Origin of the sequence: Aliiroseovarius sp. YM-037, from assembly GCF_048060095.1 — a bacterium.
GTDB lineage: Bacteria > Pseudomonadota > Alphaproteobacteria > Rhodobacterales > Rhodobacteraceae > JBLUOA01.
The window spans coordinates 57,672-115,342 of record NZ_JBLUOA010000004.1 but is presented as its reverse complement, the minus strand read 5'-3'; the positions used below and the strand labels follow the sequence as shown (position 1 = coordinate 115,342).

Here is a 57,671-nt window from a genome sequence, read left to right as displayed (position 1 = left end):
CAGGACGAAGCGGCGTTCAGGGTGGCCCAAGCCGCGCTGGAAGCCCAGCGAGAGCAGCTCATCATAGGTCGCGCGGGTGGTCGCCCGGAGGACATCGAGTCCGCAGAGGCAGCCCTGCGCGGCATCGACGCCCAATTGAAGGTCGCCAGGGACAATCTTGACGATGCCACCTTGCGGTCGCCGTTCGATGGTGTGGTCGCGCGCCGGGACATTGAGAATTTCACCAACATTCAACCCGGTCAAAGCATCGCCCTTTTGCAAGCGCTGGACACGGTTCATCTGATCTTTGACGTGCCCGGGCCTGATGTTACAGCATTGACGGCCAATGGCCGCGAAAGCATCAGCAATACGGTAATGTTTGACGCGATCCCCGGAGAAACCTTCGAATCCGAAGTGGTGGAATTTTCGGTTCAGGCCGACGCTGCAACCCAAACCTATCGCGGACGGGTTGCCGTATCGCAGCCCGAGGATGCCGTCATTCTTCCCGGTATGGTGGGGCGGGTAATTTCTTCGGCACCCGGCAATGGATCTGACCTTATGATCCCGCTGACCGCCGTTGCTGCCGCGTCTGACGGCGCACCGTTTGTATGGATCGTCGGCGCAGACAATACTGTTTCCCGAAAGGATGTGAGTTTAGGCCCGGCAAAGGGTGCCAGCGTTGCGGTCACATCGGGCCTTGCGGCGGGCGATACGATTGTCGCGGCGGGGGTCAGTCAAATACTGGAAGGCATGGCAATACGTCCAATCACCAGCGTTGGAGGCTAATTGATGGACCTTGCACGCTTTGCCATCGAAAAGCGTCTGATCTCCGCGATCTCGACGCTGTTGATCCTGTTCGCCGGATATTTCGCCTATACAAAACTGCCACGGTTTGAAGACCCCGAGTTCATCATCCGGCAGGCGCAAATCCTCACGCCCTACCCCGGTGCGGGTTCAGAGGAGGTTGCCGCCGAAGTCACGGAAGTCATTGAAAACGCGCTACAACAATTGCAGGGCGTTGATGAGGTTCGGTCCGTCTCTTCACCCGGATTAAGCAACGTGACGGTCGAGTTTACCATCGCGTCAACGCCGGATTACCCTTCTCTCTACCAACGATTTTCGCAGATGCGGGCCAAGATTGACGACGCGCAATTCAACCTGCCACCCAACGCTCTGCCCAGTCAGGTCTATGACGATTTCGGTGACGTCTACGCGGTTTATTTCGCGGTTGTCGGTGACGGGTATTCGATCTCCGAAATTTATGAATACGCCAAAGATCTGCAACGCGAACTGGTCACGGTGGACGGAGTATCAAAAGTCGTCCTGAACGGCGTTCAGGATGAGGTGATTTATGTTGAGTATTCTCCGGCCCGTCTGATCGGTCTTGGCCTGTCGCCCGGACAAATCGCACAAGTGCTGGAGGGGCAGAACCTCGTCACCCCCGGCGGGTCAATCCAAGCCGGTCAAACCCGGCTTGAAATACGACCAAGATCGGGGGTGTCTTCGACGCAGGCAATTGGCGATTTGCTGATATCGGACCCCAAAACCGGCGCGTCCTTTCGCTTGTCTGACATAGCGACAATCACGCGCGGGCTGAAAGAACCCGCGACGAGGCTGCTTTATCGCGACGGACGCCCGGCCATCGGTATCGGTATTTCCAATACGCTTGGCGGCAACGTCGTGACGATGGGGGAAGAGGTAAAGGCGCGACTGGATGCGCTGATCTCGGAACGCCCAATCGGGATGGATGTGCTGCCCATTTCCGATCAATCGGTCACGGTCAACGAATCCGTGAATGACTTTGTGATGAATGTCGCGGTGGCATTGGCGATTGTGGTTGGAACGCTGTTGATCTTCATGGGCCTGCGGTCCGGGATTCTGATGGGTGGCATCCTGTTGGTCACTGTCGCTGGCACCTTGATGGGCATGTATCTCTATGGGCTCGACATGCAGCGGATTTCGCTGGGGGCGCTGATCATCGCATTGGGAATGCTTGTCGACAACGCGATTGTCGTGGTGGAGGGCACGCTCGTCCGGGTGCAAAAGGGCGAAACGGCTGCCGCTGCTTCAATCGCCGTGGTCAATCAGACGAAATGGCCGCTGCTGGGGGGCACGGTCGTTGGCCTTCTGGCGTTCTCACCCATCGGATTTTCGCCGGACAATACGGGCGAATATGCCGGCAGTCTGTTCTGGACCATCTCAATCTCTCTGCTGTTTTCCTGGTTGGTGGCGATCTGGCTGACGCCTTATTTCTGCACGCTGCTGCTGAAACCCAGCCAAAAGAAGGATGAGGGCGAGAACGTCGTCTTGCGCATCTATCGAAACCTTCTTACGCGCGCGATTGCCATTCGCTACGTCACGGTGGCTGTGGTTGTCGCGCTGTTTGTTTCGGCCCTCGCGCTGTTTAGCTACGTTCCGCCGGGGTTCTTCCCAAGCTCAACCCGCGCGCAGTTCGTAATCGACTATTTCCTGCCGCAAGGCACCGACATCTCACAAACTCAGGCCGATGTTCTGAAAATCGACGAATACGCCCGAACCTTGCCGGGGGTCACAGGCACGAACACGACCGTTGGCGGCGGGCATACCCGGTTCATGCTGATCTACGAGAGCGAGAACCAAAACTCCGCCTATGGTCAGGTGCTTGTCGATGTTGAAAACGCGGCGCAAATCGACGACCTGCGCGCCAACCTTCAGGGCTGGATAAACGACATATTTCCCGTAGCGACCGCAAAGGTTTGGAAATTCGTCCTTGGCCCCGGCAGCGGATCAAAGGTTGAGGTGCGCTTTTTCGGACCAGAAGCGGCCGTGCTGCGTGATCTTGCGTTGCAGGCCAAGACGATCATGGCCGATGCAGGTGCCATCGCGATCAAGGATGACTGGCGCGAACAGGTGCAGGTCATCCAACCGGCCATCAATACGGAAAACGCACGGAGGCTGGGGCTGACACAGGGTGAAATTTCCAACGCCCTCTATAGCCATCTGAACGGCGCAAAGCTGGGCGTTTACCGCGAAGGCGACGAACTGCGCGATGTAATCATGCGTCCGTTCGAAGCGGACCGCGACGATGTCGAACGCCTGCAAGACATTCAAGTGTTTAGCGAGGTGCTCGGCGGCTACGTTCCCATCGCCCAAGTGGTCGACCGGTTCGATCTTGTGTTTGAGGCCGGCAATCTGCGCAGGATCGACCGCCAGCTTGCCATAACAGCACAGTCCGACAACGCCCCCGGCGTCCTGTCCGGTGACTTATTTGATACCGTGCGAGGCCCAATTGAGGCGATTGAGCTACCCGCCGGCTATTCGATGGAGTGGAAGGGCGAATACGGCAGTAGCCAAGAGGCGAACGCCGGCCTCGCCGCCACGATGCCGCTTGGATTTGGCGCAATGATCTTGGTGGTTCTGTTCCTGTTCAACGCCGTGCGGCAACCCCTGATCATATGGCTAACGGTCCCGCTGGCCCTGATCGGCGTCGTCTGGGGGCTTGCCGGAACGCAAACCCCGCTGGAATTCATGGCGATCCTCGGCATCCTGTCGCTGACCGGAATGCTCATCAAAAACGCCATCGTGTTGATTGATGAGATCGACACCCAGATCGCTGACGGAAAAGACAGGATGCAGGCTGTTGTCGACGCAGCGGTCAGCCGCGTGCGCCCGGTCGCGCTCGGCGTTCTGACGACCGTTCTGGGCGTCGTGCCGCTATTGTGGGATCCGTTCTTTCAATCTCTGGCAGTTGTAATCATCTGCGGCCTCAGCTTCGCGACAATCCTGACCCTGATCGTCGTGCCAACACTTTACACAATCTTTTTCCGTATTCGGTCGGGTTAGGGGTGACGAAGGCACCCAACTTGCAAATTCCAGCACTTCGTGAAAACACATCGCCATGCGCCATAAGCCTGTGATCTTCATCCCTGCCCGCTTTGCCTCAACCCGCTTTCCGGGCAAACCGCTTGTCATGCTGAAAGGTGCAAACGGCCAAGCGAAATCCCTGCTTCAGCGCAGCTGGGAAGCAGCAAAGGCCGTGGTCGGTGTCGACGGTGTGTTTATCCTGACCGAAGACGAAAGAATCCGGGCGGCGGCAGATGAGTTCGGCGCAACAACCCTGATGACGTCGGACGCGTGTCGCAATGGAACCGAACGCTGCGCCGAGGCGTTGGCCCAGCTTGATACGCCGCCCGACGTTGTGGTCAATCTGCAAGGCGACGCTCCGCTGACGCCATCTCGGTATGTCGAAGCCCTCATCAACGCGATGTCCGAAGCGGACGCCCCGCAGGTCGCAACGCCTGCCCTCAAAACGACCGGAGCGCACCTCAACCTGTTGAAAAAAGACCGCCGCGAAGGGCGCGTGGGCGGCACTACTGCAGTATTTGATCAAAGCGGCCACGCGCTTTATTTTTCGAAGGAAGTCATCCCCTACACAAGCGATTACGGCGACGAAGATGAGACTCCGGTCTTCCATCACGTCGGCGTCTACGCCTACACCCCCGACGCGCTGAAGCGTTATATGCAGTCCGACCCCGGACCGCTTGAAACGCTTGAGGGGCTGGAACAGCTTCGGTTTCTGGAGAACGGGGTTCCGGTTCGGTGCATCCGCGTAGACGGAAAGACGAATTCGTTTTGGGAGGTGAACAATCCGTGTGACGTGGAAATGGTTGAGGCAATCCTGCAGCGGGAAGGAATCGCCTGATAAGCGTGATTGGGGTCACGAAGATCCGGTTGACTTCACCCCCGCGCCAATCCGACACCTTGTTGCCGGGGCAGACCACGGTCTATCGTAATCCAGAATCGGGTCTTCGCGCGAACGCTAACGCCTGATGAGGAGGAAGCCATGCGAACCCAGGTTGCCATTATCGGAGGGGGGCCGTCGGGGCTGCTCCTGTCTCAGCTATTGCATGAAAAGGGTATCGACACCGTCGTTTTGGAGCGGCGCACGCGGGATTATGTTCTGGGCCGTATCCGCGCCGGGATTCTTGAGGCGGGGTTTGTCAATCTGATGAAAGAGGCCGGCGTCGCCGCGCGAATGGAGGCGGAGAGCTTTACACATGACGGCACGATCATCGCCTATGGCGAGGAACAGTTCGGCATCAACTTCAAATCCCTCACCGACGAAAGCGTCGTGGTCTATGGCCAGACCGAGGTCACGCGCGACCTTTACGATGCGCGGGACGCGGCTGGGGGGGTCGTGCTTCACGAATGTTCCGGGGTGACGCCGCACGACCTTGATACTGACAAGCCTTTTGTCACGTTCCTGCATGACGGGAAGGTCGTTCGGCTTGATTGCGATTATGTTGCCGGGTGCGACGGGTTTCACGGGCCAAGCCGTCAAGCGATTCCGCTGACCGTCCGGCGCGAATATGAAAAGACCTATCCGTTCGGCTGGCTCGGTATCCTGTCCGAGACCCCGCCGGTGAATGATGAGCTGATCTATTCCAGCTCTGATCGCGGCTTTGCGCTGTGTTCGATGCGGAACGACAACCTAAGCCGCTATTACATCCAGTGTTCGCTGTCCGACAGCCCCGACGACTGGTCCGACGATATGTTCTGGGATGAACTCATGCGCCGGATTCCAAGCGCGGCGGCGGAGTCGCTCGTGACAGGCGCGTCGATTGAAAAATCCATCGCCCCGCTCCGGTCTTTCGTGACCGAACCGATGCGCTGGGGCCGTCTGTTCCTGTGCGGCGACGCGGCGCATATCGTGCCACCGACCGGCGCGAAGGGGCTAAACACGGCGGCGTCGGATGTGCATTACCTCTACCACGCGCTGACGGCGTTTTACGACGGCGGCGATACGGAAGGCATCGACCGCTATTCCGAAAAAGCACTCTCCCGCATTTGGAAGACGGAGCGGTTTAGTTGGTGGATGACGAACCTGCTGCATCGGTTCCCCGAACAAACGGAGTTTGACCTCAGAATCCAGCGGGCGGAGATCGAGTTCCTGCGCAGCAGCGAAGCCGCGCAGCGCGCGCTGGCCGAAAACTATGTCGGGCTGCCCTACTGATGCCGATGGCCGACCTCTCCGATGTCTCGCTAAACTGGCACGAGGATGGTAGTGTCGATGGGCCGCCTGTCGTGCTGGCGGGGTCGCTTGGCACGGACTTGCGGCTTTGGGATGATCTGGTGGCGCGGTTGCCCCGGACGCTGCGCATCATCCGCTATGACATGCGCGGGCACGGGCAATCTTCGGTGCCGGATGCGCCCTATGCGATGGGAACGCTGGTGCGCGATGCGGAGCAATTGCTTGACCATCTGAACGTGCGCGATTGCGTGTTTGTCGGGCTGTCGATTGGCGGCATGGTCGCGCAGGGCTTGGCGGTCAAGCGGCTGGACCTCGTGCGTGGGATCGTGCTGTCGAACACCGCCGTCAAGATGGGCACCACGCAGATGTGGCATGACCGGATCGACACCGTGCGGGCCGGAGGGATCGAGGCGATAGCCGACGCGGTGATGGAGCGTTGGTTTGCCCCGAAATTCCGTGCCTCAGACGCATTGCCGTTCTGGCGTGACATGCTGACGGGCACGCCGATAGAGGGGTACTGCGGCTGCTGCGCCGCCATTGCGGGCACGGATTTCATCACACCGACAAGCGGCCTGCGCCTGCCCTGCCTTGGCATCGCGGGGGATCGGGATGGTGCGTCCCCGCCCGACCTCGTGCGCGAAACCATCGACCTGATCCCGGGCGCGCGGTTTTACCTGATCCGGGGCGCGGGCCACCTGCCTTGCGTCGAAGCGCCCGAAGCCTATGCTGCTGTTATCGAAGGTTTTCTGAAGGAGATTGGCCATGTCTGACCGCTATGACCAAGGCATGAAAACCCGCCGAAAAGTGCTTGGTGATGCCCATGTCGACCGTGCGGAGGCCGCGAAAACCCCGCTGGACGATGCCTTCCAGACATTGATTACCGAAGGCGCGTGGGGCACGGTTTGGGCAAGCGAAGGGATCAGCCTGCGCGAACGGTCAATGCTGACGCTCGCGCTGCTGGCCGCGACGGGGAATTTTGACGAAATCCCGATGCATATCCGCGCGACGGCCAACACCGGGGCCAGCAAACAGGACGTCGTTGAGACGTTTCAGCACGTCGCGATTTACGCAGGGGTGCCGCGCGCCAACCACGCGCTGAAGCTCGCCAAACAGACCTATGCCGAGATGGAAGGAAGCGACCCGGAATGACTTCTCCCGCCGCATTTAATGACCGGGATCGGCGTTGGCACCCGCCCGCGTTGACACCCGATTACAAAACCTCCGTAGCGCGGTCGCCAAGGTCCGATTTGATCCGCCTGCCGAACACGATCAGCGAAGTCACCGGCCCCGTTTTTGGCCATAACGATATTGATCCGGTCGATGGCGATCTGCTGAAGAATTACGCCAAGGACGGTGATCCGATTGGCGAGCGGATTATCGTGCATGGCCGCGTTCTCGACGAAAACGCGCGGGCCGTGCCGAACACGCTGGTCGAGATCTGGCAAGCCAATGCAGGCGGGCGCTATCGGCATAGGAACGACACTTATTTCGCACCCATCGATCCGAATTTTGGCGGCTGTGGGCGCGTTTTGACGGATGAGAGCGGCTACTACCGTTTCACCACCGTGAAACCCGGCGCTTACCCGTGGCCGAACGGGGAAAACACTTGGCGGCCGGCGCATATTCACTTTTCGATTTTCGGCACCGCTTTTTGTCAACGCCTGATTACGCAGCTTTATTTTGAAGGCGATCCGCTGATCCCAAAATGCGCCATCGTCAACGCGATCCCCGACCCGAAGGCGGTTCAAACGCTGATCGCAACGCTTGATATGGACGCGACGATCCCGTTTGACAGCATTGCTTACAAGTTTGACATTGTGCTGCGCGGAGGGCGCTCCACTCCCTTTGAAAATCGACCGGAGGGGAACTGATGGCAAAGCTGAAAGAAACCCCGTCGCAAACCGCCGGGCCTTACGTTCATATCGGCCTCGCCCCCGGTTCGGCAGGATTCGATATTTATCGGGAGGAGCTGGGCCACGACATCGCCGGGCCGAGCGCGAAAGGCGAGCGTATTCGCATCGAAGGCATCGTGCTCGACGGGAACGAACACCCGGTGAAGGACGTGCTGATCGAAGTGTGGCAGGCGAATGCTGACGGGCAGTATTCGGCCGAAGATGGTTTTCGTGGTTGGGGTCGTGTCATCAGCGATTTTGACACCGGCGCATGGGCGTTTGACACGGTGAAACCGGGTGCGGTCAATGGCCCCGACGGGCCAACGATGGCCCCGCATATCAACCTTTGGATCGTCGCGCGCGGGATCAATATCGGGCTGAACACACGGCTTTATTTCGATGACGAAGGCGATACGAACGCCGCCGATCCCATCCTGTCGCTGGTCGATCCTACCCGCCGCGATACCCTGATCGCCCGCAAACAAGGGGGCGTTTATCGCTTTGATATCCGGCTTCAAGACGACGCCGAAACCGTATTCTTTGATATTTGAGGACAGCATGACCAAACCCTGCATCATCTGCGTCGCGATCACCGGATCGGTCCCGACCAAGGCCAACAACCCCGCGGTTCCGGTCACGGTGGCCGAACAGATCGAAAGCACGCATGAGGCATTTGAGGCGGGCGCTGCCATTGCCCATTGCCATGTTCGAAATGACGATGAAACCCCCTCCTCCGACCCCGAAAAATTCGCGCGGCTGATGGAGGGGATCAAGACACACTGCCCCGGCATGGTCGTTCAACTGTCAACCGGCGGGCGCTCCGGCGCCGGAAAAACCCGCGGCGGGATGCTGCCCTTGCGGCCTGACATGGCATCGCTTTCCGTCGGGTCGAACAACTTTCCCACCCGCGTTTATGAAAACCCGCCTGATCTTGTCGATTGGCTCGCCAGCGAAATGCGCAAGTATGATGTCATCCCGGAAATTGAGGCGTTTGATCTTAGCCACATCCACCAAGCGGTCGCGATGCACAAAGCCGGGAAGCTGCCGGGAAAGCTATATGTGCAGTTCGTCATGGGCGTGAAGAATGCGATGCCCGTCGACCGAGATGTGTTTGATTACTATATCAAAACCGTCGAACGGCTCGCCCCCGGCACCGAATGGTGCGCTGCCGGGATCGGTCGGCATCAGCTTGAGGTTAACGAATGGTGTATCGCCGCTGGCGGGCATACTCGGACCGGGCTGGAGGACAACATGCGCCTTGACCGCAACACGCTCGCCCCCTCAAACGCCGCGCTGGTCAAACGCGCGGTTGAACTATGCGAGAAACACGAGCGCCCCGTCGCAACTTGGCAGCAGGCGCGGGAGATTCTGGGCGTTCCGTTGCAGGAAAGCTGACTAGCCACCGCGCAACGCGAATTCCTGAAACAGATAACCTCCGTCATGGATCGTGGTGTCCGTGCAGGTCATTTCGCCATCGAACGCGGCCCCATGATGGCGCAGGCATAGGTTTCCATACGGGCAAAGTAATCTTCGACCACCTGCCCTTGATGTGGGAATTTCTCGATGTCCCCGTCGGGACCGGAAATATAGCCGTCGATGGACACGGCCACGTCATAGATAATGGATTGCATGAGATGCTCCGATGAAAGAGGTCAACCAAGTGGCACAAGGCCAATTCGCGCTGGTTGTTACTTGATCACCGGCAGGGCACTCCTCATCGAGAGTTGCATTTTACGCCGTCCCGCGCGCCGAAACAAGGCATCCTAACGGGCGGCCGCCAGCAGCCCCGCGACATCCAGATGCGCTTCCATGAAGTCGGCCAGCTCGTCGAGCGTCGCTTCGACCGTCGCGGCATAGCTGACCCCGGCGGGCCTGACGCCAAAGCCCTCAAGAAATGCGGCACGAAAGCTGTCATCGCTGAATAGCCCGTGCAGGTAGCTGCCCGTGATCCGCCCATCAGCGGAGGATGCACCTTCGGGCTGACCATCGACAGAGGCGAAGGGCCGTGCGCGATCCGGCCCGTCCGTCTGGCCGATGTGGATTTCATATCCGCTGATTTTGGCGCCCGTCGCGGCGTGGGTCGCAGAAACACGGGTGGTGCGTTTGTCGGGCTTCATCACAGTATCAATGTCGAGCAGGCCAAGCCCCGGAGTCTCTCCCGCCGCGCCCTCGATCCCTTCGGGGTCACGCACCGTTTCGCCAAGCATCTGGTATCCGCCGCAGATTCCCAGCACATGCCCGCCGCGCCTGACATGGGCGGCAAGGTCAACATCCCATCCCTGCGCCCGCAGAAACGCGAGGTCGCCGCGTGTGGATTTCGTGCCGGGCAGAATGACAAGATCAATGTCACCCGGTATCACCTCCCCCGGCGCGATGAGGGTCAGATCAACGCCCGGTTCTTGCGCAAGCGGGTCAAGATCGTCGAAATTCGCAATCCGCGACAGCGCGAGGCAGGCGATGCGCAAGCCCCGCCCCTTGCTGCGCCGTGGCAGGTCCAGCGCGTCTTCGGCGGGCAGTTTTGCGGCATCGGGAAAGAACGGCAGCACGCCAAACCCGCTCCATCCGGTGCTGTATTCAATCAGTCGGTAGCCATCGTCAAACAGCGACACATCCCCGCGAAATTTGTTGATGAGAAAGCCAACGATCTGCGCGTTGTCCGCCGCGTCCATCACCGCTTGGGTGCCGACGATCTGGGCGATGACGCCACCGCGCTCGATGTCACCAGCCAGCACGACAGGAACGTCGGCGGCGCAGGCAAACCCCATATTGGCGATGTCCTTGGCGCGCAGATTGACCTCGGCCGGACTGCCGGCCCCTTCGACCAGCACAAGGTCATGTGCCGCCTTCAGCCGCGCGAAGCTTTCCAGAACCGGCGGCAAAAGCTGTGATTTCAGGCTGCCGTAGTCCCGCGCGGCGAGCGTCGTCAGCCGCCGCCCCTGCACAATCACCTGCGCGCCGATGTCGGTTTCGGGTTTCAGCAGGACCGGGTTCATGTCCGTGTGCGGCTCAAGCCCCGCCGCGAGCGCTTGCAACGCCTGTGCCCGCCCGATTTCCCCGCCGTCCGGCGTTACGGCGGCGTTGTTTGACATGTTCTGCGGCTTGAACGGCGCGACGTCGATGCCCCGACGCCGCGCAGCCCGGCACAGCCCCGCAACCAGCATGGACTTCCCGACGTTGGAGCCTGCGCCTTGGACCATCAGCGCCTTGCCTTTATTTCTGCCACGCTCAGCCAATTGGAAACCGGATCTGAAATGCCGCGCCTGTGCCGGAGGGGATCAGCGTAATCTCTCCGCCATGAGCGTTGATGATGTTGCGGATGATCGGCAGGCCCATCCCGGTGCCGCCCTGATCGCGTTTGGTCGTGAAAAACGGTTCAAACACATGGGTGCGGTTGCCGTCGGAAATCCCCGCGCCGTTATCGGTGACGCTCAGCGTCACATGCTCTGCATCGTCGGTCACGGCCAACGCAATCTCTGTCGCGTCATGGGCCTGCGAGTTGCTGAGGAGGTGGCCAAGCACAATCCCTAACCCCTCTGCCGCGAGGGGGATAGCGATACCCGCACCATCAATCTGCACCGTCAGATCAGGGTGGTCGGCGGCCAGCGCAGCGCGCAGATCAGCGAGCTTTGTTTCCCCGATATGCCGCACCTCGCGCGCCCGCGCGGCTCGGCGCAGCGCATCGAGCTGCCCTTCGATCTGCTCGCCCGCCCCGGCGATTTGCGTGACAAGGCGGCGGTCGGCGTCGCTCAGCCCCTGTCCGTCTTCCAACAGTTCAACCGCCGCGCGAATCGCCGAAACGGGCGTTTTGATTTCATGCGTCACATGATCGGTGAAACTGCGGATCGTGGTTTCGCGATTGCGCAGGGTGTTCGCCATCTCGATAACGCTTTGCGCTGTGGTGTAGAGTTCTTTCGTGCCAAAATGCGCAGGCGGGTCGGCGCGGTCCTTCGGCGCGGCGCGAACCTGGGCGGCGTAACGCTCCAGCGCGGTGATCGGGCGCAGCAAGAGGCGGACCAGCAGCCAGCCAAGCACCGAGGTCAGCACCGCAATCACCACCGCCAGCACGAAGGCAGAGTTTCTGAACCCGAACTCCGGCCCGACATAGCGGAACACCACCAACCCGATCAGCGACAGCGCCAGCGTGCCGCACAGCGCGCCACCCAGCACGAAGCCAAGCGAAGGTCGCCAGCGGCGCGTCATGTGGTGCAAGCCCCCATGCGCATCCCGACGCCATGCACCGTTTCGATGGCGTCGGCACAGCCCGCATCGGCCAGCTTGCGCCGCAGATTGCGCAGGTGGCTGTCAAGCGTGCGGTCCGACACCTGACTGTTCGCACCCCAGATCGCGTCGATCATCTGCACGCGGGTCCGCACGCGGTTCGGCTGTTCGATGAACTGCGCCAGAAGGGTAAATTCGGTGGCGGTCAGCGCGACATCCCCGTCGCCCACCCGGCAGCTATGCGCCGCCGGATCGAGCGTGATCCGTCCGTGGGTCAGCACCGGAGCCTCACGCCCGCCCGTCGTGCGTTTCAGGATCGCCCGGACGCGGGCGACAAGTTCCCGCGGGCTGAAGGGTTTGGTGACATAATCGTCGGCCCCGAGCTCCAGCCCCAGCACGCGGTCGATCTCGTCATCGCGGGCGGTCAGGAACAGGATCGGCACGTCGGATCGGGCGCGGATACGGCGGCAGACCTCGAACCCGTCATGTTCGGGCAAGCCGACGTCAAGAACGATCAGATCGGGCGCCTCACGCGCTGCGTGGGTCAGCGCCGCCTGTCCGTCTGCAACTGTGATGACCGCATAGCCCGCGCGGTCAAGGGCGATGCCCACGACTTCGCGCAGGCGGGGATCGTCATCGACGAGAAGGACTTTCATACGCGCGCTCCGCCAGTGTTTCGCCGGCAAGATAATCGCTTACGCGCCAGTTCCGAAAGCCCCAATCACGCCAGCCGTCAATGATCGGTGTGCGAAGCGCGGGGCAGTATTCGGCGTAGGAGGGCAACGTGATCCACGGGTTCGCCGCCATCGCCCGTGTAACACCAGCAGAGGCTGTGGGGCCAAGCGTGCAAATATAGCTCCAATCGTTACGCTCCCACCGGGCGAGGTTGGTTTCCGCGATAACGCCTGCAAAGTTCACGAAACAACAGGCATAAAGCGTCGCCGCCCCCAACCCGGCCCCGCGCAGCAGCAGCCAGCCATTCGTCCGCCCGCGCAGAATTTGCCACCCGGTCAGCGCCAGCCCGATCGCGACAAGGCCAATCCAGATCAGCGCGTGGATGCGCAGATAGGTAAGGCCATAGGTGTCGATATAAAGCTCTAACCGCAGGGCCGCCGACAGGCTCAGCAGGACGTTTTGTCCCAACCAGAGCAACAGCAGCGGTTTCAGCGCCCGGTGATCCCCAAGGAATGGCCGCGCGGCGAGGACGAAGCCTCCCGCCAGCACGGCGGTTGTCAGCAGCGGATAGGCACCGCGATGGGCGTAGGTTGCGTAGGTCATCCCTTCAGGCAAATCCGCGCCCCCCAGCAGGATCGACGCATCCATCAGCGTTTGCACCGCCAGCAGCAGGTTAAACATCGTCAGCGCCCGAAGGACAGAGCCGGAGTTGAGGCCAAGCCGCGGGCGCTTCAGCGCCAGTTTAGCGCCGACCGACGGCTCAGGGGCGTTCAGCAAGGGCCAGACCAGCAGCGCAAGACCAAGCCAGAAGAAAACCCGCTCGGCCAATTCAACAAGACCAAGGTCGATGCGCAGGCTGTTTGACAGGATGCGCTCCATCACCGGGTTCGCCTCGACCAACAGCGCGCCCAGAACCAGTGTGCCGCCGACCGGAAACGCCCAGTTACGCAGGAAAGTCGTCGATACCACAGGCCGACCCGCCCGCGCTTTCAGCACCTGTCTGACATGCCCCAGCGCCCGTCCTGAATCGCGTACCCCCAGCACGGGAACCGCCGCCGACAGTCGGGCGACGCCCGACAGCAGCATATCCCACCCCGCGCCCGGCGGAATGCGCAACCACGCCAGCGATGCTATCAGCCCGGCGGCCAGAAACGCGAGGGATAATAGCTGTAGATGCTCGACAATCGGAAGCACCGTCACCAACAACAAGATCGCCGGATAAAGCACGCCCCGCCGAGGCTTTGTCGCCAACACGGCGACCGCAAACACCGCCCCGGCGAACAGCGCCAGCGACAGGCCGAGATGATGCCCCCAAAACAAGATGTCCCCGACAAGGATCAGGAGCAGCAGCCCAGCCACCCCACCTGACCGACCGGCCCCAAGCACCCGCCCCCAATCGCCGGCCCCGCCACCGCCACTGCCCGGCATGTCCACGCTTTCACTCGCCAGCCACCACCCGTCCAAGGCAATCGACCTTGGCACGCCGCGCACAATTACGTCTTGGGTCATTGTCGTCTCCATCCTTCATTCGCGGTAAGGATGGCCGACCCGATCCGCAGATCGGGCGCAGGAGATGTGCAGAAATCGTGCAGCCCGTCAGGATCGCAGGTTTCCGAGAATGTCCTTCGATGCCTTGAGCCTGCGCAGGCTGCTGTCAATCGCGGCTTGCCACGCCGGGCCTTTTTCCATCGCGACGCGATAGGCGTCGGACAGGTCTTCGGGTCGCTCCTCTGCCAGCACACGGATCAGGAAATCGGCCTGTATACGATCCTTCCGCGCCTTTTGGGACGCTGTGCCATCGCGCCGCCGTTCCGCGACGATCAGCTTGTGGATTGCGTAGCGTTCGGGCCGGGGAATTTGAACGAGGATGCCGGCGCGATAAAGCGCAGGCGCCTGAATCGGTTCCGCGATCAGGTAGTTCAGGAAATGGAGCGATTGCGCACTGACCCCCAGCGCGGGCAGCGGAACGATCCCCTCTTCTTCGCGGAACGACGGCGTCAGGAATTCAACCAGCGTCTGCCGATCGCTTTGCTGCCAGCGCCAGACTTGACCCCGGTCCACCGACGGAAGCGGCGCGAAGTCGAGATCGGCGAACACATCTTCCAGCCCCGGCTCTGCCTGATCGTGAAGTGCGATGGACAGGCGTTCAAAACTCGCGATGTCGATGTCATCCGTCTGCGCCGACAGGTCAGACCGGATTTGCACGCCCAGAACACCCTCATACATCCGAAACGCCTGTGTGCCGACCAGCGTGCCACCCAGCCGGAACGCCCCCGACCGCGCCATCGCCAGCAGGATCTGCCCGGTGCCGACATCGGCAGTCAGATAGCCTTCGGCCCGCAGAATCCGCATCAGGCGACTGCGCTCTGAATTTCGACGCTTGGCTTGCGCACGGAAGGCTTCGTGCTGCGCGATCCGTTCGCGCAACTCCTCCGTATCCTCGCCGATGTAACGATCCACGACCTTTGAGGCGACGCGGTATTGATCATACCAATACCCCCGCCCTGCCCGCGTCTTTAGCCGTGGCGTGCCGCGGATATCCGACACTGCCTCCTCCTTCAGCAGGCGCAGCAGGTCGATCCAGGCCGACTGCCCGATGGCCGAATGATAGGTGATGCTATAGTCGTTTTCCACCATGTTGCCCTACAAAGATTTATCTGTAGGGTATCTATAGATCAGAACGATTGCCCGACAAAGTATTTTTTGTAGGGTATCAGAAAATTCTACTTTTTTGTCGCACTGGGCCGCCGTTTCTTCTTCGTCTGCCGTTTCACCCGTGCGCCGCCGCTTTGCTGGCCCACCAGTTCGACATCCGTTCGTTTTTGCAGCGTCTTCAGTTCCGCTTCCCGCGCTTTGATTTCGGCGTCATAGCGGGCGATCGTTTCCCGTTTCTGCTTTTGAAGCGTCGCGATTGCATCGCGCAGCGCGGCGGCGCGTTCCTTTTTCATCTCTTCCGGTCGCTTGGCGTCATCCACATCGACGCGGCGCTTGATCAAATCCTTTTGCAGCCGCTCCATGCGCTTGATCTGTTCGGCGATCTGTTTGTCCAGTGTCATCGTGCCCTCCCGGTTTACAGGATAAAGTTGTGAAGCCCGTCCGCAGCGGGCGGGAATGGGTTGTAAGACAGCGCGTTGCCAGTCGTGATATTGCCGACATACGGCCCGCGCATCCCGTTGAAATCGAAAGAAAAGAACCCCGGTGCGGTAGCCTTCACCTGATTGCCTGTCACTGTGCATCCGCGGCCGACCAAAACCACGGTGGCAACACTGTCGTTCGGCGCACCAGAGGCGTGCATACAGTAGTTGTTGCTGAAGAAGACCCGTTCAAACCGGATGCGGATATTGTCGTTGACCGGAAGCTGGGCAAGCTCAACCAGCGCGCTCGCCCCTGTGCCGATAAACTTGTTATCGACGATCTGGATTGGAAAGCCGAACACGACCTCGCCCGCGCCAAGCTGGACCCGGAATTCAAGCAGGCCGCGCATCATCAGAGCGCGATCCTCTCGGGTCACATCCCGGCTGAGGGCGTCGGAATATGTGACGAGGTTGCTTTCAATCCGCGCCTCTTGGATCAAATCTCCCCAAATGCCCCATGCCTCGGTCGACGCGCCATCGCCATCGATTGGAACGCCGGTATCGCTGACCTCGTTCGATTCCACGTGCCATTCGCCAAGAACCATGAACGCGCCAAGGCCGATGGACCGCGCGACGGCCGATCCTGCATTGGTGACCTTGTTGGCGATAAATTCCGTTCGGCCAATGATCTCAAACGCTACGGCACCAAGGCCACGGCACCCGCCCAACCGATTGCCCTGAAGCGTCGGACGCAAATCGCCTTGGACGAGGATACCGCCAACGCCACCGATGACGTCGTTGCCCTCTATCCGGCTGTCGCGGCCCTGATTGGTGTAGATGCCGACGAAGGTGCCTGCGATCCGGTTATCCGTGAACCGTTGCAGCGGCGCGTTGAGGCTGAGGATACCGAACACTGGCACCTGTTCCACCGCGACGATGTTGTTGCCGACGACCGCCGCGCCCGTCGTCTGAGTCAGCAGAACGCCGATCAATTGCCCCGCGATCTGGTTGTCTCGCGCGATCAGGCCGTTTGACAGGCCCGCGCCCTCGCCCTCATACCCCAGTTGAATGCCGAAGGCCGGAACCTCGGATTGCGCTAACGCTCCGATCTTGTTTTCGGTGATGGTCGATCCCGACCCGGTCGCCCGAATACCCATCCCGGCGGGGGCGGCGATGGCGATGGTATTGCCTTTGACGGTCATGAAATCCGCCGCCGCGTCGATCCCCCTGGCGCGGCCATCGCCTTCGCCCTGTCGCACTCCGGTCAGGATCGCGTTATCCGCAATCATCGTGCTGGCCGACATCGACCGGGGGGCTGCAAAGGGCGCGTCGTTCACCACGATCCCCTGATGCGCGCCGAGGATCACATTATCCTCAATAAAGCAGGCCGACGGATTGCCGGTGATCCAGATCCCCGTCGCAACCGGCGCACTCTCCAGCCCAAGACCAAAGAGCATCCCGTTGTCTTCGATGACAGGCAGCGAGCACAGGCCCGACACCAACACTCCGACATCCGTGTTGAAAATCGCGTTGCCGACGATCCGCGCCCGATCCGTTCGAGTCAGCGATATTGCCACCCCGCCCGAGGTGCCGGGCAGTGGTGCGATGCGACAATCTTCTATGGTCAGGTCGTTCGTGCCACCCGACGCGATGATCGGCGTGATCCCCCCATCCGGCACGCGGGCGAGAAAATCAAGCGTGTCGATGCGGATCGACTGCCCGGACACCCCCATTTGTAGCAAGGGCGCGGTACCGGTCAGGATCGCGCCGGGGCTTTCGCCGTGCATGTGGACGTTCGCAAGGTCAATGACCAGCGTTGCGGGCACCGGATGAACGCCCGCCTTGATGCAGATGCACCCGCCCTGCGGCGGTAGCGCATCGATGGCGTCCTGAATGCTGTCGCCGGGTTGCACGACAATGGTGCAGCACCCGTCGCCGTCGGGTTCTTCCTGCGGGCGACAATCGATCAGGTTCGGGTTCGCCCCGCCAAGGCCGTTGGCCGCAGCAAGCTGGACATAATGGCGGATGATACCGCGCGGCGGAGCGTCGGACAATTCCTCGATTGAAGCGGTCGCCGTCCGCGCCCAGAAGGACCAGTAGTCGCCGCGGCGGAACTCCCCTCCAGCGGGGTCGGTGGAAAAGACTAGCTCAATCCCCTCCTCAACCGGGATCGGTCCGGCGCCTGTGGCAATCAGGCCGTCGCCGTCCACCGTATTTGTCGCCGCGGTCTGATTCCATTTCTGCACACGCGTGTGCCGATCGGCGAGCGCGGTGGCATCGCCGCCAAACGCCCGACCTCCGCCCGACGGGATCACACGGTCGATGGTGATGGTGGAATTCGCCTCATCCGTGTCGATGACCTGTGCCATCTCGCCGGGTTCGTCCATCCATTCGCGGTGGTCATCAGTGATCGTCACCCAATCGCCCGCGATGAAGCGCATCACCGGATCGCGCCCGATCCGCGCGACGGTCAGCACCGTCTGTGGGCCCGCTGGCGCAATGTCAGACACCGGCGACACAATAGAGTTGTGGTCGCGCGACCATTTGAACCGCGCAGTGCCGAGTGCGCCGCCCTCGTGCACCTCAACCCGGTAAAGCCGGTTCTCAAGCCCCCGATAGCCCGAGGCGGGCGGCAGGATGCAGGGATCATCCGGTGCGGGCGGCGCAACCGCCTGCGTCGTCAACCGCCCGGCAGATGGTGGATCACCCACGTCTAGACCGCATTCACCGACATCGACCTCATTCACGCGCAGCACCCAATTCACGCGGGTCCGCGTGGTCGTGTCGACACCGCCAAGCGCGGCGTCAAGCAGCGGGGCTTCGACCCAGGTCAGCTCCTCTTCATAGATCTCAAGATAAATCGCGGCGTCGCCGTCCGGCAGCGGCGGCGGGTCGGGCAGGAAGGGCTGCCCTAGGTAAGTGACTGTTTCGCCCTCGAAAATCTCCGCCATCAGGAAATCGAGGTAGATGCGCCCCGGCGTCAGCGACAGGTCAAGCGGCGGTCCGGCCTCAAGCGACACCAGAAACGCATCTGGGTTGGTCAGCAACGGAATGCCCGGATTGCCCATTGCATCGAAAGACAGCTTGCCGATCCGGTCGCTGACGATCTCCACCAATTCGTTGAAATCGGAATCGAGCAGCACCCGACCCTGCTGCATCAGCAGCGCGGAATAGCGCCGGAGCGCGTCGTGCGAGAAACGGGAATAGTCACCACTCATGTCAAATTCCTCTCTTCAATGCGTCGGGCCGGTCACGTCACGTAGATGATGCCGGGGTCGAGCCCGAACGGCAGGTATTCTTCCAACCGCTGGCGCAGGTTTGTCTCGCGCTGCGGCTGCTTCAGATGGCACCAGACGCCCATTTCCGAGCCGTCCTCGGCCCCGGTTGCGATTTCGACCGGGCCCATCAAGGCAAGTTGCAGATAGGCCGGATCGCCGTAGCGTTCGCTGGTGTATTCAGGGCGCACCCGCAGGCGGACACGGGCGCGGATGGTGTCGCGTTCGGCGTCGGTCAGCGGGCCGTTCGCTGCTTCGATCCGCGCGATTTCGGCGCGTTCGGCCAAGCCCGGCTGACAGCGATAACGGCGCGGGGTTTCCGACCCCGGCGCGACATAGGAAAACCGCACGCAGCCGGTTTGCCGGCGCTCAACCGTGGTGACGCCGTCAAAAATCACCTCGGTCGCCATGTCGATCTGGCGCGCGCTGACCCGGCCACGCAGCGTTGCGCGTTCCAGATGCAGCGGCGGGCCGGGGCTGTTGGGCGATGCCCCTAGCCCCCGGATCGCGGGCGTGCCGGTGCCGTCGATGGCGGAGTCGAGCACGAATATCCCCTCTGCCGACACGGGTATCCGCAGCTGCCCGGTGATCGAGAACGCCATTTCGATGCGCAGTTCGGTATTAGCCGGGTCCCCCCCCGAAACCGCCGAGGCGCGCACGGATGGTGGCGGCGGAGTTGCAGGCGGAGGTGGCAAATCAGGATCGGCTTCGGCAATCGAACCACCCGGCACGAGCGTTGTGTGGATCAGCCGCAACCGCCCGAGCGAGCCGGGAATTTCCACCACTCCTTCGACCAGCAGCCCGCCCAGCGTCAGGGTGAAATCGTCATTGGCCCCAAGCACGCGGATCGGGTTTTCTGGGCGGATATGGGGGCGGAAACCATCCTCAGCCTCGATGGTCAGGAACCGGCCCGCCGTGCCGCCGATATTGATCGTGATGTTTTCTGCATAAGTCCGGTTGTCGCGAATGCGAATGATGGTGTCCTGCTGCCCGCCCGCGACCCAGTCGGCGAGCGCACCGCCGATCGTATCGAACGTGTCAGTGTCGCCGGATTCATCCACAAACAACCGCCGCGCCTGCACCGTTTCCCCCATCAGCCACGCGGTGCGCCGATAGGTGCCGCCCCCGGTTTCGCCCGCGAAACCTTGATAGCGCCAGACCTCGACCAACTCAGCCGGCACGCGGTTCGCGCCCAGAGTCATACGGCCCCGGTCGACGTCGATGGCGACCTGGTTGGCCCCCGGCTGATCCCAATTGGCAAGGTTGCGGCAGCGGATGTCGTCGGGCGGCACCTCTGCCCCATCGACGCCGACGAAAAGGCTCGCCTCCGGCGCCGGAGGCAACGCGCCAAACCCGGTGGGTGCGCCGTAGAACGCGGTAAAGCCGGGGCGCGGCAGCGGCAGTGCGAAATATGCGGAAAGGTCATCGAAGAACTTTGCCGGACGGATCGCTTGCGGCACGTGAAGCTCGGTCGCAAGGCCCGCCTCGTCGCCTTCGCGCCGCAACCTTGAAAACAGCGGCGCGTCGTTGCCGAGCACCGAAAGGTGATAGCGAAAATCGCCCGCCCCACCCAGCCTGCGCGCCATGATGAGTGGCAGTTCAAACGATCTGAGTCGCCAGAGAAAGAAACCGATATTCGGGATATTCTCCCACCCTTCAAACTGCCCGGGCGGGCGCACGTCGACCGTGCGGCAGGTTTCGTCGAAGGCGGTCTCGATCCGGTCCATCCGCTCGACCGAGCGCAGATCGGGCGTCGCAACGGCGTGCATCCGAAGCCGGTTGCGCACCCATTGCGACCAGATCAGGCGTTCGAAGAACTCGACCGTATGCGCGGCCCAACCGGTCACATCACGGGCCAATTCCTCCAGCATCGGAAGGGTGCTCTTGCGACGGCGATAGTAAACTGTTTTCAGCGTATCGGTGCGGCTGCGCAAACCAACGGGCGGCACGAAGCTCGGGCCTTCAAGATCGGGGAACAGCGCCTCGGCGGTCGCGGCATCCTGCACCCGGCTGTCGCCCGCCAGCAGCGTCGTGCCGACCAGCGCGCCGATATAAGGGATCGCCCATGGCTCGCATGTTTCGACGAACGCGTTGCGACCAAGCTGTTCGATATCGGCTTCAAGCGCGTCGGCCTGCCCTTCCATGATCTCAAGAAGCGCACGCAGGGGAAAGCCCGCGTCTGCATCCCGTTCCCGCAGGATCGCGGGAAGCAGGTTGAACAGCTTGTGTTCCGGTTCGGTCGAATATGCCTTGATCACAGCGCCTCCACCACGGTTAAGGACAGGTCGAATGCGGGATCGGCTATGTAAGCTTGTTCAGCCGGAAGCACGACGGGCGGCGGGCCGGGCAAGTAGGCGTCGGATTGGTAGCGGTCGATCTTGGTCGCATCGTCCGGCGTGGGCCGCGCGGGATAAAGCCGGATATGCGGCTGCACCGGATCAGCGGTGACGGAGCGCACGGCGCGTTCCGCACCGGACAGATCGGCGTGATCCTTGAGGTGCAGCAGGTCGATATCCACCGCCTGAACCCCCGCGACACCTTGCAGCACGGCGAAGGCGTCGGACAGGTGAACCGGGCGACCAATCCCGACCCCTTCGAACGCAAACGCAGTGGTCATCGCATCGCGCGCGGCAGCGATCACGGCGTCGGCCTCATGGGCCGGATCGCGCAATAGTTTCGCAGCAAGGACAATCGGCACGCGCACCATATTGGCGATCATCAAGGGCCGGTTCGGATCACGGCTCGCCGTCAGTTGCGTGTGCAGCAGCGCGAGGTTTTCAGGTGATACCGGCATCCCTTCCGGCCCTGCGACGGTCAGATGCGCGGTGCGCTCCATCCGGTTCCAGACCCATGTGACATAGGCCCGCGCCGCTAGCCCCGACGCGGTGGCAAGTGCTGCGAAATCTTGCAAGGACACGATCCGGCCAAAGGTTCGAACGCCGTCAGGGGCCGCTTGGCGAGCGTCCTCAGCGGTTTCGCCGGGGGCACCGCCGGAACTTGGAAGCGGGTTCGTCACGGTCTTCATCCCGACGGGTTTTTCAAGCGGAACCGCAAGCTGCCCGGCCTTGAGGTTGCCGGGAAGCCCCGCTCCAAGCCGTCGGATCATCCGCACGTTCAACGCTCCTGTCGGAAACCGCGCGCCGGCCCGGATACCGTCGCCGCCCGTCACCGTGACATCCCCGTCGGTCGGCAAACGCAAGGTATAGGTGCGGTCCTTCACGTCGCGGCCATAGAGGAACGGCACCTCTTCCCACAGCACACCATTGACGCGCAGATCAACCTGCGGAATGGGGCGCACGCCACCTGCGTCGGGCAGGTGCGTGATCTCTCCCGGCGGGACGGCGAAGGTCTGGAACGGTTTTGCCGCGTCGCCACTGCCAAGCGGGTCTTCGCGTTGGGTTTCGCCGTGGCTTGCCTCCGCGACATTGCCGATCAGGGTCAGAGGGCCGTCGACCTTGGGCAGTGGCGGTGAAATCCCGAGCGCCAGATGATCCACCCGCCCACCGAGCGTCGCTGGCACCGGAAAGGTCGCGGTGACCTCTGCCCGATGGGTCAGCCCGCCGCCGGAAACGATGATCTTGCGCCCCTTTTTCAGCGCGCCGAGGCCATCAGGATCGGTCGCATCCTCCCCCGGTTCCAGCGGCAACGCGAGCCAGCCGCCTTCGGTCGTGTCGGGATAATCGTAGTCGCGGAATTCGACGTCATCGCTCGCGATTTCATAGATCCGGGTTTCGCGGCGGTCGGGAATATATCCGAAGCCACTGCCATGATGCACCCAGGGTGGCGGTGTCCATGACAAGCGTGTTGTCGTTACCGTGCCGTCACTATGCCGCGCGGCGACATGGACGCCGGACGGGGTCTGCACCATCGACGGGTCCGATCCGATGGACCCACCCTGATCAACCCAACTGCCCCACGTTTCTCCGATCCGGGTGGTGAAGGCGAGCGTGCTGTCCCGCGTTCTGACCGCCACCGCCGCCCAATCGGGCGCGCCGCCAACCGCGGCCGGATTACCGACCGCGTCGCCGCCAACGTCGCGCACAGGTTCCCACCCGGTCGGGCCTTGCCGGAAATGCTGTATGCCGCCCTCAAGCCCGCGGGCGAAAACGTCGATCCGTCCGGCCCCATTGGCCGCAGCGGCAGGGGTTCCGTCGATCCGCCCACCAAGGCTTTCCCAGTCGCTCCAGGTTAACCCGTTGAATCGCCGCCACCACAGTGCGTCGTCGATGCCCCGCACGAAAACGGCCATCCGGATACCGTCAGGCGTCACGACCGAGGGCGGAGAGGCGAGGATACCGCCAAGCGGTGTCGGGGCCATGACCGTTCCGGTTGCGTCAAACATCCAAAGGCCCGCCGCCGGACCGCGCACAAAGACCAGCACCCGCCCGGTCGCCAACGTGATCGGCACCGGCGCCGAGGTCAGGATGCCCCCGTGATCGATCCAGCCGCTTGCCGGAAACGGCGACCAGACCCGCTGCCGCAGCCGTCGTGCGGCGTCACGGACAAACACATCGGTGCGCGGCCAACCGCGACTGGTGCCCGCCAGGTCTGACGATGCAAAAAACGGCGCACCGTCCATCAAACTAAGGTCGTTCGGTGTCGCAATGTCGCTGACGGTCCATGACGGATATCCACCCCCCGTTCGCGCGAGGACTGACGGGGTGCCGGTCGCCCGCACCATCACCGTGGGCCGCCCGGTGATCGTCTGGCGCACCTGCATATGGGTCACCGTGTCGGACATTGGCCCCAGCGTCGCGGAGGCGTCATTGGTTGCCGTGACCAGTGCGGTTTGCAGGCGTGGAGAGGCCGTCGGCCCGGCATCCAGCAACAGATGCGCGCCGGGCTTCAGGTCATCGACCTTCGTATCTAGCGGATAGTCGGTGACGGAGTTTCCGATCTCACCGTTTATAGGGTCCGTCGACCAGCGGTTCTGCGGTGGAGTCGTGTTTCGAGTGTCATAGACATTGTGGCTGGCGGGCGCGTTGTGGCCGAAGAACCTGAGCCGTCGGAGCGATCCTGCCGCCCGAACAAATCGCGGGTGGATATCCGGGTTTTGCACCGCAGGTGACCAGCTTAGGTAGGCGCCACCGGAACTATTTTCGACGGCCTCGACCGTCTTTTCCTCAATCGCGCCGCGGCCGAACAACACGAACCGGTCGCCGACTTTCAGGTCCGGGTCCGCCCTGACGGGCGCACGCTGTCGCCCCTCATCCAGCGGGTTAATCCTGACGAACGGCGCAAAGGCGGGCGCTGCGTTCAGCCGCCCTACCCCCCGGATTTCTTCAAGCGTTTCAAAGACCTGCGCGGTTTCATCCGGACCGGGGATACTCATCACCTTCAGGCCTTTCCAGAGGCGGGTCGCTTTGTCTTCTTCAATCTCAAACGACAACAATCCTGTCGCCGACAGCGCGGGTCGGGGGATGTAGCCGACCAGCGCGACAAGCTGTTCGACGGATGCCTTGTGCAGCGCTTGGCTCAGGAACATCTCATTCGCGATGCGTTCGTTGTAGAAGGTCAGCACGTCGCCCATCGCCGCGAAAAGCTCAAGGAACGTGATCGCGTGATCGTCGCTTTCGCGGGTCAGAAGGCCCGTCAGTTCGGGAAAGCGGTGGATTTCGCCCAGCATCGCCTGCCGGAACGTCGCGAAACTGCCGATCCGGTAGGTGATCTGCTTGAGCCCCGGACGGTTCCAGATGATCGAGGGCGCGGGCGCGACAGCGGGGGTGCAGCAGGCGCAGAAACGAGGATGCGGGATGGCCATGGCTCAGACCCCTCCCACGGCGGTGAGGCGCAGCACGCCGTTTTCGGCAAAGTTCGGATCATTGTCGAGCCGCGCGATTTCGAAATCGCCAAGCGCGATGCGGCCCCGGTCAAGCGCGTCACCCGGCGCTTCCCAATATCGTTTGAACAGGGTCACTTCGGCGGATTCGACACCGTCCACCGCTTCGATCACGGCGTAGAGGCGCGACAGGTGGATGTCGTCGCCAAAACCGAGGTCCGGCAGGAAGAAGAACCCGCGCGTTCCGTCGGGCAGCACCCGGTTCGACAGCACGTCATGCACCGCCTGCAAGACCTGCCCGCGGAAATGGCCGGGACGGACACAGATGCGGATGTCGATTTCAAGCGGCACGTATTGCGCGGCCCGCACTGCAAGGTCGACGCCTGCGAGCTTGAAGCGCAGCAGATGCGCGCGCATTTCGGTGGCGAAGTCGTCGGACAGCCGCACCCCGCCGCCCGGCAGGCGCACCAGGTTTTCCGGGTCGACCGGGTGGATCGCGACGAAGACGCAATGCCAGCTTCCGATCCAGCGGAACCGCGCCTTGGCGGCGGCGACACCGGGATGGCGCAGCGCCATTTCCTGCCAGTCGGCGGCGGTGACGGCGCGGAACTGGATCGCCTTCACTTCCTCCGCCGCAAGGGCGCGCACGGCTTTCAGGGTCTCACGGTCCGTGCCGCCGGTCGCGGGCAGCGGCTGGCGCACGCGGATGATCTCGGCAAAGGCGATGTCGGCGTCGGTGTCGGCGGGGTCGAGTGAGCGCGGCCCGACCGGCGCGCCGGGATCGTCCCAGAAGGTCAGGTCAGGTTCGACCGCATGAACCAGCGCACCCGCTGACAGGTTGCCGCGCCGTCCCGATCCGATGCGGTAGAAGGCGGTCACGCCCTCGATATTCAGCGGCGCGCGGCCATGCACGTCATCGCCATATCGTAGCGCGGTTTCGCCGTTATCGTCGGTTTCCGCGACGAAGTGGCGGTCGTATGACCCGCTGTCACCGAGATGCGGCACCGGGGTCCAGAACCGCCGCGCGCCCCCGGCCTGCACGGTGCGCAGGTGGATCGCGGGGGCTGCCTCGCGCGGATGGGCGGACAGGTCGTGGCGACCGGGGATCGGTCGGCCATCGGCGGACAGGGCCGGGTCGAACGGCCCCGCGTGGCGCGTCAGATCATCGTCGGCCAGTTCAAGCGAGGCCAGCGGCCAGCGGCCCGTCCCCTCGACGATCTCAAGCCCCTCGCGCCGCACCATGCGCCCGTGATCGGCGGGGGCAACATTGCCCCGCACGATGGTCACGTCGCGGATCAGCCCGGCCAGCGCGGTTTCGTTGGACACGCAGAATGACCGCGCAAGCGCATCCTCGCCTCGCCATGTCACGCGCTGAAGCGGCATCGGCGGGTCGGCTGGATTGGTGCGCGGGGTCAGCTCTCCGCCCGTCAGGGTGTCGGTGAACACCGGGTCTTCGTCATCGACAGGTTCAATGTCAATCCGCAGGACCGCCCGCTGGTTCGGGTCCGCATCCGCGACGGAACCGGTGACGGGGCTGCGGACCTCCTCCAGCAGGATGTAGTCACCCGCGCCAAAGCCGGGACGGTAGATTTGGTCGCCGTCCAGCCCATACAGCCACGCCTGCCGCGTGCCTTCGCCAAAGCAGCAATCGACATCGCCAAAGGTGTGCAGGAACAACAGGTTATGCTCCGCACGGGTTGGGATCAGCGCGGTGGTTTCAAACACCGTGGCACCGGTCAGCGCTGGATCGCTGTCGAAATTCGCAGTCGCCGGAAGCAGGGCACCGGGCGGGCCGGATTCCCCGATCAGCGCGTTGGCGATGCGCGTCACCACCTTGGTTCCGCCCGGAACGACACGCGGCGTCGGGTCCGGGGCCGGATCAAGATCGAACTGCACAAAACTTGCCGCATTGCGACCATCGTGCATGGGGTAGTCGATCAGCCGCGCGTGGCGCTGCATGGAAACGCGGTGCAGGCAGGTGTCAAAGAAGCTCTCAGTCCCCGGCCCAGCATCTTGCAGGTAGGACAGGTAATCGCCGACATAGGCAAGCATTTCGACCACCGCGATCGAGAAATCGGCGGGCAGGCGTTCCTGCCAGTCGGGGTTGCGCACCGCGACCAGATCAAGAAACAGCCGCCGGAAGCTTTGGTAATCCTTGGCGAGGTAGTCGAGGTCAGGCTCATCCAGAACCTCAGGCCCGCAGGGGTCGGGCTGGCGGCAATCGAAATCCGAGGGGCAGCCGGCCTTGAAGCCGAACCGTGCCTCTGACCGTTCAGGGTCAAGATCGGCGTGGTTCAGCGCCAGCACGTAGGTGGAAAAATCGCCCTCCCGATCCGCGAAAAGGCGTAGGCGCAGCGGGTTGCCGGGGTCAGGTTCCACGTCGAGGATGCGCAGACCGACAATACGGACCCCGCCGAGGATTTCGGCATCCGCAGCGGTCAGCGCGGGCGGCGGTTTCAGGAACGTCGCCTCGATCCTGAATTGTCGCCCCGCAGGCGCGCCGGGATCGCGCCGATATTCGACGAAATCAAGCCCGTTCAGCGGGTGCGCCGCGTCAAGCAGAACGGCTGAGCGCCGCTCATCCTCGCACCACATTTCGCCGGATCGGGACAGGACCATTGGCTACCCTCCCGCCGTGCGTTCAAAGACGTCGGTGCGGCGGTCATCGCCGCCGCGAAGGGCATAGATGACGGTCACGGTCAGGCTTGAATCGACCGCTTCCACATTGACGGATTCCACGGAAATCAGCGTGTCGAGCCAGCGGATCAGTGCGCCGTGCACCATCTGCTCGGTCGTGGAAACAAGCGTGTCGGATAGCCCCTCAAAAACCAGATCATTGATCGGTGTGCCGAATTCGGACCGGTTCACCCGTTCGCCCGGAGCGGTGAACAGCACCTGTTCGATCAGGTCGCGCACGTGATCGCCCGCCCCGGTCAGCCGCGACCGCCCACGGGGGTCAAACCCAAAGGGATAGTCAAGCTGATCGGGAAGCGCGGGCATCAGAGTTGCTCCGCATCTATGTCGGGATAGATCGTGTCGCCGTCATGTCTGATGTCAAACGCCTCGTGCCGTTCGACCAGATGTCGGACCACGCCCCGCGCGATGGCGATCATAAAGCGGCGGCGGTCGCGCACCCCCCTGTCCGTCGCGTCCTTCACCAGCGGCGGCAGACCGTCGAGGGCAAGAAGATCGTCAAGCTCTTCCTCCATCGCCTCAGCCATCGAATTCGCGAACTCGCTGAAGTCCGTTGGAACGATATTAAGGTTGCCGGGTCTGAGGGTGTCGGCCATGCGTTACTCCAGAAAAACCTTGGTTGAAATCAGCGAAGGCGGCGGTGGTTGCATCGGTGCGACGGGCGGAGAGGGCGTCACCGGCAGCACGGCTGCTGCAAGCTGACCGGGATGGGAATGGGTGTTGAAGGCAAGGACAAGCTGGCCAAGATAGGTCATCAACGCATCGCCGAAGACCCCCGGATGCGGGGCGGCCCCGCTGCCGACCTGCACGACCTGCCCGTCATGTACGACACGCGCCAGCCCCTTGACCGTGACAGTGCCGGTCGCGACCGAAATCTCAACCTTGTTTTCGCCGGTCGCGTCGGACATCGTCATCGTTTGCGTCGCGTCATCCAGCACCGCAGATAGCCCCAGGTCGGAGCGCCAGATCTTCTTGGTCTGATCGCCCAGCGGACCGGCGGGCGGCGGCATCGGAGCCTCTCCGGTCCCCCAATAACACCCCGTCCAGATCGGGCGAGAGACATCGCCGCCCTCAAATTCGATCCAGACCCCGACCCCCGGCAAGGGAAGCGAAAAAAACCCCGCACCGATCCCGGCATAGGGCACGCACGGTTCCGCCCAGCCTGTCGGCACCGCGCCCAAAACCTCTGGCACAAGCGCCTGCAACCGTCCGCGCCGCTCCGGGTCCGTTGAATTGGTGACCGTCCCTTTGTGCTTGCCGAAAACCTTGTCATCAAGGGTTTGCGCAGGTCCATCGGGCATCGCGTCTTCCTTTCTAAGCTGCTGCAAGCGGGTCGACAAAAACCTCGGCCCCGGTCAGGCCAACGGCGTTGCGCCACAGGCCGACCGATTGCTTGTATTCGTCACGCGAAATGCGGTGCGTCACGCTCTCTACGAAATAAAGTCCGCTGCTCTGCCGGCCCGCGCCGCGCACCAGAACCGGCACGCCGGCAAACAGGGGCCGTGCGTATTTCAGCCCATCGACCTCAGCCGTCGCACGGATGGTGCGGGCGCTTTGCGTCGCGCGCTGCATGGCGAGGTATTGCGCCTCGGCCGGGCTGGCGGAGTCGCTGCCATGCGAGGATTCGATCGGCGGCGGGATGATGCGGTTCAGTGCAGGTTCCAGCCCCATCGGCATTTCCGCGGCAACAGGGGCGACGACGGGGATCGGCACGCGGGTGCGCGGATCGGTCTTAGCCCCGACAACCCCCGTCGGCCCGAGCATATCGTTCGTCACCGAAAAGCTGTCGAGGTTCGTCTGCGCCCCGAAATCAATCGACAGTACCCCCTGCGGCGGTAAGGGTGGCACCAGCGGCGGATGGAAATGCCCCATATCACGGCCCGAAATCGGTTCAGGTTGCAGGTAAAGGTTGAACCCATTGCGCCGCGCCAGGCTTTGCAGGAAGGCCGAATCCGTGCCGCGCTGCGTCGTGGTCGTATCCAGCATCGTCCGCATCGGCGGTGTTGGCGTCACGACCGGGATCATCCCGTAGCGACCAAGGATCGCCGTGGCGATCACATCGTCCGACATATTGGGCCACGTAAAGGGCGCGTCGACATGCGCCATGATCGTGCCAAGCGCATCCATGCCCACAACTTCGTAGGTCGAGGCGCCGGGCGTGTTGCTGGCGCCAAGCTGCCCGTCCGCCACGAACCCATTGATGATCGCAAGTGGTATCCCCGGCCCCGCCGCGATGCGGATGGTAATCGGCACAAGCGGGCGGAACAGATCGATGGCAAGCGCGTCGAAATCCCCAAATGCATTGCGCGACAGATCGAAATGCAGCCGAAAGATCGAGGCGCGACCGGTTGTCGTTTCCACCTCAATCTCGCGCAGGGCGTGGAACCATGGCGGGGGGAGCGGCGCGAACCCGACCTGCACGGTGAAATATGACGGCGGGATCATCATGGCCCGCCGACCTCCGGCCCCGGCACGGCGATGGTTTCGCCCGCCTCTTCGGTCAGGCGCGCGGGCCAGCGTTCGCGGTTGGCGTCGCATAGCATCCAAAACAACTCCGGATCGCCCAGAACGCGAAACGCGACAAGGTCGGGCCGGTCGCCAACGCGGGTGACCGTGCTAAGCGGCGGATTTGTTTCAGGGATCAGCCGCCGCCGCTTGTAGCGAAGCACCCGCCCGTCCGCCGCCTGCCATTCGGCATCCGGCACGGATTCATAACGAGAGCCGCGAAAAAACATGGCAATATCCTCTAATTAAATTGGCAGCAGTCCTTGAATTCCCGTTCGATTTCCAAGCGTGTTCAGCGTCGCCATCACCTCTTTCTGGGTGAAGGCGGACATATAGACCCAATAGCCCGGATTGGTGATGTCGAGGTCGCGGTATGATTGCACCTGCGCCGACATTTCAACCTGCACCCGGATCGGGTTCAGGCTTTGGTCAAAGGCCTGCTCGCGGACCGAGATGCTGTCGATCTGCACTGGCAGCACCCGCTTCGGCCCCCAAACCAGCAAGACCAATGGCGCTTGTTCGCCCTGAATAAATGCCGATCCGGCAAGCGCCATCGCCTCGTTCGCGATGACGAGCGGATAGGGCGGATAAAGCAATCCCTCAAGCGCTGCGATGACCGGATGCAACCCGTTTTCCATCGTAATCGCGTTCTCTGACGGCACCTCCAACTGATCGGCGGCGTCGATATCGACGGTAAAGCTAATCGTTTCGTCTGGAGGCCCATTCACGCGGTTCGAATCCCCCCGTCCGCCACCGCCACCCCCCCGCAGCCGAAGCTGGCGTTGCACCTCTTCGGGGTTGTATTGATAGACGATGATGGTGGGCAGAAGCTCGGGCAATTGATACGCCACAAGACCGCCCTTCATAACACGAGGCGATCCCGGAAATGCGGACGCCATATACCCCCCTGACACTGCCCGGGGTCTGAAATGATGCGTTTTTTTATAATTGGGTAAAGTCTACCATAGATTGTGATTGTTTCCTATCTTTGACGAGTGTTTGGGTGGATTGAGCGGAATTCGGGCAATTGCCAAAAAGTATGGCACCTACGTGCGCTGGATATCTCTAGTCCTCTGGCTTCGGTGGAAGGGCTGGGCGATCAAAATCTGGATCAAGCCCGATACTGGCGATCCTGAAATATTTGCCGTTAAGATTCCCAAACAACGTGCGATATGCGCGGATTTGTGATCGGTGAAGCGCACCCGCACTCATATTGGCACGTCGGTCAAGCGGCCAGACATTGTCAAACCGATCCGCGCCGCCAAATTGAAGTTCTCGGATGTGATCGACCTGTATCGGATCGACATCGTGACCCAGGCCGCGCAGCAATTCGCGGAACGCGCTTGCCTCAGCTCGAGGTGATCCGCTCTTCGCGGGCTCGACATACTGGAAACAACGTGCCCAATCACCGTTTTCGGGCCAATTGTCTTCCGTTACACCGACCGGCGAAGGCCCGGTGATCTGCTCGCCCCATCTAGGCGTAACCGGGTCGTGGCTAACCTGTGTGGGTTCATCGGTTCGCCCGACTGACATTGGGTTGACCCCCGGATTGACCGAACGATCGAAACTGACGGCGTCTTGATAAAGGAAATTGGGCTTGAACCAGCTAAGTGGTAATGCTTTTTCGCAAGACTCGCCATTGTAACGCAAATCACCATCACCAATACCCAGAACACTCCGAATAATGGCCGACATCGGAATCCCTCTGGATTTGCGACGACGAGGCCGGGATTTCTTGCCGCCCGGCCCGCTTTTTGCGCCACTCATCATCTCGGCCGCACTGGCACGACGCACTGATCCCAGATCGACCTCAGGAATGAACGAGTCCGCGAAAGTCAAACCTCCGGTCCACGCGTATCCGCGCTTCGCTTCGTACAGCCCAGGCCAATCTGCCTCAAAAATGCGAAAGCCAAGAACATCGAGACCGGCCGCGGCAGAGATGTCGAGCTCCATGTTGCTGACAGCCGACAAATCGATGTTGGTCAGCAAACGGAAGCCGTCTTTCGGGCGCTTAGGGTCGAACGCAATTTCCGCCAGGGCTGAAATCTTCCCTGCAACCTCGGCAGACCCGTCAAGGTTCAATTGGCCGCCAACATTGATGATGTCTATCAACTCCAATAGTTCGATGCCGGCCTCGATATACCCTTCAAGACCCAATCGTAGTTTGGCACCACCTTCGATGTCGAATTTGGCTCGCCCGGTATATCCGCCGTCCCCTTCCGAACTTGATAGGCAAATGTCGCGGATCGTACCCGCCGTATGGTGCCAATCCGCTTCGGCAGTCACGGAACCGCCGACACGTAGGTTAAGGTCTGCCAGCCCAAATTCAGCAAGATCCCATTCCACTTCGAACTTTTTCTTGGGCAACTTGTCGGCAAGATCTATGGTTGCGCCGTTGGGCTTCACTATCTGTTGCGGAGGTTTCGTCAGCAGGCATTCCCGGCGATTTTCTTTGGTTTTTTCGGCACCCGGAATCTTCGCACCGTATTGGATTTCGACAGTGTCCTGTTCCTGAAGTAGGTCAACGGGGTCGATCTGGCCGCGCTTGACCTGCCAACGCCCAGAAAATGCGACCTTTGGACGATCAGCGCTATCACCCTCTTCGCCCTCTTTCTTACGTATTGCGAAACGCACCTTGTTGGCCTCGCGATCCCGGGTGACATCGGCGATGTAGACCCCTGCAGGAGCATCTTTGCATCGTGTAAGCCGATACATATAGGTCGCGCCCGCCGTCACGAATGCGATACGGCGATTCTTGCATGAGACGAGAATGCGATCCACCCGATCATGCACGAGAGTCACGTCGGGCTCAGCTTCGTTAGGGGGTTCTCCGTCACCCGCGCTGTCCGGTTTCGTCTCCACCGTGTTGTCTTGGCCAACGGATTCGGGAGCAGTCGGTTCTTCGGTCGTTTCAGCATCGTCCGTATTTGGCTCTCCCTTACGAAAAACCGAGGTTGAGCCATGCTCGCTCACCACATGCGCCAGTTCATGCGCGATCAGCCGTTTGCCACCCGCGGTCTCCGGCGCAAACGCCCCCTTCCCAAATGCGATGTGATCCCCTAGCGCGTAGGCGCGCGCATTGATGCTTTTCGCGGCGGCTCCGGCGGTGGGGTCGGTGTAGATGCGGACGTTTGACAGGTCGGTTCCGAAGCGGGGTTCGAAATAGCTTCGGGTCGCGTGGGGCAACGGGCGGCCTCCGCTGGAAACGACCGCGGCCGCTGTGCCAGCGCCGGCCACCGGGGTTGGCCCGGCGTCGCTGCGTTTCAGCATCAGGGTTTCGGCCTTCTCAGCACAATCGGCACAAGGCGGGCCGCCTGCCGCGCAGGACGCGCATTGGCGGTGGATGGCCGGAGGGCCGGTCGGCGGCCCGGCGGGGGAGAAATCGGAGCCGCGCAAAACGGCGTCCGCGATGCGGTCGGCCTCGCGCTCCTCAACGCTATCGGGGGCGGCGATGCTGACCGGCGAGGCTGGGGTCGCGGTTTGAGCGGCTGCGGTGGTCATCCTAGAACCGCGCGCCGAGTGAAACGCCGACGTTGATCCAGCGGATCGCGTCGGGATTTGTTGATATTTCGCCGCCACCCCGCAGCCGAAGATCAGCGGTGAATGCGCCACTGCCCCCGCCGGGCACAAGAATTCCCGCACCAATCTCGCCTTCGCCGAACGCACTGGTTCGCGGTCCGAAGGTCGGCGCTGGTTCATCGCCGAAAGTCACACGCTGGCTTTCAAGCTCTCGCGATACGCCAAACCGGGTGCCGCCGAAGAACCGCCCGCTGACGTCGGTGCCCTGAAGCGAATATTCCAGCCCTAGTCGCATCCCCGCCAGCACGAATTCGCGCTCATCCCCCTCAAGCTGTCGCAGGTAATCCGCCTGCGCTCCGACCAGAAGCAGCCACTCGCGCCCGCGGGTCAGCGGAATGCCAAGATCGATACCACCGCCGCCCTGCACTCCGTACGATCCACCGATGGTTCCCAGACCCCCAACGCCAAAAATGCGAACGCTGATGTTGATCTGTGGCACGCCCACCAGTTCCGCATCGCAATCCGGCATCGCGGCGCGCATAAAGGTTTGGACATGGCGGAAATCGCGTTCATGGAACACCGCGAAACGGCCAAAGTTGTGGCGTTCGCCCAGCCAGCCATAGTTGTCGCGCACCCGTTCGTTCCGCCCGGTATGCGGTTTGCGCGCAATGGTCGAGGCACTGTCCTCTCGATATTCGTCGCCGCGCCCCAGTATCTGATGACCGGCCTCGTGCACCGGAAAGCCCAGATCAAAATCACCCGCGCACAGCGTTCTAGAATTCCCACGACCGCCGCGCGAGACGACAGTGATTGTCCTGTCAGGCACATCATCATTTTCGGCAACCGAGGCGCGGACCTCGATCGGAATGTCCTGATCCGCGCAGTCATGCTCGCACCCGCTCAACCGAATTTTGAACTGGTCGTTCATCTCGGCGTTGATGGCATCGACATATTGTTGTCCGATCTCGTTCAGATCTATGCCACCCTGATCCACCGGATCGCCCTGACAATTGGTGCCGCGCGGGTCGTTTTCCGCAAGCTCAAACGCGAAGCGGTAGGGCAGAATGATCTTGCAATTCCCGCCGTCAAAATCGACGAAAGCGGTGTGGGCGGGGAAAGTTTCGGCTGGCGTATCACCGTTGGCCGGTGCATGTTCCAGCCGTCTGACCGTGCCCTGAATGTGGTCGCCGACCACTGTCGGTGCGTTTTCTACGCGCTCCTCGAAAGTGGTTTCACCACCGCCGGAATCGTCTTCAAAAGTATCGACCCGGGCGGAGGGCGGGGATGGTGTCGGCGCAGCCTCTTCCTCCTCATCATCCTCCTGCCGGTGCAACTGCCCGTCGCCTTGCAAGGTATGCGTGATCTCATGCGCCAACAGTTTGCGGCCCTTGCCGGTTTCGGGCGCGTACGCTCCGGGGGCAAAGCCGATGTTTTGGCCCATCGCATAGGCCCGCGCGTTGATGCCACGGGCGGCGGTGGCGGCCTGCCCGCTGGTATGAAGACGCACGCCGGACAGATCCGCGCCAAAGCGCGGTTCAAAATAGGATCGCATGGTTTGGGGCATAGGTGTGCCACCGCCGGACAGGGCGCTGGCGGCTGTCTGCGCGGCAGCGCCGGAGGTCGGTGAAGGCCCGGTGTGGTCGCGGTGCAGCACATCGTCTTCGGCACAATCCGCGCATTTTGGCCCGCCAGAGGCGCAGGCGGCGCATTCTCGGTGAATGACGCCAGAGCCGCCGGACGCAGACGGTGCGGTGACGGGGCTGCCCGAGATAACTTCGTCCGCGATCTTGGTCGCTTCGCGTTCGGTGTCCGACTCCGGCGATGCGATGCGCGGGGCGGCGCGGGATCGTTGGCAGGTCAAGGCAGTGCAGCTCATGTCCCGCCCCCCCCACCGGTTCGGGTTTGGGCACGGATCGCGCCGCCGAGGGCGCGGGCCACATCTTTTGATCCAGCGCTTGATGGCATGCGCAGGGTCAGGCGGTCGATATGAGTCGGAGCACCGGGTGGCAGATCGGCGGCTGCGGCCTCTACCGCCGCCCGGACGGCGCGGCGCAGTGCCTCGGGCTTGGGTCGACGTTGCATCACGGCCCCTCTTTCCATGTGGCGCGGAAGGTGCGGTCGTGCTTGCGGAACTCGCCCCGCGCGGCGCGGGCGATGCAGTTCATCGTGACCGAGCCACCTTCGGCCGCTGCCAGAAACGCGGCGTTGACCGCGATTACCATGATTGACCCGCCGCTGATATCGAGCCGGGATAGCGCGGTGAAATCCAGCGCCTTCGTCGGCGTCCCCGGCGGGAACGCGCCCTGCCAGATCCGCAGCCGGTCGCCCTGATCGGGGAACGGGATGTCGATGACAAAACGCAGGCGGCGCAGGAACGCGGCGTCGAGATTGTTTTTCAGGTTCGTCGCCAGCAGGCACAGGCCTGAATAGCTCTCCATCCGTTGCAGCAGGTAACTCACCTCGATATTGGCATGGCGGTCGTGGCTGTCTTTGACTTCGGACCGTTTGCCAAGACAGGCGTCGGCCTCGTCCAGAAACAGGCAGGCGCCGGTATCCTCGGCCGCATCGAACACCCGGCGCAGGTTCTTTTCGGTTTCGCCGATATATTTCGAGACGAGCCGTGACAGATCGACCTTGTAAAGATCAAGGTTGAGCTCGCTGGCGATCACCTCTGCCGCCATGGTTTTACCCACACCCGACGGCCCGGCAAACAGCGCGGTGACACCCTGCCCTGCCGACAGACGCTTGCCAAACCCCCAAGCGTCATAGACGGTCATCCGATGCCGCAACTGGGCGGCAATCGCGTGCAAATCGTCAAGGATCGCGCCCGGTAAGATCAGATCGTCCCAGCCGTAACGGGGCACGATCCGGGTCGCCAGCGCCTCAAGCCCCTGCCCGCCACGGCCGCGGCACAGGTGCCAAAGCGTGCCGGGTGGGTCGGTGTCCGACAGGCTACCGGCGACATCCGCGATCTCACTCGGGCCGAGCGGAAAGTGGCGGGCGACCTCTGCCGCCTCAGCGGCGTGGAAGCGGGGGCCGAGGGCGGCGTGCCACAGCGCCTCGCGCTCCGCAATCGTGAGGGGGATCAGCCGTTCGCGCAACAACCCCGGCGGCAGGCCCGTCGGCTCTTTCGCCAACAGGATCACGTTGCCGCCAAAGATGCGCCTGACCTCGGCGGCAAACCCCCGCCCCTCGGCACCCGCGCGCGCGGCGATGGTGGTTTCCTCGGCTGCGGCGAATTGGCGGGTTTGGTCATCGGGGTCCGCGTCGATCACCACGGCGATGCCATCAAGCCGCGCATCCCGCGCGATGGCGCGAAGCAGCGGTTCGCGGGCGGTGGCGCTTTCCGGCAATGTCGCCCGGTCCAGCATAACCGCGCCCAGTCCTGCGCGCTCTGCTATCGCAGACGCAAGCGCGCGGCGGCCGCAGCCCGACGGGCCAAGCAGCGCGACGCCGCCCGAAAGCTGCTGGGCGAGGGTTTCGGCGATCCCCTCAAACCGTTCAAGCGGCGGCGCGTCGGGCAAGGGGAAGCATCCCCGTGGCGGCGCCGCCTGCCCCGCGCCGACAAGGCGCAGCGCGATGTCTTCGGTCAGACCGATTGCGGATAGCGCGTGCGCCTCTCGCATCTCGACCAGCGCCCGGTGGCGTAGGGGCGCATCGGGCGTCAGACGGTCAAACAGTGCCGCCGCGAACGCCGGATCATCCCCCCCGACCGCGCGGGTCAGAAGATGCGCCGTGACGTAGCCCTGCCGGGGATCACCCGCGACCTCCGCACATAGCGGCGCAGTCCCACCGTCAATCCGGTGCGCCAGCGCGAACAGCAGAATATCCTCATCGGCCGGGGTCAGCGCGAAGGTGCGCGACAGGTGATCCAGCGGCGATCCAACGCGCACCGCCTCCAGCCGCGCGCGCATCTCGACCGCGCCCTCCGCCGTCAGCGCGGCCCTGACCCACCCCAACACCGCATGAACGAACGCGCGCCGCGTCGGTGGCGCGTCCGTAAGCAGGATATTGGCAGAGGGCATGGTCATCGCTTAAGGATCCAAGTGAAAGCCAAGGCCGGAGGCACGGCAACGCGCGCCATCGACAACCACGGCAACGGGGTAAGGCGGGTCGGCAGCGGCAAGCGTGGCAAGCGTCACTTCGGACATCGGGATTTCGACGACGGTCGGCGTCGGGTCGGCCCATGTGCCGGGGTCGGCGGGGCTGGTCGCGCGGATATTGATGGCGGAATCTCCGACGACGACCTGTGCTTCCTCTGCGCCGGGATGCCACAGCCGCGTGCCCGTCACCTGCAGGATGGTGCTGGCGTCGCCCGCCGCGGGCGCAACGCCCGTGACCTGCGGAACAAGCTGCATCAACGCGGTATTTGAATGAAAGCGCCGGGGTTCCTCGATCCGAGTGCCTGGCCCGTCCGCGCCTGCGACGCCTTCGGTATCAACCTCGCCAATCAGGCGGATCTGCAGCGTGCCGGGCTGAAGTTGGTCGCCGGGCGCGATGGGCTGGTTCGTCACGGGATCGAAATCGATCTGAAGCACATCATCCGGCACTACGACGCGAATGCGCCCGTCAGAGCTTGGCGGGACGCGCATCGGCGGTAGCCGCCCGAACTGTACGAACAGCCGGTCGGCAGAGGTATTTTCGGCGATGATCGTAATCTCCTCCCCCACTGCGACGCGCATCTCGGACTCGGGCGCACCGGGCGGCGGGGTCAGAAACACCCGTTCAATCGTCGGACGGCGGGCAATCGAAACAAAGATGCGGCGTTCCTCGACCGGCGGTGCGACGCGGGGCGGTTCGGTGTCCTCGATCTGCACGACGGTGACTTCGTAAACGACGGAGCGGCGGAAGTTCTCCTCGGACAGCGCCGACCAGACTTTCGTAACGTCTTCCAGCGTGACGGGATGCAGCGTGATCTTCAGCCGCTCGAATTCCTGCTGCAGCGCCGCGTCAAGCACCGGTTCGTTCAGCGCCGGTGGCGCAAGGTTGATCAGCGTCAGCCCGTCGATCCGATTGCCAAACATATGCAGCACCCGCATCGCATCGCCGAGGATTTCCTGCGCCGTGATGTCGGATTCCGTTTGGATTTCGCTGTCGGAATAGCTCGTCAGCATATAACGCAGGTTCAGCGATAGCGGCGGCTTGCCATAGCTGCCGGGATGACCCCGCAGCGGGCCATCGTCATTTTTGAGCGCCGCATTTTCAAGCACTTGGATCAGATAGAGGTTGACCCGCGCGCCATCGAACCCGGTGATCGTCAGGTCCGGCGGCGCAACGGTGACAGCAGCCCCGGTGACCATGCGGTCCTGCAACAGCGTCCGAAGGGTGCGCGAAACAGCGGCAATGGCGGTATGATCTGCCATCCCACGCCCCTACCGCCGCCGCCCAAGGCGGATACTGGAATACCCTTCGAACCCGCGCGTGCGCTCTGGCGACGGGCGCTGACGCGGGGCTGGAGGAGGATCCGGGGATTCAAAGATGACATCAATCCTGCCAATCGACAGGCTCGGGGCGGGTGGATCGGGTAGGGTGTGGTCAGGAAACGCATTGGAGGGAGTGCCGGGGAGTGCCGGAGGCGAGGAGGTTTCAGGCGCGAAACCATCCGTTGGTGACGGGGTGATTTCGGTTTCGATCATGTGCTCGACCGTTTCGAGCGCGGAGAGGTCGGCAGGTGCCGAGGCGATCTGTTCATTGGCGATGGGCGGCAACAGGCCGCGCTGCGGCACGAGGTCTGGCTGTTGGTTCCGTGTACTAGGTGAGGTGGGGTCGTGGGCGTCCGGCTGAGCGGCTATCGTCGGTTGGTTCGTGTCGTCTACTTGCGGTGGAGCTGTCGGTTCTGAACTTTCATGCGCTTCAGGTCTCGCCACACCACCGTCGGCCATTGGCAGCGTGCTCGGCAGGTCGGTGGGCGCGGCCTTTTTTGACTGCGAAACCGCATCTATGCCGCGCGGACGCTGCCGTCCATCAGTTCGCGTCCCGCTACCTGTCACCGAAGGCTGCTTTTCCCTCGGCGGTTCCCTCTGTGCTGTCGCCCAGTCCGTCCTGTCAGCCGGTGGACGCTCGACCGTCTCATCAAACTCTAGCCCCTCGCCCGCTTCCGGCATCGCAAATCGCGGACGGGCGGGTGGGGCAAGCCGCGCGGGGCCGCCAGCGATCGACCGCCCTGCCCCTCTTGCCGCGAGTCTCGACAGCAGGCCGGTCATGACGCCCTCCGCCGTTCCGCATCCTGCGCCGCGTCTTCGATGGCCCGCAGGTAAAGCCGGCGGCGATAGGCGGGCAGCGCCAGCAATTCCGCCTCGCTCCAATGATAGGCGCGGGCGATGCAGTCGATTTCGGCCAGCACGCCGCCAAGGCGATCCATTTCGCCAAGCAACAGCATCAGCGGATCAAGCAGGCCGCCGACATCCGCGCCGCATTCGATGCAGGTGGAGGAAAAGACGATTTCGGCGCAGCCATCCCGCGCCGCGATTTCGGCTTCGACCGCCGCAAGACCCGCCTCCGTGGCGGGCACGGACGGGGCGCAGCGGGCAAGCAGCGCCTTGCCGCCATCCTCGGCCCCCCTGATCGCAACCAGGTCGGCCCCGATTGGCAAGCGCATTGTCATGTCATGGCCCTCGGCGGCGACCGCGAACACCTCCCCCGCCGGGCCGGTCGGCCTTGCCCCCAGAACCGTCAAGGGGTCGAACGGCAATTCCTGCGTTTCCCCGCAATCGGGACAGCGCAACAGGAATTCCCGAGGCGCGCCGTAGCTTGTGCAAAGGACCGCGAGGATGATGCGGTTCCGGTCGCCGATCAGCAGGTCGTCGGCATGGCCAGCCACGGACAGCGTCACCGCTTCGGTGTCAAGGATCAGCGTCTCCAACTCAACCGGGGACGTCGCGCCGCCGGTTCGCCGCTCTGCCAGCCGTAGCTCGTCGGCTCCGGTCAAGGGCTGCACGGTCGCTGTCACGCGTTCGCCGTCAATCGGCGCGAGGGAAAGCGTGATCGCCTGTCCGCGTGTCGCGCTGGCCTCAGGCCGGGACATCGAAGCTTGGCTCGGTCGGCTCGACCACCGCCGGGTCGCGCAGCCAGCCCTCGTTTTCCAGCTTCAGCGTCTGGATCGCCACGGCGTTCGAATTCGCGTCGAGATCGGGCATGGCCTGATACTCCGACACCCAGCAACGGAAAAGCTGGTAGGAAATCACGATTTGCCCCGCCTCGTTGAACAGGTCGAGGATCACGTCCTTGCGGAAATCAGCGAGCGATACCTGCGCCCCGTCGCCGCCCTGAAGGTTCCAGACCTTGTTCGCCCATTGTTCGAAATCAAGGTCATGCGTCACGCCGCGTTCCAGCGTCACCGCTTCGTAGCTGGTGCGGCCCGGCGATTTTCGGTCGGTCGACGGATCGCCGCCTTCGCGGTGCGTGACCACCTCGGTTGTGCGGCTAAGCGCCGACGCCTTACTGATCCCGGCGACGTAGCGGCCATCCCATTTCAGCTTGAAGCGGAAATCCTTGTAAGGATCGAAGCGGCGGGGGTTAACGACGAATTGTGCCATGAGCAGACCTCCTCTCAGCTATCGGCCCGACGGGCGATCTGCTGTATTTTGATGATGACGAATTCCGCGGGCTTCAGCGGAGCGAAGCCAAGCTCGATATTGACAATACCGTTGTCAATATCGGTTTGGGTCGTCGTTTCCTTGTCGCATTTGACGAAATAGGCATCGTCAGGCTTGGCCCCTTGGAACATGCCCTGCCGGAACAGATCGTGCATGAACGCGCCAAGGTTCAGGCGTATCTGCGCCCAAAGCGGTTCATCGTTTGGCTCAAACACCACCCACTGCGAACCGCGAAACGCGCTTTCCTCGATGAACAGCGCGGTGCGGCGAACGGGGATGTATTTCCACTCCGACGCGATCTGGTCCGCACCGTCCAGCGTCCGCGCACCCCAGCAGACCGGGCCGTAAATCGGGAACGTGCGCAAACAATTCGCGCCGAGCGGGTTCAGCACGCCGTTTTCCGCATCGGTCATCGAATAGACGAGGTCTTGGACCCCCCGCAACCGCGCATCCGTGCCTGCCGGGGCTTTCGCCACATTGCGCTGCGCATCGGTCCGCGCCCAAAGCCCCGCGTTGGTGCCAGAGGTCGCGAAGGATCGCGGCCTGTTCTGGTTCAACGGATCGGCGTTGAACGTGCGCGGGAAATAGACGGCAGAGTTTGGCGCCCGCAGTGTCGCGTTCTCGGTCAGCCATGTTTCCATCTGGTCGATCCGGGTCACGTCCTCGGGAATATCGACAATCATCATGGCGCGGCGGTCGGTGACGTAGGTCAGCGCCTCGCTGTATAGCGCGAGCGAACTGTCTGCCCCAAGGCGCGGCGCGTCGGGGATACAAAGAATGTTGAACAGATCCACATCCTCAAGCGCGTAAAGCCCTGTGCGAGCCGCCGGATTGCCACTGAACACCGCTTCGGGCACGAGGTAAGCACCCGCCGCGTCAACGACATCGCCGTCATCACCCCCCGTCAGCGCGATCTGCTGTGGGGCCTCGTGAATCGCGGCGGCCATGCCGAAATCGCCATTATCGGCGCCGCCGAATGTGATGACCGCATCCGGCGCGAAAGGGCGCCCGCCCTGCCCGGCCCGCACGTGGAACCGGCGGGGGTTTCCGACGGAGCCATCGCCAAGAAGGGTAACAATCGCGCCGGAGAGATACGGACGCTCCGCCACGGAAACCGCGGGGTTCTGCGCCGCTGCCCGCAAGCGTTCCTGGAACACGGCGGCGAAGGCCGGAAAGCTCGCGGGCGTTCCGGCTCCGGTAAAGTCAATCGGGATCGCCCCGATGGTGCTAGTCGTTGAGATTGAGACATTCAGCACCGCCGCACCGATCGCCGGCACCGCCGCGGCCAGCGCGCCGCCAAGCGTGCCCGTCGTATGGGGCATGTCGTTGTCATCGACCGGACCGGCGAACCCTGCATCAACCGCGATCTGCACCAGCCGCGATCCTTCGTTCACCACCTCAAGCGCGTTGTTGGCGACGTTCGGCTCCATCGTCAGGTTGCGGAAGACCTCTTCCTGCACGACGGTTGTCCGATCACCATCCTCGCGGATTTCCTTGACGGAAAGGTTGAAGGTCGTGTTTGGTGCACCGCTGTTATAAGTCACCTCAAGCCGCAGATTATTCCCCCACGCGCCCGGGTTCTCAGCGGGCTCGCCTCGGATCGTACGACCAGCGACAACGTTCAACAGAACCGGGCCTGCGATTGCGGTCGGGTAATCCTCCGACGCCGCCGCGATGGCCGTGTCACCACCGCTGCCGTCATGCCCGACCCGGATGATCCATGCCTCGCCACCGCCGTTCAGAAAGAACTGCTGCACGGCATATGACGCCTCGCTATGGCGGTCGAGCCCGCCATATTCGCGTTCAAAGTCCGACGGACTAAGCACCCGGACCGCTTCATTATGCAGGCCGCGCTGAAAAGTGCCGATGAAGGCGGCAATCGAAGTCGCCACCCCCCGGATCGTGCGGACGCCGGAGGGAATCTCTTCTATGTAGACACCCGGAAAAGTAGGATTGACGGTCATGTGGCAGCTCCCTGAAATGAGAGTTTTTCAACAGCATGCCGCCCGGAAAATAAGTTGAATTGCCAATGGCATATACGACCGAGGGTCGGAAAAAAGGTGAAAAACTACAGCTTAGGATTGTAAAAAATTATACCAACAACCGCCGAATCGCACAATTGTAAAGATATTGCAGTAGGGCTGACTTATCGTGATGCGGGCAATTCGGATGCGCGGAAACCACCCGGTTTTCTGCACCACCGCTCGTCCGCCTAAAGCCTCGTCGTCATCTTGTAGCCCCGCGCGAAGTATAGGCGGGCGTGGGTGATATTCTCACCGTTCAGCCAGGTCGTGCGTTCGGCTGTGAACACCGCGTCGCCTTCGCTGTGGTCAAGGAAATCGGCCATCTCCCGCGTCGCGTTCGACAGGGGCAATCGGCAGTGGGGCGGGATGCGATAAATCCACAGGGCAGGCAGCACGGGCTTGGGTGACGACCTGCAGGGGAAATTTATACTCAACCTCAGCGCGTTAACATTTTTTCGCCACACTTGTCCGTAAGTTTCAAGAAATACACCGCCGCTCTGGGAAAATTAATGCGTATTCTGTTTGTCGTAGCCTTCCTGTTCAGCGCCCTGCCTGCCTGGGCGGAATTCAACGTCGATACGGTGCGCGACAGCATCGAAACCCGCGACTTTGACCGGCTTGAGGCGTTGTTTGCCGAAGGGCACAAAACCGCATTGGCTGAGCGTGACTATACGGACATGCGCAACGTCTACGCGACGCTTTTCGTGGCGGCCCACACGGAGCGGCGCGAGAATACCGAGGCCTGGACCATCGCTTACCCAAGGTCGCCCTACGCCGCGACTGCATTGACGTGGATGCACTATTACGAGGCCTATCAAAAGCGCGGGAATTTCGACAACGCACGCACCTCACCAGAAGCCCTTGATGGGTATCACGACTCGTTAATGAAGGCCTATCGACAAACCACGCGCGCCCTGCGGGCTGACCCCGAATTCCTGCCCGCCCGCGATGCCCAGATCTTGCTGCGTATGACGCATGTCGATCGCCGCCCGGTGTCCGAAGCCGTCGCGGAATCGATGCGCATCATGCCGAATTGGCACAGCTTTGATCTTGGCCTTAGCGTCACGCTGCGTGGATGGGGCGGCAGCGCGGCGGAGCTTTTTCGAATTTGCCAGATCGGGGTTGCGAAAATCCCTGACTACGATGAAACGCTTTGTTTTATTGACGTTGTCATCTCGAACGATCTGCGCGGTCGTTTGCGAGAAATGGCAGTCGAATACGCAGAGGAGCGCAAGGACAACCTGTCTGATTCCGTTCTGTTCGACCTTTACCTAAGCGACTGGAGCGGCCGCCCCGAGGCAGAGGATGAGGCGCTGCGCCTCCATCGCGCGACGCTGTCCCCGACGATGCACTTCGCTGAATACAAGCGGGGCTACGAACGCATAAGCTACACGTTCCAAAATACCGATTATGAGGCCGAGGCGACCGCATCCCTTGGTGCGATTGCGCGGGGGCGGCTGCGCGACAATCCCGAAAGCATCGCGGTGCGAAAAGAACTGATCGCCGCGTTCGAATGGCGTCATCAGTTCGCGACGGTTATCCCGCCCCGCCTGATCCAGGAAATTCGCGAACACTGGGAACAGATGCTGATCAACGGTGCCGCACGCCGAGATATCTGGAGCGCTGGCGCGCGTGTCGCGGCGCACGAAACTCACTTCTGGGACATGGACCGCCTTCGCCCGTATTATATAAACGCAATCTACTATTCCAATTACAGCATCGGCGATCTTCGGGCGTATCAGAATTACCTCTACCAGATGTATCTGGTCGGCATTCGCGAACAGCATGTCGACACGCTGTCCGAGGCTGAAAAGGACGCGCTGCGCGATAAGGCGCTTTGCCCGATGCTGCGCGCGTGGCGTCTTTACGATGCGGTCTGCGATATCTACCCGGACGAACCGTATTGCAACGTCGGGGGGTGGAACGCCGGTTGGCGACAACAGATGGCCAGCATCGCCCGAACGACCGAGGAGTGCGCTAGCATCCTGACCGCTGAAATTCCTGACCTGCTTTATAGCCCGATCCCGGTGGCAGAGTTCCTGTCAGACGCCGGTTGAAGGCGCCGCTCCGCTGACGTGCTTCAGTTCAAACCCACGGAGACTGGCGCATTTTTTCAACAATGGGCAACGACTTGGCCCGCGGTCGAAATTGATAGTGTTTGAGCGGACTGTGCCACGTGGTAGACCTCCGGCAGTCGGATGACCGCAATCGCCTGTCCAAACCCGAAAGCTCGCCATGACCGCTAAACGTCCAGCGCTCCGATCAAACCAGAATGCTTCGATGATCGACGATTTCATGCGCCCTCATGCGACCGATACACCGTTGATTCGTATCGGAGATTTCGGTGATGGCGGCTATCTCGTGCCGGATGATCTGCGCGGTATCGCGGCGTGTTATTCGCCTGGCGTGTCGCGGCAGGCGAGCTTTGAGATGGATATGGCCAAGCATGGTATCCCGTCCTTCATGGCCGACGCCTCGGTCAAGAATCCGCCGCTGGAGGTGCCGGGGGCGCAGTTCGTGCCAAAATTTCTGGGCGACAAGGATGAGGGGGAGTTTATGACGCTCGCCTCTTGGGTCGCCGCGACGGACCCGGACCCAAGCGCCGACCTGCTGTTGCAGATGGATATTGAGGGCGCGGAATACGCGACACTCGCCGCCGCGCCGCGTGAGCTGCTGAAACGATTCAGGATGATCGTGATCGAATGGCACCACCTGCCGTCGATCCTGACCAAACCCCGGTTCTCCGCCCGCGCCCTCGCCACCATCGAAAATCTGCGCGAGGATTTCGTGACGGTCCATCTGCACCCCAATAACGTATCCGGCACCGTTGAGATTGATGGGGAGAACATCCCCCGCGTCGTTGAGGCCACACTGTTGCGCCGCGACCGCGCATCGGGGCTGCGCCCGGCTGATCCGTTGCCGCACCCGCTGGATCGGCGACATAACCCGCGAAAACCTGCGTTAACCTTGCCAAAACGCTGGGTGGGTGATGCTGGTCATCCGACCTCAGCCTAGAAGGATGTGACGATGGACCGGCCAGAACTGACGTTTTCGAAAGAGGTGGGCGATTGGGTGCGTGAAACCTATGAGGCGTCGAAGGTCATCCTTGAATATGGCAGCGGCGGGTCGACGGTCCTCGCCTCGGAAATGCCCGGGAAAACGATCTATTCCGTTGAAAGCGACCGTCGCTGGGCGCGGCGTTTGCAGGCTTATCTCGATCAAGCCAATGGCGCGTCCCCGGTGCTGTTGCATCATTCGTCGATCGGCAAGACCGGCAAATGGGGTCGGCCAGTAAATAATGATAGCTATCGCAAATATCACGAATACCCGCTTGGCATCTGGGATCATCCCGACTTTAAAGCGCCTGATACGGTGCTGATCGACGGGCGGTTTCGCGAGGCGTGTTTTTATGCGGTGATGCTGCGCAGCACCAAGAAAACCGTCGTGCTGTTTGACGATTACGCCGACCGGCCACGCTATCGGCGGGTGGAGCATTTCATTGAGCCGGTTGAGGTGCGGGGCCGTATGGCAAAGTTTGAGCTGACGAAAACCGCCCTGCCCCGCGACGATCTTACCCGGATCATCGGCGCGTTTTCAAACCCGTTCTAGGTTGCTTGGCCGCTCGTTTCGGGCGCCAGACACTCCATCAGCGAACTGAAATCCGGGCGCTGGCGCAAATCGGCGATCAGCTTGCGGTGGTTTTCGCAGCACGCCTCATGCAGAGTGCTCAACTCATCGTCGGCCAGAAGCCCACGATAGATCGCGGCCTTGCGCGGGCGGATCGCGTCGATGCTGCGATCCTCAATCTGGTTGTGGTTCATCTTTTGCCAATAATCGAGGCCAAGGGAGTCTCCGCCGTGATGCGCCCGCCCCCGTGCTTTTTTCACCAGATAGGATTCACAGGATTTCAGGGCGTAGTGGTTAAGCTGCACAAGGTCATATCCAACCGAATCCGGCCCCGACCGCCAACTGCCCGTCATATACCGGTCCGGCATCGGCTGGCCTGACCCGTTATACCAATGGGTTTCGGCAAAGCTGTCGACCGTTGGGCGCTTGGGCCGATGCACCCCGATATGCCCCCAAAGCGCGCGCTGGAACATGGTTTTCAGACCCCACGCCTGCGGCGGGCGGCGCATCATGTCGGGGGCGGCCCTGCGGAACTGGTCGGTGATGAATCCGGGGCCGTAGCTTTCGACGCCCGCATTGCCGAACAGTCGCCAAGTCATCGACAGTGTTCGGGCATCTGGCACAGCATCGGTCAGCGCCTGCAAGCTATGATCCCCGGTTTTGACGTTGATGTATTCGTCGGCGTCAATCGGGATGATCCAATCGTCATCCCCCGCGATATCCATCTTCATGAACCCGCGATAGGCGCGGCGCTGTGGGTTCGGCTTGCCCCCCGCCGTGATGTCGAAATGGCGCAGCTTGCCCATCTTGTCCAACCGATCAAGCAGCGCGTCCGACCCGTCGGTGCAATCGTTTGAAAAAATGGCCATGTCGTCGACCCCGATGGCCAAATTATGCGCCACCCACTCAAGGATGAACGGCCCTTCGTTCTTCATCGGTGTGACGATGATAAAGCGTGACATATGTTCGCCCGTCTCCTTCGGAATCCTAGGTGCCCTTGGCGGCTGGCAGGCGGGTCTTGCGGAATGTATCGGATATCAGAACCGCATCGCCAAAGCGCAACTGCCCATTGCTTAGCCGCCGGGACGGGAAGATATCGTATAACCCGTAGCCGTGGCTGCGCATCAGGATCAGGATATCCTCAAGCAGCGGCACCCCGTCGTAATGTGGCACGGCGAACCATTCGAGCATGATGATGTCGATCCCGTCTCGCGACAGCATTCCCTCGGCGCCTTTCAGGATGTTATATTCGCTGCCCTGCGCGTCGATCTTCATGCACGAAATATGATCGACCTTATGCGCCGCACACCAATCATCCAGCCGCTCAACATCGACGCGAAATGTCTCAGCCGTGGAATGGCCTGAGTTCTGCGCGGCTTCCTCCCCGGTATTCGTAAACAGGGACGAGCTGCCAACGTGATCGGCCAAATAAAAATCAGTTTTGCCGTTCTGGTCCGACAAGGCCATCTGATGCACGCGCACCGTCGGAAAGCGGGCGAAGCGTTCACGCACATAGTCGGCCTGCGCGGGGATCGGCTCAATCAGATGGATAGGCAGATCGCAAAACAGACGACACAGATACAACGCGACCGTGCCGCGATTGACCCCGACATCCAGCACCGCGCCGTTACGCTCGGAAAACCGTGACAGCCGCGCAACCGCACCAATCGCCCCCCCGTCAGAGATCATCTGATCGCGGTGCCGTTTTTTCGGGCGAACAGCCGTTGCAGCGGTCATGCGTAAATCCTTCGGATGAAAGCGGTGCGGTTCGTGTCCTGTGCCTCGTTTAACGACGCCCGGTCAAGCGCTTCGGTCAGTAATCTTTCTGTTCAACCGCATCCGTCGTTTCGATCTTGTTGGCGCGCAGCCAGTTATAGAATTCATCCCAGCCGTCGCGCTTTTTCAGCTCCGCGATCTTGGCGCGGTGCCAGTCGCAGGCGTGTTCATGCAGCGCGCCCAGCACCGGATCGGCCTTTAGCGCCTCCAGCAGCGGGCGGGCGCGGTCGGCGTGCGGGGTTATCGAGTCATCCGTCGTTCGGTTCACATTCATGTCAGACCAGTAATGTTCCGTCTGTTCGCGGGCGATGTGGTTGGTGCGGCCTCGGTCCCGCTTAACAAGGAAACTGTCGAGCGACCGCACCGAATAGTGATGCAGCCGCGCGTATTGGTGGCTGAAGCCCGGCCAGCCGCGCCAGCTGACCTGCTCCATCGGGCGCAGGTTGCCGCCGCAGTCAGACCAGCGCACGTCACCCTCTCGCCCGTCCGGAACACCCTTTGGCCGATGCGGGTTGTAGCGCCGGAACAGGCCATTGTTGCGGAACATTGTCTTGAACCCGGTCGCGCGACCATTCGCCGGGTCGTTTTCCGCATCCGCCAGCGTGAATTGATCCATCACCATCGCGTCGGCGTAATCCTCAACCCCGCCGCAGCCGAACAGTTTCCAGACGAACGACACCGCGTCGCAATCGCCAATCGAGTCGATGAACTGGGAGAGCGTCATCAGCCCGCCCCGCAGGTTGATGAATTCGTCGACGTCAAGGCACATCAGCCACTCAGCCTCTTTCACCCACGGATGCGCTGTGGCACGGCGCAGCGCCTTGTGCTGCGGGGGCGATCCGTCGGACACATCATTGGGCCGGTGGCTGCAATAGCCAAGCTCCTCCAGCCGGTCGGCCATCAAATCGGTGCCGTCATCGCAATCGTTGGTGAACACCACGAACCCAGTGAAACCGATGGTCAGGTTATGCGCGATCCATTCCAGCAGGAACGGCCCCTCGTTCTTCATCGTCGTCATGATGACATGACTGCCGCCAAGGGCGGGGACAGGCAACGCTGCGAGGGTGGCTTGGTGTTTGGTCATTCCGCTGCCTGCCGTTTCAACTTGCGAAAAGCGGGTGTGACACGGGCGGCAAGCTTGTCATGCCCGCGTTCTTCGAGGTTCGCGATCAGCGACTTGCGATACCACGGCAAAAGGCGGCGGGCGCGGATCATGTCGTAAAACACCTCAGCCGTCAGTGTGTCGTCGAACACGTGCTGCATCAGCGGTTTCAACAGCCCCGCTCGGCGCAGGAACACGGGCGAGAAATGCCCCGAACACCATGTCTTGAGAAGGATCAGGTTGTCGCCTTCCAGCCGCTCTATATGACGGCGGTCGGGTTCAAAGAACGGGTCATACAGCACAAACGCCTTTTCGACCTCGGCAATCTCAAACGCGCAGTCGCTATGGGGCAGCGACCAGTTTCGGGCACGCCCCATGCCAAAGCGTTTTTCCCAGGGCACGATCGCCTCTTCCAGCGTGGTCTGGGGGTTGAAGCTGATGACCGTCGCCCCGGGCGACAAGGACGCGAAGGCAAGCGCGGCGAACCCGCCCATCGAGGTGCCGGTCAGGATGACCCTGTCAAATTCGGCAAAGAACCCGTCGGCGGACAGCTTTTGCAGATAGTCGATAAGCTGCGGGTCGCGATACCAGTCCTTGCGCCGCGCCATGACGGACAGGTGCGAAAAGCCGTTGTCGCGCACGAATTTATAGGCCCACGGTTCGCGATCCGCCGAGAGGTCATTGACGTTCGAGAGGTTATCGAAAGTCACCACAAGCCGCCCCGGATCGCGGCGGATACAGACGACCGCATGGTGCTTGAGGCGGGTGTAGAACCCTTCGCTGTCGCCGCCGGTATGGATTTCGGCGAACCACGGCGGCAGGACCGCGCCACCCTCGGGTCGGGGGTCGGGTTCGGCGATGGCGGGGGCGGGTTGCGGCGGAGCCTCGCCCTTGCAGGCGGCGACCACCGTCTGAAACTCCGCTGACGTATCGCGCAGGCTGTCGCGGGCGGCAGTCTCCTCGGCGCACAGGGCATCTTGTGCGCCGGCAACGCCGGGCAGGGCCATCAGCGCCTCGATCTCTGCCACGGTCGCATCGCGCCACGCTTCCAGCCCCGGATGCTCCCCCTCAATCGCGCAGAAGCCCTTTAGCCTTTCGATCTGCACCTCAACCGCCGGATGCTGCTTCGGCGGCAGCGCCTGTTGGCGGAGCAGGAATGTCTCAACCGTCGGGGCGGGGATTTTCAGGATCGACGCCTTGTTACTGCCGGGTGGCTCATCGCCCACCATAACCGCGACGAGGCTGGGGGGGGCTGTGATCGCCACGCCATCGCCATCGACCCACTTCATCTTGGCCTTGCCCTGCGCGGGGCCAGTCGGGCCGTGGACGCTACGCGAGGGAAACAGGCCAAGCCGCGCGACGCTACGCAATGCGGCTCCTGTGACCACCGGAGCGACGGGGCGCCCGTCTTGCAGAAACGTGCCCGGTCGATGCTCCGCCTGCGGATCGCTCCCTGCAACCCGCACCGGGGCCGACAGAACATCCGCACCGCCGCTGGACCGCATCAGCGATTGCACGCTGCGGGCGCGACCGTGGATGCAGAAATACTCGTCCGCCCCGAGGTAGAGGCCAAAGCCCCCCTTTTCAGCTGCCTCTGCGCGGCCCGCGCGAATGGCGGAGTTGTGGATTTCTTCCTTCAAGTCGGGGTCAATCGCGACCGGCACCAGCGTCACCGCGCCAGCCGCCGCAAGCGCATCGAAAAGCGGTTGTTTCCCCGCCTTCCTGCGATCAATGAAAATCACCGTATCGGTTGCCCCGATGGCCCGGTGATAGGCCAACCATTCCAGAAAGGACGACGTCGGATCGGCCACGAAGGCGCTCAGCAACAGTTTTGGACCCGCTGGCATGAACTCGTCGACTCCTCCGCGACTGCCCGACGACGGGAGCGCTTGTGATTATCCGGGCGAATGTATTAGGTTTCAGGTGCTTAGAAAAGGTTGATTTATGACGCCGCGCATTGGCCACGGACGTGGATCGTTTATCGGTCTGAGAAAGGACCAACTCGGCGCGCGTTTGTTGATGATGCTGAACTGCATCCGGCTGGCTGAAGACTATGACGCAGACTTTCGCATCAACTGGTTTCCGCGCGGGGCGGCGGCGCCGAAACTCGACACGCCATCGGACCTGTTCGATCAGGCGTTCATCAATCGGCACTTCATTGATAATGCGGAATTTGAAAAGCTCGACAGCATCACCAAACCGATCTGGACCTTCCTGACCGACGAAACCCCGGACCGTCTGAAAACGCATTTGACAGACGGCGGCCACGTCCTGCTGGACGAGGGTTTTGAAATCGTCGCCTTCCCGTGGGAAGACGTGGATGACCTCCAAAAACGCTTTCGGGGCTTCATCTCTCGGATCGGGTTCAACCCGGCGGTTCAGGATCATATCAAACAGATCGACGCGGTGATGTCAGCAGGCGGCGGGCGCGTCATTGCCTATCACATCCGGCGCGGTGACATTCTGAACGAAGACCCGTGGAAGCATAAGGAGTGGCCCGCCAAGATCGAACCGGATGAACTTTATTCCGCCTATCTGGAAAAGAACGCGGACGCCGGGGCGTTGGTCTTTTCCGATCAGCCTGAAAGCATCGCCCGGTTCACTGCCGCGCATCCGCAGGTGCGCAGCATCACCGATCTGGTCGATCTGGACCAAACCAAGCCGGTGCAGCGCGATTTTCTGGAACTGTTCGCGATGTCCCGCGCATCACAGATCATCGCGCCGCCGATCAGCGCCTTCAGCCGCGCCGCGGCCCGGCTAAGCGGGCAGGAACGCAAGTGTTTCCACGAGGTCATGACGCTTGAGGAACGCGATGTCGCCTACAACACCGTCACCGATCGGTTTGGAAAGGGCGTGTCGCAATTCATCACCCCAAGCGAGGCTGCGCATATCTTCGTGAAAGTCGCCCGTCGCTTGCAGGAAACCGACCGCGACGCCGAGGCTTGGGAGATTGGCCAAAACATTCTGGACGCCGGGGCCGACAACGCCTTTCTGCCGCTTTTGCAGGCCGCGAACGGCATCTACCTTAGCAAATGGGATGAGGCGTTGCGCCTTGTCGACATCGCGATTGATGACCCGAACCAGTGGCAGGAAAACTATATATCAGCCCTTGCGATCCGCGCCCATATCCTCGGCGCGCTTGGCAAGCCGTCGCAGGCACAGCAATCGTTCCTGCGGGCGTTCTGGCAGAAACCGATGCTGCCCGACGTGGCCGTTGTTGGGTCTTTCATGATCCGGCGACAGCGTTTGCGGCCCGGCGCAGTTCTGCCTTTTGACCGCGACACGGCGATGATCCTGCCGATCCGGTATCAGTTGCACAACATCGTCCTGCAGCAGAACAAGATCCTGAAACGGCGGGCGCTTGATCTGTCGACCATCGCGATTGAATGGCCGTGGTTCGCGCAGGATGGCAAGACCCGGCGGCTGCTTGAAACAAAGCATGACCTGAAAGCCCTGCGGGATCGCCTGAAAGCCCACCAAAGCTATGCCCCCGGTGCGGGACCGTTCAGCTTTTGCGCGATGCTTGAGGCGCGGATGGGCAGGCTTGGCATCGCGCTGGCCCGCAATACCGAAGCGCTTGAGAATGCTCCCGACGATCCGCTTGTCCGCAAGCGGCAGGCCGAAATCCTGATGCTACGGGGCGATCATGACGCGTCCCTCGGCCAGATGAAGATCTGCATGTCGAACGCGCCGGATCATGCCTTCTGGCATTTCCTGACCGGGGTGATCCATGAACAGGCGGGGCAGGCCACCGCCGCGCGCACGATGTTCGAACAGGCCGCCGCGATGGACGATAGCACGGCCGAACTCCACGCCCACCTCGCGGACCTTTGCCGCAAGACCGGGGATCATGCCGCCGCGACGGCGGCGCTGGAACGGGCTGCCGAAATCGCGCCCAACCAACAACGCTACCGCAACCAGCGCGACCGGATCATGCGGAGAAGCGTCTGACGGGTCGCTATCCCTGCTGCTGCTTTACCAGCTTGTGAAGCTTGCGGACCGCGTATTGAAACTCCATCACCTCACCCGGATGACCGCGGGTCGGCGTGTCAGGGTCCGCGTCCCGTTTCGGAAACAGCCGGTCCCGATCGGGAAAGAACGCCTTCCGCATGGCCGCGTTGCGCGTTTCCAGCGTTTCGTTGACCGCTTCGCGTTCCGCCGGGGTCAGCACGTCGCCGCGTGCGAACAGCCTTGGGTCATTGCTTTGTTGCAGTGCCCGTCCCAGCCTGCGCCGGGCTTTCTTGTCGAACCCCGCGCCGCGTTCGTCGAATAGGCCCAACGCCTCGCTCGCCAACCGGGACAGGGACTGGTTCGCCGCGACCTTGGGCAGGGTCACATCGCCGGGCGCGACGCCCATCACCGACAGGAAATCCGGGATCACGTTCTGGCCCACCATTTCATCCCGCAGGTAAAGACGCGGGTGAATCTGCGCCCCCGGCACCTGTTCGCGGAGCCGGTCGAACATGGTGCCGAGGTTCATGTAATCCGGATCGCTTTCGATCAGTGACAGGCGGGCCGCGACGAAGGCATCGACCCCGCCGGTCTGCATCCCGTTCTTCGCGCGCTGCTTGTAATCGGCCTCGATGAAGTCATCGAAGCGGCGGATGTAGAGGATGATGCGCACAGGCGCGTCGATCCGGGCAAGGTAGCGGTCCTGCATCGGCGCAAGGTCGCGGCCGAAAAACATCTCGCTCGACAATACGCAATGGCCCGACCCGTGGGCGGTGTATTCCTCGGCAAAGGCGTCAGGGTCGGGCGCGTCGCGCCAGCCGCGGCTCATGCTGACGGCCATTGTATTGTGACAGATCAGCCGCGCTTTGCCTGTGCCGCGATCCCGGCCCGACACCATATAACGGATCCCTTGATCTTGAAGGAACCCGGCATTGCCGTGCAGGTAACCCTGCAACGCCGTCGTGCCGGTCTTCGGCATCCCGATATGGAGCCAGAGCATCAACCATCCCTTTCACTGGATCGCACCGCAAAGGCGGGCGAAGATCAGAGCGCTTTGGATCAGTATTCGGCGCAGTTCAAAGCCGCGTCAACGGCGGACCTCCCCGGCATGTTCGAGAAACCACCGATAGGTGTCGGCAATCCCCTCTTTCAAACCGATGGAGGCGTTCCAGCCCATATCCGACAGGCGGCTGTTGTCCATCAGCTTGCGCATCGTGCCGTCGGGTTTCGAGGTATCAAACGCGATCTCTCCGTCAAACCCCGTCACCTCGGCGATCATCGCGGCCAGTTCGGCGATGGTGACGTCCTGCCCAAAACCCACGTTGATATGGCTTTGCATCGGATCGGTATGGGCGCGGTAGGTTGCGGGATCGAGGTCCAGCACGAACAGCGATGCGCGAGCCATATCGTCCACATGCAGGAATTCGCGCCGGGGCGCTCCGGTGCCCCATATGGTCACACTGTCCCGCCCGTCCTGCACCGCCTCGTGAAAACGGCGCATCAGCGCCGGCAGGACATGGCTGTTTTCCGGGTGAAAGTTGTCGCCGGGGCCGTAAAGGTTCGTCGGCATGACGGACCGGTAATCGGCGCCGTGCTGGCGGTTGTAGCTTTCGCACAGCTTGATCCCCGCAATCTTGGCGATGGCGTAAGGCTCATTCGTGCGCTCAAGCGGGCCGGTCAGCAGCGCATGCTCGGCCATAGGCTGCGCCGCCTCGCGCGGATAGATGCAGGACGATCCGAGTTGCAGCAGGCGCGTGACACCTGCATCAAACGCCTGATGGATCACGTTCGCCTCAATCATCAGGTTCTCGTAAATGAAATCCGCAGGATACGTGTCGTTGGCGTGGATGCCACCGACCCGCGCCGCGGCGAGGATCACGCAATCCGGACGCTCGGCCCGCATGAAGTCGCGCACCGCCGCCTGGTCGGTCAGGTCCAGCTCTGCATGGGTGCGGGTGATGACCTCCGCCCCCCGCCCCCGCAACTGGCGCAGGATGGCGCCGCCAACCATGCCGCGATGACCTGCAAGGTAATACTTCACGCGCCCGCCTTTCATGTTTCCGAGGGGAACGGCAGTTCCAGCGCGTTTTCGCGCAGCAACCGGTGCCGCCGGGCCGCCTTCAGGTCTTCGGCCACCATCTCGACGCACATCTCCTGCGCCGTGATCTCTGGAACCCAGCCGAGTTTTTCCCGCGCCTTCGTTGGATCACCCAGCAGCGTTTCCACCTCAGCCGGGCGGAAATAGCGCGGGTCGATCCGCACGATCACGTCGCCGGGGTTGATGTCGGGGGCATTGTCGCCCGTAACCGAGTCAACCACGCCAACCTCATCCACACCCGACCCTTCAAATCGCAGGGTGATGCCAAGCTCCGCCGCCGTCCAGCCGATGAAATCCCGGACTGAGAATTGCTTGCCTGTGGCGATCACGAAATCCTCAGGCTGATCCTGTTGCAGCATCAGCCATTGCATCCGCACATAATCCTGCGCGTGGCCCCAGTCGCGCAGCGCGTCGATGTTGCCCATGTGCAGGCACGTGTCCAAGCCTTGCGCGATATTCGCCAGACCGCGGGTGATCTTGCGGGTCACAAAGGTTTCGCCGCGCCGTGGGCTTTCGTGGTTAAACAGGATGCCGTTGCAGGCATACATGCCATAGGCCTCGCGGTAATTGACGGCGATCCAATAGGCGTAAAGCTTGGCAACGCCGTAGGGCGACCGTGGATGGAACGGAGTCGTTTCCGTCTGCGGGGTTTCCTGCACCAGCCCGTATAGTTCCGACGTCGACGCCTGATAGAACCGGGTCTTGTCCTGCAGGCCAAGAAACCGGATCGCTTCCAACATCCGCAACGTGCCGATCGCATCGACATCGGCGGTGTATTCCGGGGCCTCGAAACTGACCGCGACGTGGCTTTGCGCGCCGAGGTTGTAGACCTCGTCCGGCTTCACTTCGGACAGGATGCGCGTCAGGTTCGAGGTGTCGGTCAGATCGCCGTAATGCAAGTGCAGCTTCGGGTTCACCTCGTGCGGGTCCTGGTAGATGTGATCCAGCCGCTGCGTGTTGAACGACGACGCACGGCGCTTGATGCCGTGAACCTCGTAGCCTTTTTCAAGCAGAAATTCGGCAAGATACGACCCGTCCTGCCCCGTTATGCCCGTGATAAGCGCCCGCTTCGTCATAGTGTTTCCCAACGTCTGCGTTCCGACTTGTTCTAGTTACGCGGCCATGCCCGATGTTACCAGACGAGACTACATTTCGACGCCGCGCTGTGCCTTCACGCCATCCTTGAACGGATGCTTGACCAGCGTCATCTCGGTAACGAGGTCTGCGGCCTCGATCAGTTCGGGCTTGGCGTTGCGACCGGTCAGGCAGACATGGGTCATCTGCGGTTTTTCATGCAGCAGAAACTCCACAACCTCATCGATATCAAGGTAGTCGTATCTAAGCGCGATGTTTATTTCATCCAGCAGGACAAACTGAATGTCCGGGTCGAGGATCTGTTCCCGCGCGATCTTCCAGCCATTCTCAGCCGCCGCGATGTCACGCTCCCGGTCCTGCGTTTCCCAGGTGAAGCCTTCGCCCGACACGAAAAACCGGCATTCATCGGCAAAACGCTCGCGCAGAAGCTGCTTCTCTCCGGTGATCCAATTGCCCTTGATGAACTGCACCACCGCGCAAGGCATACCGTGCCCGATACAGCGCATAATCATCCCAAACCCCGAAGAAGATTTCCCCTTCCCAGACCCGGTATGCACCATGATCAGACCTTTTTCCTCGGTCTTGGTTTGCATCATCTTGTCACGCGCAGCCTTGATCTTGCGCATCTTCTCGGCGTGTCGGGCGTTGATGTCATCGGTCATGGTGAAGGGTTTTCTCCTGCTGGACTTTTCGCGATGGTGCCATCTGCCCAAAGGTCGGGAGTGGTGTAAATAGGGGAGATGCGGATCGGGTGGTTTCGCGGGACATTCTTGCCGGGTGTGT

At 62.1% G+C, this 57,671-nt stretch carries 49 protein-coding genes and 1 pseudogene (1 of these 50 only partly in view); 14 read left to right on the top strand and 36 right to left on the bottom strand.

Features of this window, described 5'->3' with window-relative positions:
• From ACEWPJ_RS15175 to ACEWPJ_RS15135, 9 genes are all read left to right on the top strand, one after another.
• Positions 1-765, top strand: the 3' portion of a protein-coding gene (locus ACEWPJ_RS15175) for an efflux RND transporter periplasmic adaptor subunit (protein ID WP_416513959.1). It extends 477 nt beyond the left edge of the window; only the last 765 of its 1,242 coding nucleotides appear in the window; the start codon falls outside the window, past its left edge; its stop codon occupies positions 763-765.
• 3 nt (positions 766-768) lie between these two features.
• Positions 769-3,801: an efflux RND transporter permease subunit gene (locus ACEWPJ_RS15170; protein WP_416513958.1), complete on the top strand. Its 3,033-nt coding sequence runs from the start codon at positions 769-771 to the stop codon at positions 3,799-3,801.
• A 55-nt stretch (positions 3,802-3,856) separates the two neighbouring features.
• Positions 3,857-4,660 (top strand): 3-deoxy-manno-octulosonate cytidylyltransferase, encoded by an 804-nt coding sequence (locus tag ACEWPJ_RS15165; RefSeq protein ID WP_416513957.1) that lies wholly within the window; start codon positions 3,857-3,859, stop codon positions 4,658-4,660.
• Between the two features lie 141 nt (positions 4,661-4,801).
• Positions 4,802-5,971, top strand: a complete 1,170-nt coding sequence (gene pobA, locus ACEWPJ_RS15160) for a 4-hydroxybenzoate 3-monooxygenase (RefSeq protein ID WP_416513956.1) — start codon at positions 4,802-4,804, stop codon at positions 5,969-5,971.
• Positions 5,971-6,759: a 3-oxoadipate enol-lactonase gene (gene pcaD, locus ACEWPJ_RS15155; protein WP_416513955.1), complete on the top strand. Its 789-nt coding sequence runs from the start codon at positions 5,971-5,973 to the stop codon at positions 6,757-6,759. Before pobA ends, pcaD begins: the two co-directional genes overlap by 1 nt.
• A complete protein-coding gene (pcaC, locus tag ACEWPJ_RS15150; RefSeq protein ID WP_416513954.1) occupies positions 6,752-7,138 on the top strand; it encodes a 4-carboxymuconolactone decarboxylase in 387 nt (128 codons plus the stop codon). Before pcaD ends, pcaC begins: the two co-directional genes overlap by 8 nt.
• A complete protein-coding gene (gene pcaH, locus ACEWPJ_RS15145) occupies positions 7,135-7,860 on the top strand; it encodes a protocatechuate 3,4-dioxygenase subunit beta (protein ID WP_416513953.1) in 726 nt (241 codons plus the stop codon). The genes pcaC and pcaH overlap by 4 nt, the downstream gene beginning before the upstream one ends.
• Complete coding sequence (pcaG, locus tag ACEWPJ_RS15140) at positions 7,860-8,432, top strand: protocatechuate 3,4-dioxygenase subunit alpha (protein ID WP_416513952.1); 573 nt, start codon at positions 7,860-7,862, stop codon at positions 8,430-8,432. Before pcaH ends, pcaG begins: the two co-directional genes overlap by 1 nt.
• Before the next feature lie 7 nt (positions 8,433-8,439).
• Positions 8,440-9,276: a 3-keto-5-aminohexanoate cleavage protein gene (locus ACEWPJ_RS15135; RefSeq protein WP_416513951.1), complete on the top strand. Its 837-nt coding sequence runs from the start codon at positions 8,440-8,442 to the stop codon at positions 9,274-9,276.
• 68 nt (positions 9,277-9,344) lie between these two features.
• On the opposite strand, the gene ACEWPJ_RS15130 is transcribed toward ACEWPJ_RS15135, so the two are convergent.
• The 19 genes and pseudogenes from ACEWPJ_RS15130 to ACEWPJ_RS15040 all read right to left on the bottom strand — a co-directional run.
• Entirely contained in the window at positions 9,345-9,512 is a 168-nt protein-coding gene (locus tag ACEWPJ_RS15130; protein ID WP_416513950.1) for a hypothetical protein, read from the bottom strand.
• Positions 9,513-9,644: 132 nt separating this feature from the next.
• Complete coding sequence (locus ACEWPJ_RS15125; RefSeq protein WP_416513949.1) at positions 9,645-11,078, bottom strand: cobyric acid synthase; 1,434 nt, start codon at positions 11,076-11,078, stop codon at positions 9,645-9,647.
• 28 nt (positions 11,079-11,106) lie between these two features.
• Positions 11,107-12,081: a sensor histidine kinase gene (locus ACEWPJ_RS15120; RefSeq protein WP_416513948.1), complete on the bottom strand. Its 975-nt coding sequence runs from the start codon at positions 12,079-12,081 to the stop codon at positions 11,107-11,109.
• Complete coding sequence (locus tag ACEWPJ_RS15115) at positions 12,078-12,755, bottom strand: response regulator transcription factor (RefSeq protein ID WP_416513947.1); 678 nt, start codon at positions 12,753-12,755, stop codon at positions 12,078-12,080. The genes ACEWPJ_RS15120 and ACEWPJ_RS15115 overlap by 4 nt, the downstream gene beginning before the upstream one ends.
• Positions 12,733-14,283: a DUF4153 domain-containing protein gene (locus ACEWPJ_RS15110; protein WP_416513946.1), complete on the bottom strand. Its 1,551-nt coding sequence runs from the start codon at positions 14,281-14,283 to the stop codon at positions 12,733-12,735. The genes ACEWPJ_RS15115 and ACEWPJ_RS15110 overlap by 23 nt, the downstream gene beginning before the upstream one ends.
• 87 nt (positions 14,284-14,370) lie before the next feature.
• Positions 14,371-15,408: a GSU2403 family nucleotidyltransferase fold protein gene (locus tag ACEWPJ_RS15105; protein ID WP_416513945.1), complete on the bottom strand. Its 1,038-nt coding sequence runs from the start codon at positions 15,406-15,408 to the stop codon at positions 14,371-14,373.
• Between the two features lie 89 nt (positions 15,409-15,497).
• A complete protein-coding gene (locus ACEWPJ_RS15100) occupies positions 15,498-15,830 on the bottom strand; it encodes a hypothetical protein (protein ID WP_416513944.1) in 333 nt (110 codons plus the stop codon).
• A 14-nt stretch (positions 15,831-15,844) separates the two neighbouring features.
• Entirely contained in the window at positions 15,845-19,066 is a 3,222-nt protein-coding gene (locus tag ACEWPJ_RS15095) for a DUF6519 domain-containing protein (RefSeq protein ID WP_416513943.1), read from the bottom strand.
• Positions 19,067-19,098: 32 nt separating this feature from the next.
• Positions 19,099-21,381, bottom strand: coding sequence for a hypothetical protein (locus tag ACEWPJ_RS15090; protein WP_416513942.1), 2,283 nt, complete (start codon positions 21,379-21,381; stop codon positions 19,099-19,101).
• Complete coding sequence (locus ACEWPJ_RS15085) at positions 21,378-24,884, bottom strand: hypothetical protein (RefSeq protein ID WP_416513941.1); 3,507 nt, start codon at positions 24,882-24,884, stop codon at positions 21,378-21,380. Before ACEWPJ_RS15085 ends, ACEWPJ_RS15090 begins: the two co-directional genes overlap by 4 nt.
• Before the next feature lie 3 nt (positions 24,885-24,887).
• A complete protein-coding gene (locus tag ACEWPJ_RS15080) occupies positions 24,888-27,521 on the bottom strand; it encodes a hypothetical protein (RefSeq protein ID WP_416513940.1) in 2,634 nt (877 codons plus the stop codon).
• Positions 27,522-27,524: 3 nt separating this feature from the next.
• Positions 27,525-27,902, bottom strand: a complete 378-nt coding sequence (locus tag ACEWPJ_RS15075; RefSeq protein WP_416513939.1) for a GPW/gp25 family protein — start codon at positions 27,900-27,902, stop codon at positions 27,525-27,527.
• Positions 27,902-28,192: a hypothetical protein gene (locus tag ACEWPJ_RS15070; RefSeq protein ID WP_416513938.1), complete on the bottom strand. Its 291-nt coding sequence runs from the start codon at positions 28,190-28,192 to the stop codon at positions 27,902-27,904. The genes ACEWPJ_RS15075 and ACEWPJ_RS15070 overlap by 1 nt, the downstream gene beginning before the upstream one ends.
• Positions 28,193-28,195: 3 nt before the next feature.
• On the bottom strand, positions 28,196-28,897 hold the full coding sequence (locus ACEWPJ_RS15065; RefSeq protein ID WP_416513937.1) for a phage baseplate assembly protein V: 702 nt from the start codon (positions 28,895-28,897) through the stop codon (positions 28,196-28,198).
• 13 nt (positions 28,898-28,910) lie between these two features.
• Positions 28,911-30,041: a phage late control D family protein gene (locus tag ACEWPJ_RS15060; RefSeq protein WP_416513936.1), complete on the bottom strand. Its 1,131-nt coding sequence runs from the start codon at positions 30,039-30,041 to the stop codon at positions 28,911-28,913.
• Positions 30,041-30,331 (bottom strand): hypothetical protein, encoded by a 291-nt coding sequence (locus ACEWPJ_RS15055; RefSeq protein ID WP_416513935.1) that lies wholly within the window; start codon positions 30,329-30,331, stop codon positions 30,041-30,043. Before ACEWPJ_RS15055 ends, ACEWPJ_RS15060 begins: the two co-directional genes overlap by 1 nt.
• 15 nt (positions 30,332-30,346) lie before the next feature.
• Positions 30,347-31,000 carry a hypothetical protein gene (locus ACEWPJ_RS15050; protein WP_416513934.1) on the bottom strand — a complete coding sequence of 218 codons (654 nt, stop codon included), beginning with the start codon at positions 30,998-31,000 and terminating at the stop codon, positions 30,347-30,349.
• A gap of 166 nt (positions 31,001-31,166) precedes the next feature.
• Positions 31,167-32,882: a hypothetical protein gene (locus tag ACEWPJ_RS15045; protein WP_416514039.1), complete on the bottom strand. Its 1,716-nt coding sequence runs from the start codon at positions 32,880-32,882 to the stop codon at positions 31,167-31,169.
• 189 nt (positions 32,883-33,071) lie between these two features.
• Positions 33,072-33,371 (bottom strand): annotated as a pseudogene (locus ACEWPJ_RS15040) (DUF4157 domain-containing protein); the annotation flags it as partial.
• Here ACEWPJ_RS15040 and ACEWPJ_RS15035 point away from each other — a divergent pair.
• Positions 33,322-33,585, top strand: coding sequence for a hypothetical protein (locus ACEWPJ_RS15035; protein WP_416514038.1), 264 nt, complete (start codon positions 33,322-33,324; stop codon positions 33,583-33,585). The pseudogene ACEWPJ_RS15040 and the gene ACEWPJ_RS15035 overlap by 50 nt on opposite strands.
• 18 nt (positions 33,586-33,603) lie before the next feature.
• Here the strand turns inward: ACEWPJ_RS15035 and ACEWPJ_RS15030 are convergent, their stop codons facing one another.
• The 9 genes from ACEWPJ_RS15030 to ACEWPJ_RS14990 all read right to left on the bottom strand — a co-directional run bounded on the left by ACEWPJ_RS15030 (position 33,604) and on the right by ACEWPJ_RS14990 (position 43,562).
• Positions 33,604-35,496, bottom strand: a complete 1,893-nt coding sequence (locus ACEWPJ_RS15030; protein ID WP_416513933.1) for a DUF4157 domain-containing protein — start codon at positions 35,494-35,496, stop codon at positions 33,604-33,606.
• Complete coding sequence (locus tag ACEWPJ_RS15025) at positions 35,493-35,702, bottom strand: hypothetical protein (protein ID WP_416513932.1); 210 nt, start codon at positions 35,700-35,702, stop codon at positions 35,493-35,495. The genes ACEWPJ_RS15030 and ACEWPJ_RS15025 overlap by 4 nt, the downstream gene beginning before the upstream one ends.
• The gene (locus ACEWPJ_RS15020) at positions 35,702-37,651 is read right to left on the bottom strand and encodes an AAA family ATPase (RefSeq protein WP_416513931.1); all 1,950 of its coding nucleotides are present in this window, start codon (positions 37,649-37,651) and stop codon (positions 35,702-35,704) included. The genes ACEWPJ_RS15025 and ACEWPJ_RS15020 overlap by 1 nt, the downstream gene beginning before the upstream one ends.
• 3 nt (positions 37,652-37,654) lie before the next feature.
• The gene (locus tag ACEWPJ_RS15015; protein WP_416513930.1) at positions 37,655-38,983 is read right to left on the bottom strand and encodes a DUF4255 domain-containing protein; all 1,329 of its coding nucleotides are present in this window, start codon (positions 38,981-38,983) and stop codon (positions 37,655-37,657) included.
• A 9-nt stretch (positions 38,984-38,992) separates the two neighbouring features.
• Complete coding sequence (locus tag ACEWPJ_RS15010; RefSeq protein ID WP_416513929.1) at positions 38,993-39,823, bottom strand: hypothetical protein; 831 nt, start codon at positions 39,821-39,823, stop codon at positions 38,993-38,995.
• Complete coding sequence (locus ACEWPJ_RS15005; protein ID WP_416513928.1) at positions 39,820-40,644, bottom strand: hypothetical protein; 825 nt, start codon at positions 40,642-40,644, stop codon at positions 39,820-39,822. The genes ACEWPJ_RS15010 and ACEWPJ_RS15005 overlap by 4 nt, the downstream gene beginning before the upstream one ends.
• Positions 40,631-41,155: a phage tail protein gene (locus tag ACEWPJ_RS15000; protein WP_416513927.1), complete on the bottom strand. Its 525-nt coding sequence runs from the start codon at positions 41,153-41,155 to the stop codon at positions 40,631-40,633. Before ACEWPJ_RS15000 ends, ACEWPJ_RS15005 begins: the two co-directional genes overlap by 14 nt.
• Before the next feature lie 14 nt (positions 41,156-41,169).
• A complete protein-coding gene (locus tag ACEWPJ_RS14995; protein WP_416513926.1) occupies positions 41,170-43,179 on the bottom strand; it encodes a phage tail sheath family protein in 2,010 nt (669 codons plus the stop codon).
• Between the two features lie 248 nt (positions 43,180-43,427).
• Complete coding sequence (locus ACEWPJ_RS14990; RefSeq protein WP_416513925.1) at positions 43,428-43,562, bottom strand: hypothetical protein; 135 nt, start codon at positions 43,560-43,562, stop codon at positions 43,428-43,430.
• A 186-nt stretch (positions 43,563-43,748) separates the two neighbouring features.
• On the opposite strand from ACEWPJ_RS14990, the gene ACEWPJ_RS14985 reads away from it, so the two are divergent.
• The 3 genes from ACEWPJ_RS14985 (at position 43,749) to ACEWPJ_RS14975 (ending at position 46,848) form a co-directional block, all read left to right on the top strand.
• A complete protein-coding gene (locus ACEWPJ_RS14985; RefSeq protein ID WP_416513924.1) occupies positions 43,749-45,296 on the top strand; it encodes a hypothetical protein in 1,548 nt (515 codons plus the stop codon).
• A gap of 178 nt (positions 45,297-45,474) precedes the next feature.
• A complete protein-coding gene (locus ACEWPJ_RS14980) occupies positions 45,475-46,254 on the top strand; it encodes an FkbM family methyltransferase (RefSeq protein WP_416513923.1) in 780 nt (259 codons plus the stop codon).
• A gap of 12 nt (positions 46,255-46,266) precedes the next feature.
• Complete coding sequence (locus ACEWPJ_RS14975; protein WP_416513922.1) at positions 46,267-46,848, top strand: hypothetical protein; 582 nt, start codon at positions 46,267-46,269, stop codon at positions 46,846-46,848.
• Here ACEWPJ_RS14975 and ACEWPJ_RS14970 read toward each other — a convergent pair.
• The 4 genes from ACEWPJ_RS14970 to ACEWPJ_RS14955 all read right to left on the bottom strand — a co-directional run bounded on the left by ACEWPJ_RS14970 (position 46,845) and on the right by ACEWPJ_RS14955 (position 51,591).
• Positions 46,845-47,828, bottom strand: coding sequence for a glycosyltransferase family 2 protein (locus ACEWPJ_RS14970; RefSeq protein ID WP_416513921.1), 984 nt, complete (start codon positions 47,826-47,828; stop codon positions 46,845-46,847). The genes ACEWPJ_RS14975 and ACEWPJ_RS14970 overlap by 4 nt on opposite strands.
• Before the next feature lie 25 nt (positions 47,829-47,853).
• On the bottom strand, positions 47,854-48,603 hold the full coding sequence (locus ACEWPJ_RS14965; RefSeq protein WP_416513920.1) for an FkbM family methyltransferase: 750 nt from the start codon (positions 48,601-48,603) through the stop codon (positions 47,854-47,856).
• A 76-nt stretch (positions 48,604-48,679) separates the two neighbouring features.
• A complete protein-coding gene (locus ACEWPJ_RS14960; protein ID WP_416513919.1) occupies positions 48,680-49,726 on the bottom strand; it encodes a glycosyltransferase family 2 protein in 1,047 nt (348 codons plus the stop codon).
• Positions 49,723-51,591 carry a hypothetical protein gene (locus tag ACEWPJ_RS14955; protein WP_416513918.1) on the bottom strand — a complete coding sequence of 623 codons (1,869 nt, stop codon included), beginning with the start codon at positions 51,589-51,591 and terminating at the stop codon, positions 49,723-49,725. Before ACEWPJ_RS14955 ends, ACEWPJ_RS14960 begins: the two co-directional genes overlap by 4 nt.
• A gap of 97 nt (positions 51,592-51,688) precedes the next feature.
• Between ACEWPJ_RS14955 and ACEWPJ_RS14950 the strand changes: the two genes are divergently transcribed.
• Entirely contained in the window at positions 51,689-53,695 is a 2,007-nt protein-coding gene (locus ACEWPJ_RS14950) for a tetratricopeptide repeat protein (protein ID WP_416513917.1), read from the top strand.
• 7 nt (positions 53,696-53,702) lie between these two features.
• On the opposite strand, the gene ACEWPJ_RS14945 is transcribed toward ACEWPJ_RS14950, so the two are convergent.
• The 4 genes from ACEWPJ_RS14945 to cobO form a co-directional block, all read right to left on the bottom strand.
• A complete protein-coding gene (locus tag ACEWPJ_RS14945; protein WP_416513916.1) occupies positions 53,703-54,695 on the bottom strand; it encodes a hypothetical protein in 993 nt (330 codons plus the stop codon).
• 87 nt (positions 54,696-54,782) lie between these two features.
• Positions 54,783-55,736, bottom strand: coding sequence for a GDP-L-fucose synthase (gene fcl / locus ACEWPJ_RS14940; protein ID WP_416513915.1), 954 nt, complete (start codon positions 55,734-55,736; stop codon positions 54,783-54,785).
• Positions 55,737-55,747: 11 nt separating this feature from the next.
• Positions 55,748-56,869: a GDP-mannose 4,6-dehydratase gene (gene gmd / locus ACEWPJ_RS14935; protein ID WP_416513914.1), complete on the bottom strand. Its 1,122-nt coding sequence runs from the start codon at positions 56,867-56,869 to the stop codon at positions 55,748-55,750.
• Positions 56,870-56,938: 69 nt separating this feature from the next.
• On the bottom strand, positions 56,939-57,550 hold the full coding sequence (cobO, locus tag ACEWPJ_RS14930; RefSeq protein ID WP_416513913.1) for a cob(I)yrinic acid a,c-diamide adenosyltransferase: 612 nt from the start codon (positions 57,548-57,550) through the stop codon (positions 56,939-56,941).
• Positions 57,551-57,671 lie beyond the last annotated feature (121 nt).

Bases quoted from the DNA above. Each gene is read 5' to 3' on its own strand.
- ACEWPJ_RS15170 (WP_416513958.1), top strand. From the start codon at position 769: ATGGACCTTGCACGCTTTGCCATCGAAAAGCGTCTGATCTCCGCGATC.
- ACEWPJ_RS15165 (WP_416513957.1), top strand. From the start codon at position 3,857: ATGCGCCATAAGCCTGTGATCTTCATCCCTGCCCGCTTTGCCTCAACC.
- pobA (WP_416513956.1), top strand. From the start codon at position 4,802: ATGCGAACCCAGGTTGCCATTATCGGAGGGGGGCCGTCGGGGCTGCTC.
- pcaD (WP_416513955.1), top strand. From the start codon at position 5,971: ATGCCGATGGCCGACCTCTCCGATGTCTCGCTAAACTGGCACGAGGAT.
- pcaC (WP_416513954.1), top strand. From the start codon at position 6,752: ATGTCTGACCGCTATGACCAAGGCATGAAAACCCGCCGAAAAGTGCTT.
- pcaH (WP_416513953.1), top strand. From the start codon at position 7,135: ATGACTTCTCCCGCCGCATTTAATGACCGGGATCGGCGTTGGCACCCG.
- pcaG (WP_416513952.1), top strand. From the start codon at position 7,860: ATGGCAAAGCTGAAAGAAACCCCGTCGCAAACCGCCGGGCCTTACGTT.
- ACEWPJ_RS15135 (WP_416513951.1), top strand. From the start codon at position 8,440: ATGACCAAACCCTGCATCATCTGCGTCGCGATCACCGGATCGGTCCCG.
- ACEWPJ_RS15130 (WP_416513950.1), bottom strand. From the start codon at position 9,512: ATGCAATCCATTATCTATGACGTGGCCGTGTCCATCGACGGCTATATT.
- ACEWPJ_RS15125 (WP_416513949.1), bottom strand. From the start codon at position 11,078: ATGGTCCAAGGCGCAGGCTCCAACGTCGGGAAGTCCATGCTGGTTGCG.
- ACEWPJ_RS15120 (WP_416513948.1), bottom strand. From the start codon at position 12,081: ATGACGCGCCGCTGGCGACCTTCGCTTGGCTTCGTGCTGGGTGGCGCG.
- ACEWPJ_RS15115 (WP_416513947.1), bottom strand. From the start codon at position 12,755: ATGAAAGTCCTTCTCGTCGATGACGATCCCCGCCTGCGCGAAGTCGTG.
- ACEWPJ_RS15110 (WP_416513946.1), bottom strand. From the start codon at position 14,283: ATGACCCAAGACGTAATTGTGCGCGGCGTGCCAAGGTCGATTGCCTTG.
- ACEWPJ_RS15100 (WP_416513944.1), bottom strand. From the start codon at position 15,830: ATGACACTGGACAAACAGATCGCCGAACAGATCAAGCGCATGGAGCGG.
- ACEWPJ_RS15095 (WP_416513943.1), bottom strand. From the start codon at position 19,066: ATGAGTGGTGACTATTCCCGTTTCTCGCACGACGCGCTCCGGCGCTAT.
- ACEWPJ_RS15085 (WP_416513941.1), bottom strand. From the start codon at position 24,884: ATGGCCATCCCGCATCCTCGTTTCTGCGCCTGCTGCACCCCCGCTGTC.
- ACEWPJ_RS15080 (WP_416513940.1), bottom strand. From the start codon at position 27,521: ATGGTCCTGTCCCGATCCGGCGAAATGTGGTGCGAGGATGAGCGGCGC.
- ACEWPJ_RS15075 (WP_416513939.1), bottom strand. From the start codon at position 27,902: ATGCCCGCGCTTCCCGATCAGCTTGACTATCCCTTTGGGTTTGACCCC.
- ACEWPJ_RS15070 (WP_416513938.1), bottom strand. From the start codon at position 28,192: ATGGCCGACACCCTCAGACCCGGCAACCTTAATATCGTTCCAACGGAC.
- ACEWPJ_RS15065 (WP_416513937.1), bottom strand. From the start codon at position 28,897: ATGCCCGATGGACCTGCGCAAACCCTTGATGACAAGGTTTTCGGCAAG.
- ACEWPJ_RS15060 (WP_416513936.1), bottom strand. From the start codon at position 30,041: ATGATCCCGCCGTCATATTTCACCGTGCAGGTCGGGTTCGCGCCGCTC.
- ACEWPJ_RS15055 (WP_416513935.1), bottom strand. From the start codon at position 30,331: ATGTTTTTTCGCGGCTCTCGTTATGAATCCGTGCCGGATGCCGAATGG.
- ACEWPJ_RS15050 (WP_416513934.1), bottom strand. From the start codon at position 31,000: ATGGCGTCCGCATTTCCGGGATCGCCTCGTGTTATGAAGGGCGGTCTT.
- ACEWPJ_RS15030 (WP_416513933.1), bottom strand. From the start codon at position 35,496: ATGAGCTGCACTGCCTTGACCTGCCAACGATCCCGCGCCGCCCCGCGC.
- ACEWPJ_RS15025 (WP_416513932.1), bottom strand. From the start codon at position 35,702: ATGCAACGTCGACCCAAGCCCGAGGCACTGCGCCGCGCCGTCCGGGCG.
- ACEWPJ_RS15020 (WP_416513931.1), bottom strand. From the start codon at position 37,651: ATGACCATGCCCTCTGCCAATATCCTGCTTACGGACGCGCCACCGACG.
- ACEWPJ_RS15015 (WP_416513930.1), bottom strand. From the start codon at position 38,983: ATGGCAGATCATACCGCCATTGCCGCTGTTTCGCGCACCCTTCGGACG.
- ACEWPJ_RS15010 (WP_416513929.1), bottom strand. From the start codon at position 39,823: ATGACCGGCCTGCTGTCGAGACTCGCGGCAAGAGGGGCAGGGCGGTCG.
- ACEWPJ_RS15005 (WP_416513928.1), bottom strand. From the start codon at position 40,644: ATGTCCCGGCCTGAGGCCAGCGCGACACGCGGACAGGCGATCACGCTT.
- ACEWPJ_RS15000 (WP_416513927.1), bottom strand. From the start codon at position 41,155: ATGGCACAATTCGTCGTTAACCCCCGCCGCTTCGATCCTTACAAGGAT.
- ACEWPJ_RS14995 (WP_416513926.1), bottom strand. From the start codon at position 43,179: ATGACCGTCAATCCTACTTTTCCGGGTGTCTACATAGAAGAGATTCCC.
- ACEWPJ_RS14990 (WP_416513925.1), bottom strand. From the start codon at position 43,562: ATGGCCGATTTCCTTGACCACAGCGAAGGCGACGCGGTGTTCACAGCC.
- ACEWPJ_RS14985 (WP_416513924.1), top strand. From the start codon at position 43,749: ATGCGTATTCTGTTTGTCGTAGCCTTCCTGTTCAGCGCCCTGCCTGCC.
- ACEWPJ_RS14980 (WP_416513923.1), top strand. From the start codon at position 45,475: ATGACCGCTAAACGTCCAGCGCTCCGATCAAACCAGAATGCTTCGATG.
- ACEWPJ_RS14975 (WP_416513922.1), top strand. From the start codon at position 46,267: ATGGACCGGCCAGAACTGACGTTTTCGAAAGAGGTGGGCGATTGGGTG.
- ACEWPJ_RS14970 (WP_416513921.1), bottom strand. From the start codon at position 47,828: ATGTCACGCTTTATCATCGTCACACCGATGAAGAACGAAGGGCCGTTC.
- ACEWPJ_RS14965 (WP_416513920.1), bottom strand. From the start codon at position 48,603: ATGACCGCTGCAACGGCTGTTCGCCCGAAAAAACGGCACCGCGATCAG.
- ACEWPJ_RS14960 (WP_416513919.1), bottom strand. From the start codon at position 49,726: ATGACCAAACACCAAGCCACCCTCGCAGCGTTGCCTGTCCCCGCCCTT.
- ACEWPJ_RS14955 (WP_416513918.1), bottom strand. From the start codon at position 51,591: ATGCCAGCGGGTCCAAAACTGTTGCTGAGCGCCTTCGTGGCCGATCCG.
- ACEWPJ_RS14950 (WP_416513917.1), top strand. From the start codon at position 51,689: ATGACGCCGCGCATTGGCCACGGACGTGGATCGTTTATCGGTCTGAGA.
- ACEWPJ_RS14945 (WP_416513916.1), bottom strand. From the start codon at position 54,695: ATGCTCTGGCTCCATATCGGGATGCCGAAGACCGGCACGACGGCGTTG.
- gmd (WP_416513914.1), bottom strand. From the start codon at position 56,869: ATGACGAAGCGGGCGCTTATCACGGGCATAACGGGGCAGGACGGGTCG.
- cobO (WP_416513913.1), bottom strand. From the start codon at position 57,550: ATGACCGATGACATCAACGCCCGACACGCCGAGAAGATGCGCAAGATC.